Source organism: Ruegeria sp. H8 (assembly GCF_056532905.1).
In genome coordinates this window covers 1-56,548 of the sequence record NZ_JBQFNY010000015.1, presented here as the reverse complement: position 1 = coordinate 56,548, position 56,548 = coordinate 1, and the positions used below count along the sequence as shown (strand labels likewise).

The 56,548-nt window shown below is 58.3% G+C and carries 54 protein-coding genes, 1 other RNA gene and 1 riboswitch (1 of these 56 cut by a window edge); of the genes, 20 read left to right on the top strand and 35 right to left on the bottom strand.

Translation table 11 applies throughout. The features are described 5' to 3' along the window. On the top strand, positions 1-187 hold the final stretch of the coding sequence (locus tag ACR0A2_RS21310; RefSeq protein ID WP_480447624.1) for a putative rhamnosyl transferase. The gene continues 620 nt to the left of window position 1, outside the view; the window shows 187 of its 807 coding nt (coding positions 621-807); the start codon falls outside the window, past its left edge; its stop codon occupies positions 185-187. Positions 188-191: 4 nt separating this feature from the next. Continuing rightward, positions 192-998, top strand: coding sequence for a putative rhamnosyl transferase (locus tag ACR0A2_RS21305; RefSeq protein WP_480837169.1), 807 nt, complete (start codon positions 192-194; stop codon positions 996-998). Here ACR0A2_RS21305 and ACR0A2_RS21300 read toward each other — a convergent pair. The 9 genes from ACR0A2_RS21300 to rplK form a co-directional block, all read right to left on the bottom strand. Continuing rightward, positions 983-1,852: a DMT family transporter gene (locus ACR0A2_RS21300; RefSeq protein ID WP_480837167.1), complete on the bottom strand. Its 870-nt coding sequence runs from the start codon at positions 1,850-1,852 to the stop codon at positions 983-985. The two genes, ACR0A2_RS21305 and ACR0A2_RS21300, sit on opposite strands and share 16 nt — an antisense overlap. A gap of 90 nt (positions 1,853-1,942) precedes the next feature. Continuing rightward, on the bottom strand, positions 1,943-2,344 hold the full coding sequence (locus ACR0A2_RS21295; protein ID WP_480837165.1) for a hypothetical protein: 402 nt from the start codon (positions 2,342-2,344) through the stop codon (positions 1,943-1,945). Between the two features lie 272 nt (positions 2,345-2,616). Continuing rightward, the gene (gene rpoC / locus ACR0A2_RS21290; RefSeq protein ID WP_171119840.1) at positions 2,617-6,858 is read right to left on the bottom strand and encodes a DNA-directed RNA polymerase subunit beta'; all 4,242 of its coding nucleotides are present in this window, start codon (positions 6,856-6,858) and stop codon (positions 2,617-2,619) included. 50 nt (positions 6,859-6,908) lie between these two features. Beyond that, the gene (gene rpoB / locus ACR0A2_RS21285) at positions 6,909-11,045 is read right to left on the bottom strand and encodes a DNA-directed RNA polymerase subunit beta (protein WP_480837163.1); all 4,137 of its coding nucleotides are present in this window, start codon (positions 11,043-11,045) and stop codon (positions 6,909-6,911) included. A gap of 250 nt (positions 11,046-11,295) precedes the next feature. Next, positions 11,296-11,673, bottom strand: coding sequence for a 50S ribosomal protein L7/L12 (rplL, locus tag ACR0A2_RS21280; RefSeq protein ID WP_152459178.1), 378 nt, complete (start codon positions 11,671-11,673; stop codon positions 11,296-11,298). Between the two features lie 79 nt (positions 11,674-11,752). After that, positions 11,753-12,271, bottom strand: a complete 519-nt coding sequence (gene rplJ, locus ACR0A2_RS21275; RefSeq protein WP_152459179.1) for a 50S ribosomal protein L10 — start codon at positions 12,269-12,271, stop codon at positions 11,753-11,755. A 322-nt stretch (positions 12,272-12,593) separates the two neighbouring features. Next, complete coding sequence (locus ACR0A2_RS21270) at positions 12,594-13,352, bottom strand: nuclear transport factor 2 family protein (protein ID WP_480837160.1); 759 nt, start codon at positions 13,350-13,352, stop codon at positions 12,594-12,596. Between the two features lie 128 nt (positions 13,353-13,480). Further along, entirely contained in the window at positions 13,481-14,179 is a 699-nt protein-coding gene (gene rplA, locus ACR0A2_RS21265; protein ID WP_171119843.1) for a 50S ribosomal protein L1, read from the bottom strand. A 1-nt stretch (position 14,180) separates the two neighbouring features. Then, positions 14,181-14,630 carry a 50S ribosomal protein L11 gene (rplK, locus tag ACR0A2_RS21260; protein WP_152459181.1) on the bottom strand — a complete coding sequence of 150 codons (450 nt, stop codon included), beginning with the start codon at positions 14,628-14,630 and terminating at the stop codon, positions 14,181-14,183. 382 nt (positions 14,631-15,012) lie between these two features. On the opposite strand from rplK, the gene ACR0A2_RS21255 reads away from it, so the two are divergent. Continuing rightward, entirely contained in the window at positions 15,013-16,242 is a 1,230-nt protein-coding gene (locus tag ACR0A2_RS21255; RefSeq protein ID WP_171230647.1) for a peptidoglycan-binding domain-containing protein, read from the top strand. 86 nt (positions 16,243-16,328) lie between these two features. Here the strand turns inward: ACR0A2_RS21255 and nusG are convergent, their stop codons facing one another. The 6 genes from nusG to ccoG all read right to left on the bottom strand — a co-directional run bounded on the left by nusG (position 16,329) and on the right by ccoG (position 21,591). After that, a complete protein-coding gene (nusG, locus tag ACR0A2_RS21250) occupies positions 16,329-16,862 on the bottom strand; it encodes a transcription termination/antitermination protein NusG (RefSeq protein ID WP_152459924.1) in 534 nt (177 codons plus the stop codon). Positions 16,863-17,061: 199 nt separating this feature from the next. Next, the gene (secE, locus tag ACR0A2_RS21245; RefSeq protein ID WP_050605011.1) at positions 17,062-17,259 is read right to left on the bottom strand and encodes a preprotein translocase subunit SecE; all 198 of its coding nucleotides are present in this window, start codon (positions 17,257-17,259) and stop codon (positions 17,062-17,064) included. Between the two features lie 99 nt (positions 17,260-17,358). Beyond that, positions 17,359-17,517, bottom strand: a complete 159-nt coding sequence (gene ccoS, locus ACR0A2_RS21240; RefSeq protein WP_480837158.1) for a cbb3-type cytochrome oxidase assembly protein CcoS — start codon at positions 17,515-17,517, stop codon at positions 17,359-17,361. Positions 17,518-17,522: 5 nt separating this feature from the next. After that, positions 17,523-19,700, bottom strand: a complete 2,178-nt coding sequence (locus tag ACR0A2_RS21235; RefSeq protein ID WP_480837156.1) for a heavy metal translocating P-type ATPase — start codon at positions 19,698-19,700, stop codon at positions 17,523-17,525. Positions 19,701-19,702: 2 nt separating this feature from the next. Continuing rightward, a complete protein-coding gene (locus tag ACR0A2_RS21230) occupies positions 19,703-20,161 on the bottom strand; it encodes a FixH family protein (RefSeq protein ID WP_171233859.1) in 459 nt (152 codons plus the stop codon). 2 nt (positions 20,162-20,163) lie between these two features. After that, positions 20,164-21,591 (bottom strand): cytochrome c oxidase accessory protein CcoG, encoded by a 1,428-nt coding sequence (gene ccoG / locus ACR0A2_RS21225; RefSeq protein ID WP_480837154.1) that lies wholly within the window; start codon positions 21,589-21,591, stop codon positions 20,164-20,166. 35 nt (positions 21,592-21,626) lie between these two features. Between ccoG and ACR0A2_RS21220 the strand changes: the two genes are divergently transcribed. After that, positions 21,627-22,007 (top strand): hypothetical protein, encoded by a 381-nt coding sequence (locus ACR0A2_RS21220; protein ID WP_171233861.1) that lies wholly within the window; start codon positions 21,627-21,629, stop codon positions 22,005-22,007. 3 nt (positions 22,008-22,010) lie between these two features. Here the strand turns inward: ACR0A2_RS21220 and ccoP are convergent, their stop codons facing one another. Genes ccoP through ccoN form a run of 4 tightly spaced genes read right to left on the bottom strand, consistent with a single transcriptional unit; the run spans position 22,011 to position 25,421 of the window. After that, a complete protein-coding gene (ccoP, locus tag ACR0A2_RS21215) occupies positions 22,011-22,874 on the bottom strand; it encodes a cytochrome-c oxidase, cbb3-type subunit III (RefSeq protein WP_171119849.1) in 864 nt (287 codons plus the stop codon). Beyond that, the gene (locus ACR0A2_RS21210) at positions 22,871-23,056 is read right to left on the bottom strand and encodes a CcoQ/FixQ family Cbb3-type cytochrome c oxidase assembly chaperone (protein ID WP_050605006.1); all 186 of its coding nucleotides are present in this window, start codon (positions 23,054-23,056) and stop codon (positions 22,871-22,873) included. Before ACR0A2_RS21210 ends, ccoP begins: the two co-directional genes overlap by 4 nt. Before the next feature lie 12 nt (positions 23,057-23,068). After that, positions 23,069-23,797, bottom strand: a complete 729-nt coding sequence (gene ccoO, locus ACR0A2_RS21205) for a cytochrome-c oxidase, cbb3-type subunit II (RefSeq protein ID WP_152459189.1) — start codon at positions 23,795-23,797, stop codon at positions 23,069-23,071. Between the two features lie 16 nt (positions 23,798-23,813). After that, entirely contained in the window at positions 23,814-25,421 is a 1,608-nt protein-coding gene (ccoN, locus tag ACR0A2_RS21200; RefSeq protein WP_171172554.1) for a cytochrome-c oxidase, cbb3-type subunit I, read from the bottom strand. A 200-nt stretch (positions 25,422-25,621) separates the two neighbouring features. Here ccoN and ACR0A2_RS21195 point away from each other — a divergent pair, with 200 nt between their 5' ends. Beyond that, on the top strand, positions 25,622-26,461 hold the full coding sequence (locus ACR0A2_RS21195; RefSeq protein WP_480837151.1) for a universal stress protein: 840 nt from the start codon (positions 25,622-25,624) through the stop codon (positions 26,459-26,461). A 52-nt stretch (positions 26,462-26,513) separates the two neighbouring features. On the opposite strand, the gene ACR0A2_RS21190 is transcribed toward ACR0A2_RS21195, so the two are convergent. After that, on the bottom strand, positions 26,514-26,768 hold the full coding sequence (locus ACR0A2_RS21190) for a GlsB/YeaQ/YmgE family stress response membrane protein (protein WP_152459192.1): 255 nt from the start codon (positions 26,766-26,768) through the stop codon (positions 26,514-26,516). Between the two features lie 71 nt (positions 26,769-26,839). Next, positions 26,840-27,583 carry a transcriptional regulator FnrL gene (gene fnrL, locus ACR0A2_RS21185; RefSeq protein ID WP_152459193.1) on the bottom strand — a complete coding sequence of 248 codons (744 nt, stop codon included), beginning with the start codon at positions 27,581-27,583 and terminating at the stop codon, positions 26,840-26,842. 61 nt (positions 27,584-27,644) lie between these two features. Here fnrL and hemN point away from each other — a divergent pair, with 61 nt between their 5' ends. The 3 genes from hemN (at position 27,645) to ACR0A2_RS21170 (ending at position 31,718) form a co-directional block, all read left to right on the top strand. After that, positions 27,645-29,000, top strand: coding sequence for an oxygen-independent coproporphyrinogen III oxidase (gene hemN / locus ACR0A2_RS21180; protein ID WP_171331860.1), 1,356 nt, complete (start codon positions 27,645-27,647; stop codon positions 28,998-29,000). A gap of 212 nt (positions 29,001-29,212) precedes the next feature. Then, positions 29,213-31,144: an elongation factor G gene (locus ACR0A2_RS21175; RefSeq protein ID WP_480837148.1), complete on the top strand. Its 1,932-nt coding sequence runs from the start codon at positions 29,213-29,215 to the stop codon at positions 31,142-31,144. A 94-nt stretch (positions 31,145-31,238) separates the two neighbouring features. Next, the gene (locus tag ACR0A2_RS21170) at positions 31,239-31,718 is read left to right on the top strand and encodes a DUF995 domain-containing protein (protein WP_170328828.1); all 480 of its coding nucleotides are present in this window, start codon (positions 31,239-31,241) and stop codon (positions 31,716-31,718) included. Between the two features lie 28 nt (positions 31,719-31,746). Here the strand turns inward: ACR0A2_RS21170 and ACR0A2_RS21165 are convergent, their stop codons facing one another. From ACR0A2_RS21165 to ACR0A2_RS21145, 5 genes are all read right to left on the bottom strand, one after another. After that, on the bottom strand, positions 31,747-33,324 hold the full coding sequence (locus tag ACR0A2_RS21165; RefSeq protein WP_171233866.1) for an ABC transporter ATP-binding protein: 1,578 nt from the start codon (positions 33,322-33,324) through the stop codon (positions 31,747-31,749). After that, the gene (locus ACR0A2_RS21160; protein ID WP_480837146.1) at positions 33,321-34,427 is read right to left on the bottom strand and encodes an ABC transporter permease; all 1,107 of its coding nucleotides are present in this window, start codon (positions 34,425-34,427) and stop codon (positions 33,321-33,323) included. Before ACR0A2_RS21160 ends, ACR0A2_RS21165 begins: the two co-directional genes overlap by 4 nt. Continuing rightward, on the bottom strand, positions 34,428-35,522 hold the full coding sequence (locus ACR0A2_RS21155) for a microcin C ABC transporter permease YejB (protein ID WP_152459198.1): 1,095 nt from the start codon (positions 35,520-35,522) through the stop codon (positions 34,428-34,430). It abuts the gene before it with no gap. A 1-nt stretch (position 35,523) separates the two neighbouring features. Next, positions 35,524-37,428 (bottom strand): extracellular solute-binding protein, encoded by a 1,905-nt coding sequence (locus ACR0A2_RS21150; protein WP_480837143.1) that lies wholly within the window; start codon positions 37,426-37,428, stop codon positions 35,524-35,526. A 170-nt stretch (positions 37,429-37,598) separates the two neighbouring features. Continuing rightward, positions 37,599-38,111, bottom strand: a complete 513-nt coding sequence (locus ACR0A2_RS21145; RefSeq protein WP_152459925.1) for a c-type cytochrome — start codon at positions 38,109-38,111, stop codon at positions 37,599-37,601. A 120-nt stretch (positions 38,112-38,231) separates the two neighbouring features. Here ACR0A2_RS21145 and ACR0A2_RS21140 point away from each other — a divergent pair, with 120 nt between their 5' ends. Beyond that, positions 38,232-39,065: a prephenate dehydratase gene (locus ACR0A2_RS21140; protein WP_480837141.1), complete on the top strand. Its 834-nt coding sequence runs from the start codon at positions 38,232-38,234 to the stop codon at positions 39,063-39,065. A 4-nt stretch (positions 39,066-39,069) separates the two neighbouring features. On the opposite strand, the gene ACR0A2_RS21135 is transcribed toward ACR0A2_RS21140, so the two are convergent. Genes ACR0A2_RS21135 through nudC form a run of 3 tightly spaced genes read right to left on the bottom strand, consistent with a single transcriptional unit; the run spans position 39,070 to position 41,150 of the window. Further along, complete coding sequence (locus ACR0A2_RS21135; RefSeq protein WP_171230658.1) at positions 39,070-39,612, bottom strand: chloramphenicol phosphotransferase CPT family protein; 543 nt, start codon at positions 39,610-39,612, stop codon at positions 39,070-39,072. A 49-nt stretch (positions 39,613-39,661) separates the two neighbouring features. Beyond that, positions 39,662-40,129, bottom strand: coding sequence for an SRPBCC family protein (locus ACR0A2_RS21130; protein ID WP_171119860.1), 468 nt, complete (start codon positions 40,127-40,129; stop codon positions 39,662-39,664). A 37-nt stretch (positions 40,130-40,166) separates the two neighbouring features. Continuing rightward, positions 40,167-41,150, bottom strand: a complete 984-nt coding sequence (gene nudC / locus ACR0A2_RS21125) for an NAD(+) diphosphatase (RefSeq protein WP_480837139.1) — start codon at positions 41,148-41,150, stop codon at positions 40,167-40,169. A 182-nt stretch (positions 41,151-41,332) separates the two neighbouring features. Here nudC and ACR0A2_RS21120 point away from each other — a divergent pair, with 182 nt between their 5' ends. From ACR0A2_RS21120 to rsgA, 3 genes are all read left to right on the top strand, one after another. After that, positions 41,333-43,201 carry a bifunctional 2',3'-cyclic-nucleotide 2'-phosphodiesterase/3'-nucleotidase gene (locus ACR0A2_RS21120; protein WP_480837137.1) on the top strand — a complete coding sequence of 623 codons (1,869 nt, stop codon included), beginning with the start codon at positions 41,333-41,335 and terminating at the stop codon, positions 43,199-43,201. A 39-nt stretch (positions 43,202-43,240) separates the two neighbouring features. Continuing rightward, an RNA gene (ffs, locus tag ACR0A2_RS21115) (signal recognition particle sRNA small type) lies at positions 43,241-43,339 on the top strand. Between the two features lie 158 nt (positions 43,340-43,497). Beyond that, complete coding sequence (rsgA, locus tag ACR0A2_RS21110) at positions 43,498-44,523, top strand: ribosome small subunit-dependent GTPase A (protein WP_480837135.1); 1,026 nt, start codon at positions 43,498-43,500, stop codon at positions 44,521-44,523. 39 nt (positions 44,524-44,562) lie between these two features. Here the strand turns inward: rsgA and ACR0A2_RS21105 are convergent, their stop codons facing one another. After that, positions 44,563-45,420 carry an alpha/beta hydrolase family protein gene (locus ACR0A2_RS21105; protein ID WP_480837133.1) on the bottom strand — a complete coding sequence of 286 codons (858 nt, stop codon included), beginning with the start codon at positions 45,418-45,420 and terminating at the stop codon, positions 44,563-44,565. A 133-nt stretch (positions 45,421-45,553) separates the two neighbouring features. Further along, positions 45,554-45,775: riboswitch (cobalamin riboswitch) on the top strand. Between the two features lie 91 nt (positions 45,776-45,866). On the opposite strand from ACR0A2_RS21105, the gene ACR0A2_RS21100 reads away from it, so the two are divergent. Continuing rightward, entirely contained in the window at positions 45,867-46,274 is a 408-nt protein-coding gene (locus ACR0A2_RS21100) for a hypothetical protein (RefSeq protein ID WP_480837132.1), read from the top strand. Here the strand turns inward: ACR0A2_RS21100 and ACR0A2_RS21095 are convergent. Further along, a complete protein-coding gene (locus ACR0A2_RS21095) occupies positions 46,266-46,778 on the bottom strand; it encodes a protein-tyrosine phosphatase family protein (protein WP_480837130.1) in 513 nt (170 codons plus the stop codon). The genes ACR0A2_RS21100 and ACR0A2_RS21095 overlap by 9 nt on opposite strands. 171 nt (positions 46,779-46,949) lie before the next feature. On the opposite strand from ACR0A2_RS21095, the gene ACR0A2_RS21090 reads away from it, so the two are divergent. The 3 genes from ACR0A2_RS21090 (at position 46,950) to recR (ending at position 50,122) form a co-directional block, all read left to right on the top strand. Beyond that, a complete protein-coding gene (locus ACR0A2_RS21090; protein ID WP_480837128.1) occupies positions 46,950-48,713 on the top strand; it encodes a DNA polymerase III subunit gamma/tau in 1,764 nt (587 codons plus the stop codon). 400 nt (positions 48,714-49,113) lie between these two features. Further along, positions 49,114-49,467 (top strand): YbaB/EbfC family nucleoid-associated protein, encoded by a 354-nt coding sequence (locus ACR0A2_RS21085; protein WP_152459206.1) that lies wholly within the window; start codon positions 49,114-49,116, stop codon positions 49,465-49,467. 61 nt (positions 49,468-49,528) lie between these two features. Continuing rightward, on the top strand, positions 49,529-50,122 hold the full coding sequence (gene recR, locus ACR0A2_RS21080) for a recombination mediator RecR (RefSeq protein ID WP_171617208.1): 594 nt from the start codon (positions 49,529-49,531) through the stop codon (positions 50,120-50,122). A gap of 69 nt (positions 50,123-50,191) precedes the next feature. Here the strand turns inward: recR and ACR0A2_RS21075 are convergent, their stop codons facing one another. After that, positions 50,192-50,689: a lactoylglutathione lyase family protein gene (locus ACR0A2_RS21075; protein ID WP_480837126.1), complete on the bottom strand. Its 498-nt coding sequence runs from the start codon at positions 50,687-50,689 to the stop codon at positions 50,192-50,194. A gap of 206 nt (positions 50,690-50,895) precedes the next feature. Here ACR0A2_RS21075 and ACR0A2_RS21070 point away from each other — a divergent pair, with 206 nt between their 5' ends. Next, positions 50,896-51,384, top strand: coding sequence for a hypothetical protein (locus ACR0A2_RS21070; RefSeq protein ID WP_152459209.1), 489 nt, complete (start codon positions 50,896-50,898; stop codon positions 51,382-51,384). On the opposite strand, the gene ACR0A2_RS21065 is transcribed toward ACR0A2_RS21070, so the two are convergent. Continuing rightward, positions 51,381-52,022: a ribonuclease T2 family protein gene (locus tag ACR0A2_RS21065; protein ID WP_480837123.1), complete on the bottom strand. Its 642-nt coding sequence runs from the start codon at positions 52,020-52,022 to the stop codon at positions 51,381-51,383. The genes ACR0A2_RS21070 and ACR0A2_RS21065 overlap by 4 nt on opposite strands. 130 nt (positions 52,023-52,152) lie before the next feature. Between ACR0A2_RS21065 and ACR0A2_RS21060 the strand changes: the two genes are divergently transcribed. Further along, the gene (locus ACR0A2_RS21060; protein WP_152459211.1) at positions 52,153-52,914 is read left to right on the top strand and encodes a DUF1013 domain-containing protein; all 762 of its coding nucleotides are present in this window, start codon (positions 52,153-52,155) and stop codon (positions 52,912-52,914) included. Positions 52,915-52,965: 51 nt separating this feature from the next. Next, positions 52,966-53,355, top strand: coding sequence for a hypothetical protein (locus ACR0A2_RS21055; RefSeq protein WP_480837121.1), 390 nt, complete (start codon positions 52,966-52,968; stop codon positions 53,353-53,355). Between the two features lie 56 nt (positions 53,356-53,411). Here ACR0A2_RS21055 and ACR0A2_RS21050 read toward each other — a convergent pair whose 3' ends face one another. Beyond that, positions 53,412-54,443 carry a permease gene (locus ACR0A2_RS21050; protein ID WP_171642646.1) on the bottom strand — a complete coding sequence of 344 codons (1,032 nt, stop codon included), beginning with the start codon at positions 54,441-54,443 and terminating at the stop codon, positions 53,412-53,414. Further along, positions 54,436-54,744, bottom strand: a complete 309-nt coding sequence (locus tag ACR0A2_RS21045; protein WP_171207031.1) for an ArsR/SmtB family transcription factor — start codon at positions 54,742-54,744, stop codon at positions 54,436-54,438. Before ACR0A2_RS21045 ends, ACR0A2_RS21050 begins: the two co-directional genes overlap by 8 nt. A gap of 133 nt (positions 54,745-54,877) precedes the next feature. Between ACR0A2_RS21045 and pdxR the strand changes: the two genes are divergently transcribed. Then, entirely contained in the window at positions 54,878-56,338 is a 1,461-nt protein-coding gene (gene pdxR / locus ACR0A2_RS21040) for a MocR-like pyridoxine biosynthesis transcription factor PdxR (protein WP_480837119.1), read from the top strand. Positions 56,339-56,548 lie beyond the last annotated feature (210 nt).

The window sequence follows — 56,548 nt, the reverse complement described above, 5'->3', positions numbered from 1 at the left end:
CATGCCTGTGGTCAGCTATCCGGACACGCCCATGTGGGTAAGGATGCTGCACGATTTCAACGACTCGGACCACGCGCGCAAAGATACCAGCGAGTTGTCGCCTTTCACGCCAGAACAGGCAGAAGACTTGCGGGTACGGTTCTCGATCGACCCTGACGCATTCGAGGCCAGATATGCGGCGCGCTGAGAAAATGCAGGTCATCGGCCTTTGCCGGTTTTCCTATCCCGCAATTGGTGGCTTTCAGACAACGCACGAAAGTGTCGAAGAAAGACGGCAATTCCTGTACCAGCACGACAGGTTGGAAGAACGGTTTCGCCTGTTCGAGACGGTCGCCCTGCCCGGTTTCAAAAAACAGTCCGACGAAGATTTCCAACTGGTGATCGTGGTCGGCGACTGCCTGCCCAAGCCGGCATTTGACCGCCTCAACGATCTGACCGGTGGGCTGAAACAGGTGCGCATAGTCGCGAAACCTCCGGGGCGGCACAGAAAAGTCATGCAGGATGTCCTGAATTCGGCGCGGACCGATCCCGATCAACCCTGTCTTCAGTTTCGTCATGACGACGATGATGCAGTGGCCGTGGATTTTGTCGAGCGGTTCCGGGGCTGTGTCAGGGAATGCGTTGGCTTGTTCGAAAGGCACGCGATGGTCGCCGTTGACTTCAACTGCGGTTATCTGGCCCGCGCCAGTTCCGAGGGGATACGAGCCACGCGCGTGCATCGCCCATTGATCACTGCCGGTCTGGGAATGTACGTGCGGGGCGGGCAGCGGAAATCGATCATGAATTTTGCCCATAACAGGATCAACCGCGCGATGCCCGTTGTGACCCGACCCGATAGTTCGATGTGGGTACGGGGTTTGAACCGGTTCAATGACTCACCGCGAACCAGAAACATGGATGTCGCGCTCAACCCTCTTACCCGGCAGCAGGAGCTCGAGTTTCAAACCCGTTTCGCCATTGATCCGGACATGGTCAGACGGCGTCACGCCAAGCCCTGACGCTTACGTGCCCGGAACAAGGTGAACAGACCGGCCCCCACGATCAGGACCGCACCCAGCATCGTCAGGCTGTCAGGCCATTCGCCAAACACGCCCCAACCCAACCCGAGCGCCCAGATCAGGCTGGAATATCTGAACGGTGCAACGAAACCGACATCTCCCTGACGCATGACCATGACGCTGAACAAATAGCCAAGCAGCACAAACACGGCCGCCGCCGCGACCAGGGAACCCGCCGTTGCCGAAACCGCAACCCATCCTTCGAAAACCGAGGCTATTGCCGCAGCCCCCGCTATGGAAACCGAGGTGGCAAGGGTAACCAGCATTGACGGCACGTCGGCTGACATGCGTCGTGTGATGAGGTCCCGAACTGTAATCGAAACCACTGCAACCAGCGCATAGATGGAATACACGCTGAACCCCTCTGGCCCGGGTCTTACGATCAGCAGCATTCCGACGAAACCCACGGCGATTGCCAAAGCGCGTCGCCAACCAACCTGTTCGGAAAAAACCAAAGCAGCACCCAATGTTACCGTAAGAGGCAATGCTTGAAGAATGGCCGTAACATTGGCAAGCGGCATGTTCTTCAGCGCCGTCAGGAAAAAGAATGTCGCCGCCAGCTCTGCAAGACAGCGCAGTGCAACCAACCACTTGTCATGGCGCGAAAAATTCAGATGCAACGTGCCCAGTGACCGGGCTAGCACGTAGATCAGAATTACCGCCAGAAACCCGCGCATGGCCGCCAGCTGAAACAACGGCAGATCCTGCAAGGCAACCTTCACCAGCGTATCGTTCAGGGTAAAGGCAGCCATGCTGCCCATCATCAGCAAAGCGCCTTTGGTGTTTGGAGTCATGCTGCTTCGGGCTCCGGGGCTATTGATCGCCCCGCATTGGCCGCCGAGTCGGGCTGGATGTCAACAACGCTCCAAGGGGTACAAAGATCATCAACCGAATGGAAGGATGGTCCCGAACAGGTTCAGGCTGGAAGGCTCTGTCGTGTCTTTCACAAACTCCACCCAGTCTTCCCCGTATACAAGTTCGAAAAACACAGGATATTTCCACACGAAATTATGATAGGAAAAGGTCGTCACCAACGCGCCAACCGTGAGCGCCCCGGCGAACTCTCGCAGTTTACCTTTCAGAAACAGCATAACCATGATGCAGGCCCCGCCTGCGAGGCCGAGGCTTACGAAATCCTGCGTTCCTACCTTGCCGGGCACCGGAATGCCAACCGATTGGTATTGAATCAGTCGGGACAGGAAGACCGCAAAAACACCCAGTAAAAAGGCCCCCAGAAACGCAGCGGGATACCCCAGACGTTGCCAGATACTCTCGGTTCGAGGCATAGGCGACTTGCGTGTGTTTTCTTCCGAACGCTTCTTGATTCGCGCCACACGGTCCTCGAAAGAGTTGCTTTTGGTGTCCATTGTTCAGCTCAAAATAATCCGAAAACACAGTACAGCGCTAAACCACCGATTGCAGAACCACAAGCCTGATGCAATCGGGTCAAAGGCTTTGCTCTGTCACACCGGTTCACAATTGCGTACCAGGAGAGGCGAGGAAAAAAGGCCCCACGAAATCGCAGGGCCTTTTTCTGTTTGATTCTGAATGACGCGGTTTATTCGCGGCTTTCCGGTGTTTCGACCAGAACGTCCAACTCATCCCCGACCATATCATCATCCATGATCGGTGCGGCCAGGGCGGCGGCGGCCTCGGCCTCTTCCCGGCGGGCTTCGATCACCACGTTGTCACGCGACTGCGCGATGTGGCGGACGGCCTGCGTTGCCCCACCGGTACCGGCGGGGATCAGACGACCGACGATGACGTTCTCTTTCAGGCCAACCAGCTTGTCTTTCTTGCCCTGAACCGAAGCTTCGGTCAGCACGCGGGTGGTCTCCTGGAACGACGCCGCCGAGATGAACGAGCGCGTCTGCAACGAGGCCTTGGTGATCCCCAACAGGATCGGCTCACCCTGAGCAGGGCGACCACCGCGGGCGATGGTCTTTTCGTTGGCCGCGTCGAACTCTTGCTTGTCGACATGTTCGCCCTTCAGCAGGGTGGTGTCGCCTGAATCCAGGATCTCCCACTTCTGCAGCATCTGGCGCACGATGACCTCGATGTGCTTGTCGTTGATCTTCACGCCCTGCAGACGATACACGTCCTGCACCTCGTCGATCATGTAATCGGCCAGCGCTTCGACACCCATGATGGACAGGATGTCATGCGGCGCAGGGTTACCGTCCATCAGGTATTCACCCTTCTGGATGAAGTCCCCTTCGGCGACCGGGATGTGCTTGCCCTTGGGTACCATGTACTCGATGGTCTCCATGGACTCGTCCGCCGGTTCGATGCTGATGCGGCGCTTGTTCTTGTAGTCGCGGCCAAAGCGCACGTACCCATCGGCCTCGGCGATGATCGCGTGATCCTTGGGACGGCGCGCTTCGAACAGTTCGGCCACACGCGGCAGACCACCGGTGATGTCCTTGGTCTTGGCACCTTCGCGCGGGATACGCGCGACGACGTCACCGGCTTCGACCTTCTGGCCGTCTTCGACCGACAGGATCGCATCCACCGACATCGGATAGTGAACCGGGTTGCCCGCATCGTTGCGGACCGGCTCGCCATCTTCGCCAACCAGAATGATCTCGGGCTTGAGGTCGCTGCCTTTGGGGGCGGCGCGCCAGTCGATCACGATCTTCTGGGTCATGCCGGTTGCTTCGTCGGTCTCGTCGCGGACAGCGAGGCCCGAAACCAGATCGACATATTTCGCAGTACCGGCTTTCTCGGCGATGATCGGCAGGGTGTACGGGTCCCACTCGAACAGCTTGTCGCCACGGGCCACCTTGGTGCCGTCCTTGACGAAAAGCTTCGAGCCGTAGCCCAGCTTGTGGCTGGCACGCTCTTCGCCGTGTTCGTCCTTGATCACCAGCTTCATGTTCCGGCCCATGACCAGGCTTTCGCCGGCTGCGTTGACCAGGATCTGCGGGTTCTCGAAGGAAACGATACCTTCCTGGCTGGCTTCCTGGAACGACTGCTGACCACCTTGCGCAACACCACCGATGTGGAAGGTCCGCATGGTCAGCTGTGTACCGGGTTCACCGATCGACTGAGCCGCTATAATGCCGACAGCTTCACCCGTGTTCACCATCGTACCGCGTGCAAGGTCACGACCATAGCAGGTCGCACAGACGCCTTCCTCGGACTCACAGGTCAGAGGCGAGCGGATGCGCATCGACTGAACGCCGGCTTCGTCGATGGTGTCGGCCATACGTTCGTCGATCAGCTGACCGGCTGCGACGATCACCTCATCGGTGCCCGGACGCAGAACATCGTCAGCGGCTACACGGCCCAGCACGCGCTCGGCCAGCGAGGCGACAACCTCACCGTCGTTCACAGCTGCTTCGGCGGTGATCGCACGCTCGGTGCCGCAGTCGATCTCACGAACGATACAGTCCTGCGCCACGTCCACCAGACGACGGGTCAGGTAACCCGAGTTCGCCGTTTTCAGAGCGGTATCCGACAAACCCTTACGGGCACCGTGGGTCGAGTTGAAGTACTCGAGAACGGTCAGACCTTCTTTAAAGTTCGAGATGATCGGCGTTTCGATGATGTCACCGTTCGGTTTGGCCATCAGGCCACGCATACCGCCCAGCTGTTTCATCTGAGTAACCGAGCCACGCGCACCCGAGTGGGCCATCATGTAGACCGAGTTCGGCTCCATGTCCGACCCGTCTTCGGCCTTGGCAACGTCCGAGATCGTGCTCATCATCGCCTCGGTCACGCGGTCGTTACATTTCGACCAGGCATCAACAACCTTGTTGTACTTTTCGCCCTGAGTGATCAGGCCGTCCATGTACTGCTGTTCAAAGTCTTTCACCTGGCTGCGGGTGTCATCGACGATGCTCCACTTGTCCTTCGGAATGACCATGTCATCCTTGCCGAACGAGATGCCCGCCTTGAACGCTTCCTTGAAGCCCATCGACATGATCTGGTCGCAGAAGATCACCGACTCTTTCTGACCGCAGTAACGGTAGACTGTGTCGATCACCTGCTGCACTTCTTTCTTCCGCAGCAGACGGTTGACCAGATCGAACGGCGCCTTGTTGTTCATCGGCAGCAACGCACCCAAACGCAGACGGCCCGGAGTGGTTTCATAGCGCTTCTGAACTTCGTTGCCTTCCTCGTCGATCTGCGTGATCCGGGCAGTGATTTTCGAGTGCAGATGCACCTCGCCCGCATCCAGCGCGTGCTGAACTTCTTCGATCGACCCAAAGACCTTGCCTTCGCCCGGCATGCCTTCGCGTTCCAGGGTCACATAGTACAGACCCAGGATCATATCCTGCGACGGAACGATGATCGGCGCGCCGTTTGCAGGCGACAGAACGTTGTTCGTCGACATCATCAGAACGCGCGCTTCCAGCTGTGCCTCAAGGCTGAGGGGCACGTGAACGGCCATCTGGTCGCCGTCGAAGTCGGCGTTAAAGGCCGAACAGACCAGCGGGTGCAGCTGGATGGCTTTGCCTTCGATCAGGACCGGCTCGAACGCCTGAATGCCCAAACGGTGCAGCGTCGGCGCACGGTTCAGCATGACAGGGTGTTCGCGGATCACCTCGTCGAGGATATCCCACACTTCGGGACGCTCTTTCTCGACCAGTTTCTTCGCCTGTTTCACGGTCGAAGACAGGCCCTTGGCTTCAAGGCGCGAGTAGATGAATGGCTTGAACAGCTCCAGCGCCATCTTCTTGGGCAGACCACACTGGTGCAGCTTGAGTTCCGGACCGGTCACGATGACCGAACGGCCCGAGAAGTCGACGCGTTTCCCCAGAAGGTTCTGACGGAAGCGACCCTGCTTGCCTTTCAGCATGTCAGACAGCGATTTCAGCGGACGCTTGTTGGCACCGGTAATCACGCGGCCACGACGGCCGTTGTCAAACAGAGCGTCAACGGATTCCTGCAGCATCCGCTTTTCGTTGCGGACGATGATGTCAGGCGCGCGCAGCTCGATCAGACGCTTCAGACGGTTGTTCCGGTTGATGACGCGGCGATACAGATCGTTCAGATCAGACGTCGCGAAACGGCCACCATCCAGCGGAACCAGCGGACGCAGTTCCGGCGGAATAACCGGGATCACGGTCATCACCATCCATTCGGGCCGGTTGCCCGACTCGAGGAAGGATTCAACAACCTTCAGACGCTTGATGATCTTCTTGGGCTTCAGCTCGCCGGTTGCTTCGGCCAGATCAGCGCGCAGCTGCTCGGCTTCGGCTTCCAGATCGATCTGAGCCAGCATTTCACGGATAGCTTCCGCACCGATGTTCGCCGTGAACGCGTCCATGCCATAGGCATCCTGCGCGTCCATGTACTCTTCTTCGGTCAGCATCTGGCCATAAGACAGGTCGGTCAGACCGGGCTCGATGACGACATAGTTTTCAAAGTACAGAACACGTTCCAGATCGCGCAGCGTCATGTCCAGCATCAGACCGATGCGGGACGGCAGCGATTTCAGGAACCAGATGTGCGCAACGGGCGCCGCCAGTTCGATATGGCCCATACGCTCGCGGCGGACTTTCTGCAGAGTGACTTCCACACCGCATTTCTCGCAGACAACGCCGCGATACTTCATCCGCTTGTATTTGCCGCACAGACATTCGTAATCTTTGATCGGGCCAAAGATACGCGCGCAGAACAGGCCGTCACGTTCAGGCTTGAACGTCCGGTAGTTGATGGTTTCGGGTTTCTTGATCTCGCCATAGGACCAAGACAGAATCCGCTCAGGGCTCGCCAGCGAGACCTTGATCTCGTCGAAAACCTTCGGGGGCGTCAGCGGGTTGAACGGGTTGTTGGTGATTTCCTGGTTCATTTGTTACCTCAAATCTTGCGGAAGGGGGGACGGGAGAAAGGGCAGCGCCCTTACTCCTCAACCTCCGCATCCAGGAGTTCCATATTCAGGCCGAGGCCACGGACTTCTTTAACCAGAACGTTGAACGATTCCGGTACGCCCGCTTCAAAGTTATCCTCGCCCTTGACGATCGACTCATAGACCTTGGTCCGGCCGGCGACGTCATCCGATTTAACGGTGAGCATCTCCTGCAGGGTGTAGGCGGCGCCGTAAGCTTCCAGAGCCCAGACTTCCATCTCACCAAAGCGCTGACCACCGAACTGCGCCTTACCACCCAGCGGCTGCTGAGTAACCAGCGAGTACGGGCCGGTCGAACGCGCGTGGATTTTGTCGTCCACCAGGTGGTGCAGTTTCAGCAGGTACTTGATGCCCACGGTCACCGGACGCGCGAATTGCTCACCGGTACGACCGTCGAACAGGATCGACTGACCGCTTTCCGAGAAGCCCGCGCGCACCAGCGCGTCGTTGACGTCAGCCTCTTTGGCGCCGTCAAAGACCGGGGTTGCGATCGGAACACCGCGGGTGACGTTGCTGGCCGCTTCGATCAGCTGGTCCTCGTCCATGCCGCTGATGCCCTCTTCATAGACATCCTCGCCATAGGCGTGTTTCATCGCGTCACGTACCGGCGTCAGATCGCCCGAACGGCGGTATTCCTGCAGCGCCTCATCGATGTTCAGACCCAGACCGCGTGCGGCCCAACCCATATGGGTTTCAAGGATCTGGCCAACGTTCATACGCGAAGGCACGCCCAGCGGGTTCAGACAGAAGTCGACCGGCGTACCATCGGCCAGGAACGGCATGTCTTCCATCGGAACAACCTTGGAGATCACACCTTTGTTCCCGTGGCGACCAGCCATCTTGTCACCCGGCTGCAACTTGCGCTTCACGGCGATGAAGACTTTGACCATCTTCATCACACCCGGCGGCAGATCGTCGCCACGACGGACTTTCTCGACCTTGTCTTCGAAACGGGCGTCCAGAGCACGCTTTTGCACTTCGTACTGCTCGTTCAGAGCTTCGACGATTTGTGCGTCCTGCTCGTCTTCCAGCGCCAGCTGCCACCACTGACCACGGGTCAGGGTTTCCAGCAGTTCCTCGGTGATCACCGACCCTGCCTTGACGCCTTTCGGGCCTTTGACAGCGGTTTTACCCAGGATCAGACCTTGCAGACGCGCATAGATGTTGCGGTCCAGGATCGCCAGCTCATCGTCCCGGTCACGGGCCAGACGTTCGACTTCCTCACGCTCGATCTGCAGCGCACGCTCATCTTTCTCGACGCCGTGACGGTTGAAGACGCGGACTTCCACGACCGTACCGTAATCGCCCGGCTTCACGCGCAGCGAGGTGTCGCGCACGTCAGATGCTTTTTCACCGAAGATGGCGCGCAGCAGCTTTTCTTCCGGGGTCATCGGGCTTTCGCCCTTCGGAGTGATCTTGCCGACCAGAATATCGCCCGGTTCAACATCCGCGCCGATGTAAACGATGCCCGCCTCGTCGAGGTTGCGCAGCGCTTCTTCACCAACGTTCGGGATGTCGCGGGTGATCTCTTCCGGGCCCAGCTTGGTGTCACGGGCGGCGACTTCGAATTCCTCGATATGGACCGAGGTAAAGACGTCGTCACGCGCGATACGTTCCGAGATCAGGATCGAGTCTTCGTAGTTGTAACCGTTCCACGGCATGAACGCGACGACCACGTTCTTACCCAAAGCCAGTTCACCCATATCGGTCGACGGACCGTCGGCAATGACCTCGCCCTTCTGGACGGTGTCACCCACCTTGATCAGCGGACGCTGGTTGATGCAGGTGTTCTGGTTCGAACGCTGGAATTTGCGCAGACGATAGATGTCAACGCCAGCGTCGCCCAGTTCCAGATCTTCGGTGGCGCGGATCACGATACGCTGGGCATCGACCTGGTCGATGATACCGGCACGTTTCGCCTGAATCGCAGCACCCGAGTCAATCGCAACCTTTTCCTCGATGCCGGTACCGACCAGCGGTGCCTCGGCCCGCAGCAGCGGAACCGCCTGACGTTGCATGTTCGAGCCCATCAGAGCGCGGTTAGCGTCGTCATTTTCAAGGAACGGGATCAGCGATGCAGCGACCGAGACCAGCTGTTTCGGCGACACGTCGATCAGGTCCACATTCTCGCGCGGGGCAAGCGTGTAATCACCCGCCTGACGGGTCGAAACCAGATCATTGATGAACTTGCCATCGGCATCCAAGGTCGCGTTCGCCTGCGCCACGGTGTGACGCATCTCCTCGGTCGCGGACATGTAGTGAACCTCATCGGTCACCTCGGCGTCTTTGACGACGCGGTACGGTGTTTCGATGAAGCCATACTTGTTCACGCGGGCAAAGGTGGCCAGCGAGTTGATCAGACCGATGTTCGGACCTTCCGGCGTTTCAATCGGACACATCCGGCCATAGTGGGTCGGGTGTACGTCACGCACCTCAAAGCCCGCACGCTCACGTGTCAGACCACCGGGGCCAAGCGCCGAGAGACGGCGTTTGTGGGTGACTTCCGACAGCGGGTTGGTCTGGTCCATGAACTGCGACAGCTGCGACGAGCCGAAGAATTCGCGGACAGCAGCCGCAGCAGGTTTCGCGTTGATCAGGTCCTGAGGCATGACGGTGTCGATTTCAACCGACGACATACGCTCTTTGATCGCGCGCTCCATGCGCAGCAGACCGACGCGGTACTGGTTTTCCATCAGTTCGCCAACCGAACGCACGCGACGGTTGCCGAGGTGGTCGATATCGTCCACATCGCCTTTGCCGTCACGCAGTTCCACCAGCGCCTTGATACAGGCCACGATGTCTTCGCGGCGCAGGGTACGCAGGGTGTCGGGCGCATCCAAAGCCAGACGCATATTCATCTTCACGCGGCCAACAGCGGACAGGTCATACCGCTCGCTGTCGAAGAACAACGTGTCAAACAGAGCCGACGCAGCCTCGACGGTGGGCGGCTCACCCGGACGCATGACGCGGTAGATGTCCATCAGCGCGCTTTCACGGTTCAGGTTCTTGTCCTGAGCCATGGTGTTGCGCATGTAGGGGCCTACATTGACGTTGTCGATGTCCAGAACCGGGATGTCGGTGATGCCCGCATCGATCAGTTCCTTGACGGTGCCACCGATCAGGTCGCCATCCTTGTCGTATTCCAGGGTCAGCTCATCACCGGCTTCGACATAGATCGCGCCGGTTTCTTCGTTGATGATGTCCTTGGCGACAAACTTGCCGACGATGTGATCAAACGGAACCAGCAGATCAGTGACGGTTCCTTCGTCGATCAGCTTCTTGACCGCGCGCGGGGTAACCTTCTTGCCTGCTTCGGCAATCACTTCACCGGATTTGGCGTCAACCAGATCATAGGTCGGGCGTGTGCCGCGCACGCGCTCGGGGAAGAACGGTGTCACCCAACCCTTGTTTTTGTCCAGCTTGTAGGACACGGTGTTGTAATACGCGTCCATGATCGCTTCCTGATCCAGACCCAGCGCATAAAGCAGGGTTGTCACAGGCAGTTTGCGGCGACGGTCGATCCGGGCGAACACGATATCCTTGGCGTCAAACTCGAAGTCCAGCCAGCTGCCGCGATACGGGATGATGCGGCAGGCAAACAGCAGCTTGCCCGAGGAATGAGTCTTGCCTTTGTCGTGGTCAAAGAACACGCCGGGCGAACGGTGCATCTGCGATACGATCACACGCTCGGTCCCGTTCACGACAAAAGTGCCGTTCGGCGTCATCAAAGGCATATCGCCCATGAAGACATCCTGTTCCTTGATGTCCTTTACCGATTTTGCGCCGGTGTCCTCATCGACATCGAACACGATCAGACGCAAGGTAACCTTCAGCGGTGCGCTGTAGGTCATGTCGCGCTGCATGCACTCTTCAACGTCGTATTTGGGTTTTTCCAGATCGTATTTCACGAATTCCAGAACGGAGGTTTCGTTGAAATCCTTGATCGGGAAAACCGACTGGAACACACCTTTGATGCCTTCGCCGTCAGTAGGCTGCTCTGCATCGCCGGAGCGCAGGAAAAGATCATAAGAAGATTTCTGGACCTCAATAAGGTTCGGCATCTCCAGCACTTCGCGGATTTTGCCGTAATATTTACGAAGACGTTTCTGGCCAAGGAACGTTTGAGCCATGTCAGATGTCACCTTTCGATGTTCTCAGCGGGCAAAGACACCGTCGGGCCCCGGCATCTTGCACAATCGAGACAACACGTCCGGATCAATTCATGGCCACCGTCCCGAAGGCGGCCTCCCGATCCGAAAACCGTGTCTTAGAAAACGCCTCGCGTCTTGAGGCCCTTTCTAAGACAGGTTCGGCTGGACCCGGATTTCTCCGGACCCAGCCAAATTTTTCGGCACATCAGCGATGCACCTGAGACCAAGCTTAGGCCAGTTCGACTTCGGCGCCAGCTGCTTCCAGCTTGGCTTTGACGTCTTCTGCTTCTGCTTTGTCCACGCCTTCTTTGATCTTGCCGCCGGCTTCGACCAGTTCCTTGGCTTCTTTCAGGCCCAGGCCGGTGATGCCGCGAACTTCTTTGATGACGTTGATTTTCGATGCGCCGGCGTTCTTCAGAACGACGTCGAATTCGGTCTTTTCTTCCTCAGCTGCGCCACCGGCGTCGCCAGCTGCACCTGCGACCATTACGGCGCCGCCAGCTGCGGGCTCGATGCCGTATTCGTCTTTGAGGATGGTTTTCAGTTCTTGTGCTTCCAGCAGGGTCAGACCCACGATGCTTTCTGCGAGTGCTTTCAGATCAGCCATTTTATCAGCTCTTTCCGTTTACAGTGTGTGTTCCAACGTCAGGGCACATGCCCCACGCAGATCATTCAGTGCCAACCGCTTACGCAGCTTCCGCCTTCTCTTCGATGGTGGAAAGGATGCTTGCGATATTGCTTGCAGGTGCGCCAATCGCGCCGGCGATGTTCGAAGCAGGTGCGCCAATGCAGCCCACGATCGAAGCAATAAGCTCCTCGCGAGACGGCATTTTCGAAACAGCTTCGACGCCTTTGCGGTCCAGAGCGTTCTCGCCCATTGCACCGCCAAGGATTTCGAACTTTTTGTTCTCCTTGGCGAAGTCCTCGGCCACCTTGGCTGCTGCCACGGGGTCCTCGGAATAGGTCAGAACGGTCATCCCTGTCAGCAGGTCGGCCATGTTTGCACACGGCTTACCCTCAAGGGCGATTTTGGCGAGCCTGTTTTTGGCAACACGCACGGAACCGCCCGCTTCGCGTGCACGCGCGCGCAGGTCCTGCATCTCGGCAACTGTCAGACCGGCGTAGTGGGCAACCACTACGACGCCAGAGCTTTCGAAGATTTGGCCGAGTTCCTCGACCACTTTCTCTTTCTGGGCTCTATCCACAGTTCTCTCCAAGTTAGGGGCGAAATCTCACCCCGGCTCATATTTGCCGCAGCTTTCGCTCCGGCGTTCAGGTCCTTGTTACGGGATTGGCCAAAATGCGCCCGAGGGTGGGACCCCCAGAATTCTTTGGTCTTACCCGTCTCAGGCAGGGAATTAAGGGGCCGAACGGACCCACCCACCGTCTTGGACGAAACGAAACAAAGCGCACGACGAATCGCACGCTTTGTTCCGCAGGTCTTCTTAGGGCAGATGGAGGGGGTTTCCAAGGGGTAAATTGCACCCAATTCAGATCATACAGCACCCAAATTCCAAGGGCATCTTTTCAGAACTTCCCGTTGTCGTTTTTCCATTCCTCGCGCGGCGGAACCGCTTCGATGGTGCTCCAATGTTCGACGATCTGATCAGCGTCCCAACGATACAAATCATAAAAGCTGGAATGCACCCCATTTCTTTCCCCTTCACACACGCAAAGGACGAAATTTCCCTCTGCCAAAACCCGATGCAAATGCTTGTAGACAAATTTTGTCCCGCTTTCGTTTGTTCCTTCCAACACGTTCTTGAGCGCTACGATTCCGTCGGCCATGTCCGGATTGTGCTGTTTTAGATCCTCTGCAACTAAGTCCGCCAATCTGTCAAACCTGCGCTTTATCAGAACCTCTGTGACAAACATGCTGCTAGCGGCCCGGTTTTCTTCCGTCTTCTCCAGGTCCGTTACTTCGGTGTGGCCATCCAGCATTCCACGCCCAGAAAGGTTTGGACTGCGCAAGGGCTGAATGTTGTCCCAATGCTCTACGGCTTTGCCATCTTCGAACCGAAACACCTCAAACGCGGCGCGCAGGCTACTGAAATCGTACTCAATATGCGCAAAGGCAAAGTCGCCATCCTCGAAAACCCTTTTGAATGTAACCTTGGGTGAGGTCTTGGACAGCCTTGCGAACAGGTCGGCAATACCTTCGCTGCCTTCGTGAGTTTGAGGGTTGTGCTGGATGTACTTCTCTTCATTGACAACCGCTGCCGCCATGGCGTTACCGGTTTCCAAACCCTTAAGAAATCTTTGGAGGAGTTCGCGCTTAGTTTCCATAGCCATGGTCCGTTCGATTGCCAGAACTGAAATGCATGCGATTTATCTTCGCACCGAACCCGGCAAAATGAAAATCCCGGGCAGTTTGCACCACCCGGGATCAATTCTTTGCATCAGATTTGTCTGGCTTACTCGCCCGAGGCCTCTGCTACATCAACGGTCACACCGGGGCCCATGGTCGAGCTCAGCGCGATTTTCTTCATATAGGTGCCTTTGGCGCCCGACGGTTTCGCCTTGGCAACAGCCGAGACAAACGCGCGGACGTTTTCAGCCAGTTTGGCTTCGTCGAACGACGCTTTGCCAACACCGGCATGCACAACGCCGCCTTTTTCCGCCTTGAACTGAACTTCACCGCCCTTGGCTGCTTCCACGGCCGCTTTCACGTCCATGGTCACGGTGCCAACCTTGGGGTTCGGCATCAGGTTGCGGGGGCCCAGAACTTTACCCAGACGACCGACGATCGGCATCATGTCCGGGGTGGCAATGCAGCGATCGAATTCGATGGTGCCGCCCTGGATGGTTTCCATCAGGTCTTCTGCACCAACGATATCCGCGCCTGCTTCTTTCGCTTCGTCTGCCTTGGGGCCACGAGCGAAAACAGCAACGCGCATCGCTTTACCGGTGCCGTTCGGCAGGCCGACAACACCTCGAACCATCTGGTCCGCGTGACGGGTGTCAACGCCCAGGTTCAGAGCGATCTCGATGGTTTCGTCGAATTTCGACGTTGCATTGGCTTTGACCAAGGCAACTGCTTCGTCTACCGACAGGTTTTCCTTGCCAGCGACAGCTTCGCGCGCGGCGCGCGTACGTTTACCGAGTTTTGCCATCTTACTTCACCTCGATGCCCATGGAGCGGGCCGAGCCCAGGATGATCTGCATTGCGCCTTCGATGTCGTTGGCGTTCAGATCTTTCATTTTGGCTTCGGCGATTTCGCGAACCTGCTTCGAGGTCACGGTTGCCACGGTCTCACGACCTGGGTTTTCCGCGCCGCGGGGACGGTTACGCTTGCCAACCGGCTTCAGACCAGCTGCTTTTTTCAGGTAATAAGACGCGGGCGGCGTCTTGATGTCCATGGTGAAGGACTTGTCCTGATAATAGGTGATCACGGTCGGGCACGGAGCGCCGGGCTCCATGTCTGCTGTCTTGGCGTTGAACGCCTTGCAGAATTCCATGATGTTGATGCCGCGCTGACCCAGCGCAGGACCAACTGGCGGCGACGGGTTCGCCTGACCTGCAGGAACCTGCAGTTTCATTGTACCAGCAAGCTTCTTGGCCATTTGGTTTTCCTTTCAACTTGGGTGAAACGCGTCTCACCCAGATTATGTTGCGTGGTCCGGTTCGGGATCGCGACCCCGGCAACCTCCCACGAGAGAATCTCGCCCGAAGACGATAAAGGCGGCGTTTACATGGGATCAGGAGAGATGACAAGTGGTTGGTGCACCATTCGGGTTGTACCGAATCAAACCCTGAGAGGATTCTTGCTGCCTGCGTGATTACACGCGTGTCTCCTTGCAGTTTCGAATCCCTCTAACAATTTGCAAAGACGTGTAAAACCGCCGGTTTGCCGCCAATTGAACGCGACATTGGCGCTTGCTTCGCCACAACGCAGATGACCGTGCTATACTCCTTAAAAATTGTGATTATTGGTGGAGGTTAATTATGATACTTCGTTTAGCTTTAACTCTTGGCATCGCCTTTTCTCTTGCTGCTGCCATCCCTCAAACGGCACGGGCCGACGCTGGAGAGTTTCTTGGTGGTGCGGTCGTCGGCGGGATCGTTGGTTACGCAATCGGCAAGGACCAACAAAAGAAAAAATCTCAGAGAACAACTTCATCGAACCGCACCTATCGGTCAGGTATTCCGTCTACCACACAAGGCGCGCAAACTCAGACCGCGCTCAATTACTTCGGGTACAATGCAGGACGGGTCGATGGTCAGGTGGGTCGCGGCACCCGGTCCGCAATCGAACGCTATCAGGCCTCGATGGGTTATCCTGTAAACGGCTATGATTTTCAGCCATATCAGTATGACTTTCTGATGCAAGCCTACTATTGGGCCACAAGCGGTGGACAGGCGACGACTCAACTTGCGGGCCAACCGCTTCTGATGGCGTATCGCCGTCAGGTGCAGACGGGATCTGCTTTGGCTACTGCCCCGCAAGCTCCGGCACAAGCCGCCCCGGCACAGCCTGTTCCGGTTGCGACACCGCAAGAACCTGAGCCGGAGACAACCGAAACAACGTCTGCCAGCCTGCCGAGCCTGTTTTCCGGCGGCACCGGAGGCCCGTCGCTGGCCAATCGCTGTAGCGGGGTCATGCTGCAAACATCTACCAATGGCGGTTATACGACCCTGGCGAACATGTCGGATCCCGACTTTGCGCTCAGCGAACAGTTCTGTCTTGCCCGCAGCTACGCGATGGCGCGCGGTGAAGATCTGATTCAGGATATCCAGGGGCTCACGCCGGATCAGGTGAGTGCTCAATGCGACTCGTATGGTGAAATGGTGGCGCCTCAGGTTGATGCTCTGTCTATCAACTCGAAAACCGAGGCTGAAACCCAGATGCGCAAGCTGGCGCTGGACTCGGGCCTCAGCCCCCAAGATCTTGCCGCGACAAGTAAGGTCTGCCTGGCGATTGGCTATCGTCAGGACAACATGGATGCTGCTCTTGGGTCTGCCCTGATGTTGGTCGCAATGGGTGAGCCCGCCTATGGCGAGCTGATTGGCCACCATCTGCGCGAAGGCTTCGGTGTGCAGAAACGTCGCGATCTTGCGATGCAGTGGTATGACGCAAGCCTGTCGGCACTGGACGCCGGATCGCAGGCTGTGTTCCTGCCTTCCCAGACCGACCGCCCGCAACTCTTGCGCGCGGCCATGGTTCAGGCGCAATAGGTCGATACGTTTTCAGCGAATACCCAAACAAAAAACGCCGCGTTGCCCTTGGCATCGCGGCGTTTCAATTCTCGAGAAACATTTCCTCAGCTTTGCTTGGTGACCTGCGTGAAATCCAGCTCGACCGGAGTTTCCCGGCCGAAGATCGAAACCGAAACCTTCAGCTTCTGGTTCTCGTCGTCCACACCTTCGACCATACCGTCGAAATCTTCGAACGGGCCGTCGTTGACTTTGACCTTCTCGCCGACCTCGAAGCTGATCATCAGCTTGGGTGCTTCTTCACCTTCCTGAACACGGTTCAGGATCTGATTCACTTCGGCGTCGCGCATCGGCATCGGGCGGCCTTGCGGGCCCAGGAAACCAGTGACGCGGTTGATCGAGTTGATCAGGTGATACCCCTGATCCGACATTTCCATATGCACCAGAACGTAACCAGGCATAAAGCGGCGTTCGGTCGTGACCTTCTTGCCCCGGCGCACTTCGATCACCTCTTCGGTGGGCACCAGAACTTCGTCGATATCGTCCTCAAGGCCCTGTTCAGCCACCGACGTGCGGATCTGTTCTGCGATCTTCTTTTCGAAATTCGAAAGAACGCTGACCGAGTACCACCGTTTCGCCATGAACCTGTCGTCCTTGTTTGTCTTCGGGGCATCAAGCGTACCGGACACACCCGTCATTAAAATCTTGTCACACCATCCGGAATAAAAAGCGGCGCGCAGCCCGAATCGCCACACGCCCATTCCGAATAGTACCGCGTCACCTACTCTGACATTGCCCGCAGCGCAAGGGGGCAGAGACGTTTCAGCGCGCTGATCCCGTCTAGCTGAAAGCACCCAGGATCAGTTGAAGACCACCCCGAATACCCAAATCGACCAAAGCGAAAAATACAGCCGTCAGCGCCGCCATGATGAAGACCATTACCGTGGTCAACAGCACCTCGCGCCGGGTCGGCCAGACGACCTTGGAGACTTCGGCACGGACTTGCTGAATGAACTGGATCGGATTGGTGGTGGCCATTTGGCGTGTTCTCTCTGCTAGCGGATGGGCCGGACATAGCCGGGCATTGCGGCAATTTCAAGGGCAGTTGGTTCAACTCTGCCTCTATGGGGCATTCGTTCAGGGTTTGGGTTTGTCATCCCATTCGTCGCTCAGGATCCGGCGCGCATCACCTTCGGGGTCTTCGTACTGGTTCGTAAGAACGGTATATACGAAGGCAGCCAGACCAACGCCCCCCAGGAACAGGGAAATCGGGATCAGATAAGCAAGCACTTCCATTCAGGTTACCTCAGCCGCAGGGCGTTCAGGGACACGGTAATGGACGAGGTCGACATCGCCAAGGCCGCGATCAGCGGTGTCGCCAATCCGATCACGGCCAGAGGAACGGCGATCACGTTGTAAACGGTTGCGATCTGGAAGTTTTCGCGAATGCGTCTGGTGGCTTTGACGGCCGTGTCACACGCATCCGCAATGGGCGAAAGATCATTGCCCAACAGCACGATATCCGACGCGACCCGCGCCGCATCCAGCGCAGAGGCCGGAGAGATCGACACATGCGCCGCGGCCAAAGCGGCGGTATCGTTCAGCCCGTCGCCAACCATCAGAACTTTGTGGCCTTCATCGCTGAGATCCTGAATGCGTCTTGCCTTGTCCTGCGGCAAAGCCTCGGCGATCCAATCCGTGATTCCCAGTTTTTCGGCCAAGGCGCGCACCGCCCCCTGCGAATCCCCTGAAATCAAAAGTACACGTTTGCCCGAGGCACGCAGGGCATCCACCGCCTCAGCGGCGCCCGGGCGCAACGCGTCCGAGAATCGGAAGGCCACGGGTGCGTCCTCGCCGATTGCAAGCCAGGCCGAAGTATCGGTGCCCTGATCCGCGCCGACCCAGGCCGCCCGCCCCAGACGAACACGTTGACCACGGAATTCGCCCTCAGTGCCATAGCCGGGAACCTCGGCTATTCCCCGCACATTTGCTGGTTTGATCCCTGCCGCGCGCGCCGCTTTTGCCAGTGATACGGACAAGGGATGTGCAGAAGCCTCGGCCAGCGCCAGAGCGACCTCGACCTTGGCGCGTGCATGGTCTGCCAGATTGACCAGTTCCGGCGCGCCGGATGTCAGCGTGCCTGTCTTGTCGAATACAACCGTGTCGGCTTCGGACAGCCGCTCCAGTGCCGTGGCGTGCTTGATCAGCATTCCCTTGCGGAACAACCGGCCCGACGCGGCCGTGGTTACCGCTGGCACGGCCAGACCCAACGCACAGGGGCAGGTAATAATCAGAACAGCCGCCGCGATATTCAGCGCCGTGCGCAAGTCACCGGAATAGATGTACCACCCAACAAAGCTGAGCGCCGACAGAATGTGAACACCCGGCGCATACAGCTTGGCGGCCTTGTCGGCCAACGAGGTGTAACGGGACCGGCCAGACTCGGCGATGGCGACCAGATCAGCCATACGATGGAGCGACGTGTCTTCCCCGACCGCCGTTGCCCGGATTGTCAACGGACCCGTCAGGTTGACTTCACCCGCGCTCACAGTCTGCCCGGCTTCGGCAAAGACTGGCACCGTCTCACCCGTCAGAAGGGATCGATCCAGTTCTGACTGACCCGACACGATCTGGCCGTCCACGGGCATGCGCCCACCCGGTCGCACAAGGATCAGGTCTCCGACGCGCAACTCGGCAACGGGAACTTCATCTTCAACCCCATCGGCGACACGAATGGCGCGGGGAACTTCCAACGCGGTCAATTCCTCGGCCGCAGATCGCGCCGCGGCACGGGTGCGGTAATCAAGATACCGTCCGGCCAGCAGAAAGAAGGTCAATGTCAGGGCTGCGTCGAAATAGGCATGCTCGCCGCTCAACGCGGTTTCCCACAGCGACGTGACCAGCGCCAACAGGATCGCCAGCACAATCGGCACATCCATATTCAGCCGTCGCACGCGCAGGGCGCTCCAGGCATTGGCAAAGAACGGCTGGGCCGAGAACGCAATGGCCGGCAGCGCAATGGCCGCTGAAATCCAGTGGAACATGTCCCGCGTTGCATCCGTCGCACCGGACCATACCGACACCGACAGCAACATCACGTTCATGGATGCAAACCCGGCCACGGCCAGCCGCATCAAAAGATCACGCCCGGCCTTGTCCGTCTGCGTTGCGGACAAAGCCCCCGGATCAAGCTCATGTGCTTCGAATCCTGCCTGTTCAAGCACCGGGATCAGATCGCTTGCTCGCGTCTCCGGCGTGGCTTTGATCATCGCGCGTTTGAGCGTCAGATTCACCCGGGCATCTTCGACGCCGGGATGCGCGTTCAGTTCACGCTCGACCGTCGCGATACAGGCCGAGCAGTGAATGCCCGGCAGCGACAAGGCGATCTGCACATCTTCCGGTATGGGCCGGGCCGGTTCTGCCGGGGCCGCAAGGCAGCCCGGGCAGGCTGCTGTGCCGGATGAAAGCTGAGCCGTCATGCTTACCCCTTCACGTAAAGCGGGACGCGCTGCGAGAATTCGGCACCGTTTCCGTCACGCGCCACCAACCGGATGTTCCAGTTGCCCTTACCCAGTGTAGCAGGCGTGGCATAGGCTGTCCCGTCGAACGTAAAATCCGGCACGAAGTCGTCGCGCACATGGGTTGCCCGGCCGACCACGGCCTGCAATTCGCTCACCTCAACCGGCGCACCGCTTTCGTCGGTGATGTGCAGGATCAGCAGGCCGCCTTTGGTTTCCGCCCGAACTGTCCAGCCCAGCGCCTTCTGCTCTTTCAGGCGCTCGTTGAACTCCTGACTGGCGACGTAGGAGTTCTTGACCTCCAGCCCGGGAAAGGTTTTCACCGCATTATACGCCAGCACGAGGTTCACCGCGATGATCACGCCAAAAGCGCCGACAAACACGGCCAAAGCGTGCTTTCCGGTGAATTTACGTTCGGCCATGATCAGTTCCCTCGTCCGTTAAACGTGGTGTCCTTGTAGGCGCGTTCGCCGCTGCTGAGGTCTTCGACCCAGATCCGTACTGGCGTCGCCTCTGCTGCGGCCGGATCGCTATCGCGGGAGGCCACGATATATACACGGGTCAATTGTGCCGTATCCGCCGTGACATTCACAGTATCGATATTGGTTCCCTCGATTTCCAGTCGCATCGCCGGATCGCCCGCCAAAGACAGTTTGAACAGACGGTCCTCACCGTGCTTGTTGCGCAGGCGAACGTCATAGGTGTTGCGGATTGTACCGTCCGACAGGGTGACGAAAGTGGGGTTGCGGACCGGTGCAACAGTCAGATCGATGTCAGAACGGATGAAGAGCGCAAACAGCAGCCCGAACCCGACCAGCGCCCACAATGCGGTGTACATGATCGTACGCGGCCTCAGAATGTGCTTCCAGACATTCTTGGCGGGCTCGCCAGATCGCTCATGCTTTTCATCGCTCAGCGCCATGTAGTCGATCAGCCCTCGTGGCTTTCCGATCTTGGCCATCATGTCATCACACGCGTCGATACAAAGGGCACAGGTGATGCATTCCAGCTGCTGGCCATCCCGAATATCGATCCCGACAGGGCAGACATTCACGCAGGCCATACAGTCGATGCAATCCCCCAATTCAGAATCGGCCGTCCGCTTGCCTTTGCCGCGCGGTTCACCCCGCCATTCGCGATAGCCGACAACCAGCGTGTCCTCATCCATCATCGCCGCCTGAATGCGCGGCCATGGGCAGGCATAGATACAGATCTGCTCGCGGGCGAACCCGCCGAAGAAGAAGGTTGTACCCGTCAGGATCAACATCGTCGTGTAGGCAACGGGATGCGCGTTGCCCGTCACAAGATCACGGGCCAGCGTAGGTGCATCCGCGAAATAGAACACCCAGGCACCACCTGTCGCCAAACCGATCAGAAACCAGACCGCCCATTTGGTGATCCGCAAGCGAGCCTTTCGGAAATCGAGCTTTTCCTGACGGTGCAGGCGCAGGCGGGCGTTTCTGTCGCCTTCAATCCAGCGCTCGACCAGAATGAACAGGTCCGTCCAGACGGTTTGCGGGCATGCGTATCCGCACCAAACGCGACCCAGAGCGGACGTAAACAGGAACAGACCCAAACCTGCCATGATCAGCAAACCAGCGACAAAGTAGAATTCGTGCGGCCAGATCTCGATCCAGAAGAAATAAAAACGTCGATTTGCAAGATCCAGCAGGACAGCCTGATCAGGCAGGCTGGGGCCACGATCCCATCTGATCCAGGGTGTCACATAGTAGATGCCCAGTGTCACGATGAGGATGATCCATTTCAGGTTTCGAAACGGCCCCGAAACACGTCTTGGAAAAATCGGCTCACGCGCGGCGTAAAGGCTGGGGGCGGGATCGGAATCGCTCACTGGCTGGCTCCACAAATGGGTCTTCTGAAGACGTCTTGTTCCAGATCATGCCTAGGCGAACTTTGACATGGGTCAAAAAGCGCATCGAGCAAACATCTTTTGAAGATCAGCCCATCTTGCCGGCACCGGAGATCAGGTATTTTAGCCGATTTTCAGCCTATTTTGGCGGAAAATCTACTTGTGGCGCGATACCAGCTGCACGTGGTACATGCAGTTTTCCAAGTGCCGACCAATTGTCGCAGCCCCGGGTCAGCCCTGCCCGAACGCGGGTGATCAGCCGTCGTTGCAAAGAACGGAATGGCAAAACAACAGGAATTCAGTGTAAAAAAGCACCGGCTGTTCAGGAAACGCGCGAACAGATGGAACAGCCGGTGCTACAGCCTTCGGGCGGCCAGCCGCCCGAAGGTGCCCTCTAGGTCTTACTGGCCACCACCCAACTGGTGGACATAGGCGGATACCGCACGGATCTGCGCCTCGGTCAGTCGGGTATCCCAGGGCGGCATGACACCAAAGCGGCTGTAAGTCACTGTTTCGGTCAGAGCTTCTTCGCTACCGCCATAAAGCCAGATCGCGTCGGTCAGGTTCGGCGCCCCCTGGAAGATGTCACCTTTGCCATCTTCACCATGGCAGGCCGCGCAGTTGTCTTCGAAGACAACCTTGCCCGCCTGTGCCGCCGCGTCATCGGTCTGAGCGTTGCTCAGCGACATGACATACTGAACCACCTGCGTGATTTCGTCATGCTCCAGGATTTCACCGAAGGCAGGCATCTCGGAATAGCGCGCATCGTCGCTTTCTTCGTTCCGGATACCATAGCTGACGGTGTAGACGATATCTTCCATCGTACCACCCCACAGCCAGGCGTCATCCAGCAGGTTCGGGAAACCCGGCGCGCCCTGCGCACCGGAACCGTGGCACTGTGCACACCATGTACGGAACACGGCACCGCCAGAGTTCACGGCATATTGCTGAAGCTCAGCGTCCTTCGCGATGTCTTCCAAAGGTGTTTCCACCAGTTTGGCGTTCCAGGGTGCGTTTGCCTCTTCGAATGCGACCATCTCCTGCTGGACCAAAGCCCGTGAAGACCAGCCCATGACGCCGGCGGTTGCCGACTGCACCAGGGGCCATGCTGGATACATGATCGTGTAGATCACACCCCAGAAGATAGTGGCGTAGAAGGTCCACAGCCACCAGCGCGGCATCGGGTTGTCGAACTCTTCGATCCCGTCCCAGCTGTGCCCGGTTGTATTCGGATCACCCGGCTGTTTTTCAGGTGTCTTGCTCATTGCCGCGCCTCCTTGGATGTGGCGGGTTTATCTTGATGCCGGAAGGGGATGTTGGCGGTGTCCTTGTATTCCTTGCTGGCACCGGGGCGGAAAACCCAGATGACGATACCAACGAAGAAGGCGAACAACAGCAGCAGCATCCAGCTATCCGCGAACTGCCTGAGAATTGTGTATTCTTCCATCACGATCCTCCTTCAGCGGCTTGCGTCCGGGGTGAAGGTCGAGAAATCGACCAACGTGCCCAGCATCTGAAGATAGGCAACCAACGCATCAGCTTCGGTCAACTCTGGCTGGCCGTCGAAGTTGCGCACGTTGACCTTGTCGCCATAGCGCTCGAGCAGCCCGTCATAGTCGCTGTCCGGGTCAGCCTGAGCGAGGAAGTCGGCCTGTGCGTTTTCCAGCATCTCTTCGGAATAAGGCGTCCCGACCAGAGCATTGGCGGCCATCACATCACCGATGTACTTGCCGTCAATTTTGCGATGTTCGAGGAAGCCGTATTTCGGCATCACCGATTCCGGCACAACGGATTGCGGATCCCGCAGGTGGTCGACATGCCATTGGTCAGAATAGCGGCCACCGACACGCGCCAGATCGGGTCCGGTCCGTTTGGACCCCCACTGGAACGGGTGGTCATACATCGATTCCGCCGCCAGCGAGTAGTGGCCATAGCGTTCGACCTCATCCCGCATCGGGCGGATCATCTGGCTGTGGCAAACATAGCAGCCTTCGCGGATGTAGATCTCGCGCCCCGCCATTTCCAAGGGGGTGTAGGGCCGCATGCCCTCCACCTTTTCGATCGTGTTCTCAAGATAGAACAGCGGGGTGATCTGAACGATGCCGCCGATGGTCACGACCAGAAAGCTGAAGATCAGCAGGAGGGTCGCGTTGGTCTCGAGGATCTTGTGTTTGTCGAGAATTGCCATTGCTCCGGCCCTCCCTCTATTCAGCCGGGACCGCGACGGTCAGGCTGGCCTCTTTGGCCGGCGCTTTCCGCACAGTCATCCACAGGTTGTAGCACATGATCAGCGAACCGGCGACGAACATCACGCCACCCAGAGCACGCACCACATACATCGGGAACTTGGCAGCCACGGTGTCGGCGAACGAGTTCACCAGGAAGCCGTTGGCATCCACTTCGCGCCACATCAGGCCTTCCATGATACCGGTGACCCACATCGACGCGGCGTAAAGCACGATGCCGATGGTGGCGAGCCAGAAGTGCCAGCTGACCATTTGCAGCGAGTACAGACGCTCACGCTTCCACAGGACGGGCACCAGGAAGTACAGCGCACCAAAGGTGATCATGCCGTTCCAGCCCAGCGCGCCCGAGTGCACGTGACCAATGGTCCAGTCTGTGTAGTGCGACAGCGAGTTCACCGCGCGGATCGACATCATCGGGCCTTCGAAGGTGGACATGCCGTAGAAGCCGACCGAGATCACCATCATCCGGATCACCGGGTCAGTGCGCAGCTTGTCCCATGCGCCCGACAGAGTCATCAGACCGTTGATCATACCACCCCAGGACGGCATCCACAGGACCACCGAGAACACCATGCCCAGCGTCGAAGCCCAGTCAGGCAGCGCGGTATAGTGCAGGTGGTGCGGACCGGCCCAGATATACAGGAAGATCAGTGCCCAGAAGTGGATGATCGACAGCTTGTACGAGAATACAGGGCGTTCGGCCTGTTTCGGGATGAAATAGTACATCATGCCCAGGAAGCCGGCAGTCAGGAAGAATCCCACCGCGTTGTGGCCGTACCACCACTGGATCATGGCGTCTTGTACGCCCGACCAGACGATGACCGATTTCGAACCCCAGATGCTGACAGGAACGGTCATGTTGTTGACCAGGTGCAGCATCGCGACGGTGACGATAAAGGCGAGGTAGAACCAGTTGGCCACATAGATATGCGGCTCTTTCCGCCTGACGATCGTGCCCAGGAACACCGCCAGGTAGGCGACCCAGACAATGGTCAGCCACAGATCGACATACCATTCAGGTTCGGCATATTCCTTGGACTGCGTTCCGCCCAGAACATAGCCCGTCGCCGCCAGCACGATGAACAGCTGATAGCCCCAGAAAACGAACCAGGCCAGATTGCCGCCCCAAAGACGCGCGGCGCTGGTACGTTGAACGACGTAGAACGACGTTGCGATCAGCGCGTTGCCACCAAAGGCAAAAATCACTGCCGACGTATGCAGCGGACGCAAACGGCCGAAATTCAGATACCCCTGTGCCCATTCAAAGTTCAGCACCGGAAAGGCGAGCTGAAACGCGATGAAGGTCCCGGCCAGAAACCCGACCACGCCCCAGAAGGCGGTTGCGATCACGCCATAGCGGATCACGTCATCCATGTATTCGCCCGAGCGATCGACTAGAATATCTGGCTCGTCAGTGTTTCGAAGCGTCCAGATAAACAGGCCACCGGCGATAAGCATCACCAGCAGTGCATGTACCTGATACGCCAAATCGCGTGCATAATTGGTTCCGATCGCTGCAAACAGCGCGATCAGACCAAGCACGATCAGCTTGATGTAATTCGACATATTGCGTCCCTTTGCCATGCCCCGCGCGTTTTTGATTCTTGTACGCGCGAAACCCATTTGACTGGCTGCCGTTCTGAAGCACGGCGGCTGTTACTGCTTTGATCTGTATCAAGACAGTTCTGCGTTTTCTGTGACACGCATTGTAGAGGAAATAGGCCGACTGGTCACATGAGACCAAATGCCCGAATCATGAGGTCGCAATGACTTACAAATCTCTACTCACTGTCATGACCGAAACGCAGACAGCACCCGCCGCTCTGGCGCAGATGGTGGCCCTGGCAGAATCTCAGGATGCACATGCCGAAGCCCTGTGCCTTGGCGTCGATCGCAGTCAGACAGGTTACTACTATGCGGGTGCCAATGCGCTTATCGTTCAGGAAACACTGAGCCGGGCCAATGCCGAGGCCCAGGAGCTGCTGAACTTTGCCAATGACTACCTTGGCAAGTCCGGCGTTCGCTGGTCCGCCGAGCATGGCGTCGCGCAGATTGCCGATATCGGACGCCATGTTGCGCATAGGGCACGGTTTTCCGATCTGGTGATCCTGCCGCACCCCTACGGCAAAGACCGTGGGGCCGAGGCCGAGCCCATCATCGAAGCAGCCATGTTCGAAGGGCATTGCCCGGTTCTGGTCGTACCGGACGACGCCGAGCCGCTGACGGTGCCGCGCAACATCATGATAGGTTGGAACGAAAGCGTAGAGGCCATGTGCGCCATTCGTCACGCCCTGCCCTTCCTGAAACAGGCCGAGCTGGTCCGAATCGTGGTCATCGATCCGCCCCGCCATGGGCCGGACCGGTCTGATCCGGGCGGAATGCTGTCACAGATGCTGGCCCGACACGGGGTCAAATGTGAGATTGATGTGCTGAGCAAGAGCATGACGCGCGTGTCAGATATTCTCAACCGTCACGCATCCGATACAGAATCGGATCTGATCGTCATGGGCGCTTACGGTCATTCCCGTTTTCGCGAGGCCATTCTGGGCGGCGCAACCCGCAACATGCTGGAGCAGTCTACCGTACCGGTATTCCTGGCCCATTGATCCGCCCTTCAAAAGCCGCCCGACTTGGCGGCTTTTGTCATCCTCTCTTTTGTCATCCTCTGCGGATCAGGCCTATCAGGAACAACAGGATCACGGCACCTGCTGTTGCGAAGAGGATAGATGACAGCAGGCCGCCGCCAACGGCGAATCCAAGCGCCGGAAAAATCAACCCCGCCAGAAACGCACCTACGATTCCAACAACTATGTTTCCGAAAAGACCAAAACCCCTGCCCTCCATAATCTTTCCGGAAAGCCAACCGGCGATTGCGCCGACCAAAAGCATTGCCAACAAACTGGTAAATTCCATGTCGATCTCCTGAATCAGACATTCCTGCGAAAAAGACTGCGGCGGCTGTTCGTGGTCAAAAGCCGATTACGTCAGACCGGAAAGCCGCCATCCGAATCGTCACCTGCCTCTTCCATCAGGCGGCCCAGATCGGGGATGGTCACGTGTCGCTTTCCTTCAAGTGTAATCACCCCGTCTTTTTTCAAAGCTGATATCTGGCGACTGACCGTTTCCAATGTCAAACCCAGGTAATCCGCCATTGCTTCTCGGGTCAGGGGCAGGTCGAACACTATAGATCCAGTCAGACCCTTTTGGCTGACCGAAGCGTCCCGGCGCGCAATGATCGACAGCAGGCTGGCAATCTTCTCACGCGCCGTTTTGCGCCCCAGAACCAGCATCCACTCGCGGGCGGCATCAAGCTCGTCCAAAGTCATCTGCAAAAGACGATGGGCGATATGCGGGGTGTGGTCCATCAACTCTTCGAACGGTTTCTTGCGGAAACAGCACATCACGACATCCGTCGTGGCCTGAACATCATAGGGCGCAGTATCGCGACCCGGGCGGCCAACGAAGTCGCTTGGCAGCAGCAGACCAACCATTTGGGTGCGGCCATCTTCCATTGTCTGAGTCAACGACGCGATACCAGCCACAACCGAGCCGACAAAACTCATCTGATCCCCAGACCAGATGATCGTCTGACCCGCCTCGAAACTGCGGTAATATTTAATGCTTTCAAGCTCTTCCAGCTCATCGGCATCACAACGGGCGCAGACGGCGCGATGACGAATCGGGCAATCTCCGCAATTTGAATGGTCAAATTGTGCTTTTACTGTCATGCGCGTTCCCACTTGATCTCCATCAAAGCACCTGTGTCGCCTGTCGCATAAGGGTATCGCCATGATAGTGAAACCACAATTGGCAAAGCTTGGACTTTTTGACGCGAAAGTACCGCGTTACACAAGCTACCCCACCGCCCCCCACTTCAGCAACGACGTGGGATCAGATATGTTCGGCGACTGGATTTCCGGGATCAAACCCGGCAGTGCAATTTCGCTGTACATTCATGTCCCATTCTGCCGCAGGCTATGCTGGTTCTGCGCCTGCAGGACACAAGGGACACAAACCGACAATCCGGTAATCGCCTATGTCGATGTTCTGAAGGCCGAACTGGACCTTCTGGCCGCACGTCTGCCTGAGGGTGTGGTTCTGTCGCGCCTGCACTGGGGCGGCGGCACACCAACACTGCTGAACGCCCAATTGATGCGCGAATTGGCGCAACACATCCTGGGTATCGTGCCCATGGGGCCGAATGCCGAATTCTCGGTTGAGATCGATCCGAACGAGATTGACGAGGCGCGTTTGGATGCGCTGGCAGACGCGGGCATGAACCGCGCCTCGATTGGGGTGCAGGATTTCGATGACGAAATCCAAAAAACCATAGGCCGTATTCAAAGCTATGACACCACGCGCGACGCCATCGACATGATCCGTGAACGTGGCATCACCAGCCTGAATGCGGATATCCTTTACGGTCTGCCACATCAGACCAAGGCGCGCATGACGGAAAGCGTGCAGAAACTCCTGTCGCTCAACCCGGATCGCGTGGCACTCTACGGTTATGCCCACGTGCCTTGGATGGCCAAGCGGCAGCAGCTGATTCCGTCGGACGCCCTGCCCACACCGGAACAGCGCCTTGAACTGTTCGACACGGCCCGACGTTTGTTCCTTTGGGACAATTATGCCGAGATCGGTATCGACCATTTCGCCACTGTGGATGACGGTCTGACACACGCTTTGCGCGCGGGCCGCCTCAAGCGGAACTTCCAGGGTTACACCGACGATCAGGCCGATGTTCTGATTGGTGTCGGGGCCAGCTCGATCTCTCGTTTCCCGCAAGGCTACGCGCAGAACGCTCCGGCCACCTCTGCCCATACCAAAGCCATTCGCGATGGGCAGTTTTCGACATCCCGAGGGCACCTTTTCAAAGGTCAGGACATTCTGCGTGCTCGCCTGATCGAGGCATTGATGTGCGATTTCAAGATCGACTCGGCGGAAATCCTGCGGGATCACGATATTTCGGCCTCTGACTTGGACGAGATGTACCGCGCAGCCAACGCATCTTTCGACGGAATGCTGCAAATCACCGAAGCCGGGCTTTTCATACCGCCCGAAGCGCGGGCGCTGACCCGGATGATCGCCCGCAGCTTTGACGCCTATGACCTCAGCAAAGCCGGGCACAGCTCGGCCATCTGACCCTTTTTCGGCGGGCAACATTCGGCCCGTGACGCGCAAAACACATCAGGGGCTTGACGCACGCCTGCGGTTTTTCCCACACTCATGTTGTAGGGCGGCATCTCGCTCTGCGGTCTGAGGCGGGCAAAATACAGACAATCCTTGTCGGCGCCAACGCGTCGGTCGGTCCCTTTCGTGTAGCCAATCTGCAACCTGAAAGAGGGACAACACTCATGCGCGTTTTCACCGTCCTCGGGCCCAGCCAATCGGGCAAATCTACGCTTGTCGAGGCCATCAGCCGCCTCGACGGGCGCCCCACCACATTCGATGTTTCCGGAACCGTGCATTTGCACGGTTTTTCTTACCTGGACGAGCCCTGGTGCGCGATCGACGTCGATGGGGGCGGCGATGCACTGGCCTATGTCGGCCCTGCAATGGCGATTTCGGACGCCGCCGTGGTCGTGGTGCCCCCCGACCCGAATGCCGCCGTTCTGTGCGCGCCCTACCTGCGATTGGTCGAAGAGGCCGGCATCCCCTGTTTTCTGTTCATCAACCGGATGGACAACCCCAATGGCCGCGTCCGCGATATCATCGCCGCTCTGCAAACATACTGCACCCACCACATTGCCCTGCGTCAGGTGCCGATCCGCGAAGGGGATACGATCATCGGGGCGGTTGATCTGATCTCGGAACGGGCCTGGAAATATCAGGAGGGCCAGCCCTCGGCCCTGATCGAACTGCCTCAATCCGTCGAAGACCGCGAGCAGGAAGCGCGAACCGAGCTGCTCGAAACCCTGTCCGATTTCGATGACAACCTGCTGGAACAGCTGATCGAAGACAAACAGCCGCCAAGTGACGAGGTCTATGATCTGGCAGCACAGGTTTTGCAGAACCACCAGTTGATTCCCGCCTGCCTGGGTGCCGCAAGTCACGGCAACGGGCTGACGCGTCTGATGAAGGCGCTGCGGCACGAAGCCCCCGAATTTGACATCGCCGCCGGGCGCGACGAGGCCGCAGACAGCGCCCGCGCCATTGCCGGTTTTGCGGATGTCAAAAAGCACATCGGAAAAATCGTCGTTCTGCGCGGCCTGGGGGACGGCGTGCAAGCCCATGAAGCCTTGGGGGGTGAGACCGTCGGCAATCTGACAACGCTGGATGCCAAAACCCAGATCGCCACGCTGGAGGCCGGGCAGATTGGTCTGGCGGTGAAATCCGATCACCTCAACCCCGGCTACATCTACGACAGCAATTCGGCGACGGAACTGCCGGAATGGGCGGCCTCGCATCCGGTGGCGCATCGTCAGATCGTCTCGCCCGCGCATGAGCGGGACGATGTGCGCCTGTCAAACGCCCTGAGCCGTCTGGCCGAAATCGACCCCGGCCTTCATCTGCAACAGGATGAGCTGACCGGCCACGCCGTTCTTGGGTCTCAAGGTCCGCAGCACATGCGACGCGTGACCGCCAAGCTGGCCGAGGATTTCGGGATCGAGATTGAAGCCGACCCGGTCGAAACCGCCTATCGCGAAACCATCCGAACACCTGTCGAACATCGCCACAGACACCGCAAACAATCCGGCGGGGCTGGGCAGTTCGCGGATGTCGTGATCTCGGTCGCGCCGCTGCCGCGCGGATCCGGGTTCCAGTTCGAAGAGGTCGTCAAGGGCGGTGCGGTGCCCAAGAATTACATCCCATCCGTGGAACAGGGCGCCAGAGACGCGCTGGAGCAAGGCCCCGAGGGCTTTCCGGTGGTGGATGTGAAGGTCACGCTGCATGACGGCAAGCATCACAACGTGGACAGTTCCGATTATGCCTTCCGCACCGCGGGCAAGAACGCCGTGCGCGAGGCCTTGCCACAGGCCAAGCCCATTGTTTTGCAGCCGATCCTGAACGCCGAAATCCACCTGCCTTCTGATTTTGTTGGCGACCTGGTGCCGACGATCAGCTCTCTGCAAGGACAGGTTCTGGGATTTGAGGGCAACCCAAACGCATCAGGCTGGGAGATTTTCAACGCTCTGATTCCCGCCGTGGCCGAGGATGAGTTGCATCGCACTCTTGCCAGCGCCACGCGCGGAACCGGGTGGGTCAAGCTGAGCTTTGATCACTATGAAGAACTGCGCGGGCCGGTGCCAAAGTCGGCATCACGCGAAGCGGCCAACGCACACTGACATTTCCAGAATTCCTCTGATCGGCCCCGCCGGTCAGAGGGCATCCGGGACCACGTCCCATTTCTTTAAAAAGAGCTAGAGAGGAGTCTTTGTTATGGGATATTCAAAAGCCATCCTGAGCACAGCTGCCGCAGTATCCTTAGCACTGTTTGCCAGTGAAGGCCTTGCGAAAGGAAAACCCAAGGGCGCATCGGCAACTGATCCCCAGCAAATTGCACAGTTGTTTTCAGGGAAAACGTCAAACTGGAGCCGGGGCAGCAAATTTTATTGGGCTCCCAACGGTGTCATGCATGGCGTTGGCAAAAATGGCGACTCCATCGGTATCGGTAAGTGGTACGTCACCAACAAAGGAAAACTGTGCAACGAGACGACTTGGTATTGGCCTGAGAACGGTCAAACAAAGTCAGAATTGTACAATGAGTGCTGGGAGTTCGTAACAGCGCCAGACGGAACCATTTGGGAACGTTACCTTCCTGAGAAATCAGACTGGTACAAGCATAAGTACGAAAAACAGGTCAAAGGCGACACCCAAAAAAGAAAATTCAACAAGATCAAGAAAGATCTGGGGCTTTGATCTCTGGCCGGGCGGGTAACAACCCGCCCTACCCCGCCGCAGCAATCAATTCGCGGGTATAGTCGGTCTGGGCATTTTCGAACAAATCCTCGGCCGTGCCCATTTCAACCACATCTCCGTTTCGCATGACGATCACCTTGTGCGACATCGCCCGCACCACTTTCAGGTCGTGGCTGATGAACAGATACGCCAGCCCGTATTTCTTTTGCAGATCGCGCAGCAGATCGACGATCTGAACCTGAACCGTCATGTCCAGCGCGCTGGTCGGTTCGTCCAGAACCAGCAGCTTGGGGCGCAAGACCATCGCGCGCGCAATCGCGATGCGCTGACGCTGACCGCCCGAAAACTCGTGCGGATACCGGTCCATCGCCGCAGGATCCAAGCCCACCTCGGTCATCACTTCAGCGACCAGTTCACGCGGCGCGCGATGAGGATCAATGTTGTGAATGGCCAGACCTTCCGCGATGATCTGCTGACAGGTCATGCGTGGGCTGAGGCTGCCGAACGGGTCCTGAAACACGATCTGCATATCCTTGCGCAGCCGGCGCAGCTCTCGTGTGGACCATTTTCGAACATCCTGATCGCGGAAGGTGATGCCGCCTTCGGACGCGATCAGACGCATGATCGCCAGCGCCAGCGTGGTCTTGCCCGACCCGCTTTCGCCCACGATCCCCAAGGTCTCACCCGCGCGCACGCTCAGCGTGGCGTCATTTACCGCCTTCACATAGCCGACCGTGCGTTTCAGAAACCCGCGCTGGATCGGGAACCAGACTTTCAGGTGATCGGTGCGCGCGACTTCCTCGGCATCTGTCGCAACGGCGTCTGGCTGACCCGAAGGTTCCGCAGCTAGGAGCTTGCGGGTATAGGGGTGCTGCGGGTTGTCGAAGATCTCGGCAGTCGCACCGGTCTCGACGATCTCACCATCCTTCATCACACAGACCCGGTCGGCGATGCGCCGCACGATGCCCAGATCATGGGTGATGAACAGCATCCCCATGTTTTCGGATTTCTGCAAACTGGCCAGCAACTCGAGGATCTGTGCCTGAATGGTTACATCCAACGCCGTCGTCGGTTCATCGGCGATCAGGATGTCCGGCTTGTTCGCCAGCGCCATGGCGATCATCACGCGCTGCCGCTGTCCGCCCGACAACTGGTGCGGATAACTGTCCAGCCGGTCTTCGGGGTCGCGGATACCGACCTTGTTCAACAGTTCAAGAATCCGTTCGCGCGCGACATCACCCGTGACCCCCTGATGCAGGGCCAGCGATTCCGCCATCTGCTTCTGGATCGTGTGCAGCGGGTTCAGCGATGTCATCGGCTCCTGGAAAATAAAGCTGATGTCATTGCCGCGCACCTCCATCAGGCGTTGCTCTGACGCGCCGATCATCTCCTGCCCGTCATAGGTGACGGACCCTTCGACGATCGCGCTGTCGCCCAGCAAAGATACGGTGCTGAGCGCCGTGACCGATTTGCCCGACCCGGATTCGCCCACCAGTGCCACGGTTTCCCCGCGATCGACATGGAATGACACGCCCCGAACCGCCGCACTGATCTGACCGTCCTGCCGGAACGAGACCTTCAGGTTGTTTACATCCAGCAGGCTCATGAGAAGGTCTTTCTGGGATCGAACGCATCCCGCACGCCTTCAAAGATGAAGACCAGCAGGGACAGCATGATGGCAAAGGTGAAAAAGGCCGTGAAAGCCAGCCATGGGGCCTGAAGGTTCTGTTTTGCCTGCAGGGTGAGCTCCCCCAGCGAAGGGGCCGAAGACGGAAGGCCAAAACCAAGATAATCCAGCGAAGCCAGCCCGCCTATGGTGCCCGTGACGATGAAGGGCATGAAGGTCAGCGTGGCAACCATTGCGTTGGGCAGCATGTGGCGGAACATGATGGTCATGTTGCCCACGCCCAGTGCCCGTGCAGCGCGCACATATTCAAGGTTTCGCGCTCGCAGGAATTCTGCGCGCACCACGCCAACCAGCCCGGTCCAGCTGAACAGGATCATCAACGCGACCAGCAGCCAGAAACTTCGCCCCAATACCGCGAACATGATGATGATGACGTAAAGCGACGGTGTCGCTGACCAGATCTCGATGATCCGCTGAAAGATCAGATCCAGCCAACCGCCAAAGAAACCCTGTATGGCACCGGCAAAAATACCGATCAGACTGGCGGCGCCCGTCACCAGCAGCGTGAACAGGATCGACAGGCGGAAGCCGTAAATCACCCGTGCCAGCACATCGCGCTTGGTGTCATCGGTGCCCAGCAGGTTCTGGCCGTTGGGCGGCAAAGGTGCAGCCCCGGGTCGGTCCACAGACGTGTTGTAGGAATAGGGGATCAGCGGCCAAAGCGACCAGCCACGCTCGAACCCCTCCGCCTGGAACGTGCCGACGTCGATCTGTTCGATAATGCCTTCTGGATCGTCAAAACATTCTTCCAGGCCGCCACTGTCTATCAGGCACTGAACCTCGGGGTCGCGATAGATCGCCTCTGTCTGGAAGTCTCCGCCAAAATCGGTTTCCGCATAGAAGTTGAAGACCGGCATGTATAACTCGCCCCGGTATTTCACCAGAATCGGTTTGTCGTTGGCGATGAACTCGGCAAACAGCGACAGGCCGAACAACACGGCGAAGATGATCAACGACCAGAAAGCGCGCTTGTTTCGGCAGAAATTGCTCCAGCGGCGCTGGTTCAGGGGGGACAATGCCATTTACCCCTCCCGCTTTTCAAAATCGATGCGCGGGTCGACCAGCACATACATCAGATCGCTGATGATGCCGACCACCAGACCCATCAGGCCAAAGATGAACAGCGTGCCGAAGATCACCGGGTAATCCCGCGCCACGGCGGCTTCAAAACCCAGACGCCCCAGACCATCAAGTGAGAAGATCGTTTCGATGATGATCGAACCTCCGAAGAACACGCCGATGAACACGGCCGGAAATCCGGCTATGACGATCAGCATCGCGTTGCGGAACACATGGCCATACAGCACCTTGCGTTCGCTCAGGCCTTTGGCGCGGGCGGTCATGACATATTGCTTTTTGATTTCATCAAGAAAAGAGTTCTTGGTCAGCAGCGTCAATGTCGCAAAGGCCGAGATCGTCAACGCGATGGTCGGCAACGCGATATGCCAGAAATAATCTGCGATCTTGCCAAAAAGACTCAGGCTGTCCCAGTTGTCGGATGTCAGCCCCCGCAACGGGAAGATCTGCCAATAGGATCCACCGGCGAAAAGCACCAGCAGCAGAATGGCAAACAGGAAGCCAGGGATCGCATAGGCCACGATGATCGCAGCGCTGGTCCACGTGTCGAACTGCGAACCGTCCCTGATCGCCTTGCGAATGCCCAGAGGGATCGAAACCAGATAGGCAATCAGCGTCGACCACAGGCCCAGCGAGATCGAGACCGGCATTTTCTCGAGCACCAGATCAATCACGCTGATCGAGCGGAAATAGCTCTCGCCGAAGTCCAGCGTCAGATAGTTGCCCATCATGATCAGAAAACGTTCCAGGGGCGGTTTGTCGAAGCCGAATTCCTTTTCAAGTTCAGCAATGAACTCGGGCGGCAGGCCCCGTGCACCGACATATTTGTCATCGAAAACGCCGCCCGCGGGCTCTGACCCCGCGCCGGCATCGCCCGCACCCGCAAAACCGGCGAAAACGTCCCCCTGACCTTCGATTTGGGCAATGATCTGCTCGACCGGCCCGCCAGGCACGAATTGTACCAGCGTGAAGTTGACTATCATGATGCCCAGAAGGGTCGGGATGATCAGCAACAAACGTCTTAGAATATAGGCGCCCATGTTATCGCAGCGCGCCTTTTGCTTTCAGTGCGGCCTCTTTTTCCGGATTGATCCACCACAGATCCAGATAGCCCAGGGAATAAGGCGGCAGGTTTTCCGGGTATTCATACATATCGTAATATGCCACCCAGTGGTCAGCGATGTATCCTACGGGGATCACGAAGAACTCGTACCGCAAAGCGCGATCCAACGCCTTCAACGCCGTGTCCTGATCCGCCTGGTTGTCGGTATCAAAGGATGCTTCGATGATTGCGTCAACCAGTGGGCTGGCCAATCCGGCCGGGTTGAAAAGACTGAATGCGGCCTCTTCCGACCCGTACATCTGGCTCAACCCGCCACCGGTCGACAAAAAAGACCCGTAACGTGTGGAATAGACCATGTCATAGTCCCGCTCGCGGCTGCGCAGCGTGTATTGCGCCGGGTCAACCTTTTCCGCCGACGCATCCACGCCAATGGCTTGCAGGTTCTGGACATAGGTTTCAATCATCGTGGCCGTCGAGGTCGGCAGGTTTGAAGGATAGGGGAAATCCACCTTGAGCGTCTGCCCTTCCGCGTTGCGCCGCACGTTGCCATCGCCAACGGGCCACCCGGCCTCGTCCAGCAATTTCGCGGCTTTTCGCAGATTTCTGCGATCGTTCAGGCGCGCGGGGTTTGACTCGTGAACCGTCACGGCAGGTTCTGAAAGAAGGTCCTCGGGCACAACCTCACCCAGCGCTTGAAGAAACGCCAGTTCATCGCCCTCGGGCAGGCCTTGCGCTTCCAGCGGGGTGCCTTGTGTAAAGGAATTGCGCGGTGAATTCAGACCAAACAGCAGGGATTCATTTGCCCATTCGAAATTGAAGGCCAAGGCAAGGGCCTTGCGTATGTTCTTGTCGGAAAACTGCGGTTTTCCGAGGTTGAAGACGAAGCCTGACGGTGTAGGCGGGCTGCCATCCGGTATCTCGTCCCGTACGATCACACCTTCGTTCAGCTTCGGAAAATCATACGCCGTCGCCCAAAGCTTGGGATCGCTTTCAATCCGCAGCGTGTATTCGCCGGCCTTGAACCCCTCGAACGCCGCTGTCTGATCGGCGAAATACTCGACGCGGATGGTATCGAAATTGTTGCGACCAACATTGAATGGCAGTTCTTTACCCCAATAGTCGTCGCGTCGCTTGTAAACGATACGGCGATTGATGTCATAACTGTCGAGCTTGTAGGGGCCTGAGCCGACCGCAACTTCCAGACGCGGCTCATCCAGACGTCTGGATTCATCCGCCTCGAACCATGCTTTCGAAAAGACGGGGGTCGACCCAACGGTCTCGATCAAACTGCGGCGGGTGACTTCCGGATTGAACGTGAACTTGACCGTGTGATCATCCAACGCTTCGGCCCCCGTCACCATGCGGCCCACGGCCTGGGCGTACGAAGGCAGGCCCTGTTCGATGAACAGGCGGTGGCTGTAGACAACATCCTCGGCCGTCACCGGCGTGCCATCCCAAAAGGTTGCTTCGGGTCGCAAATGGAAAATGACGTAGTTGCGCCCTTCATCATATTCCAGACTTTCCGCCAGCACGCCGTAATACTGCCCGACACCGTCATCAGAGCTTTCGAACAGGCGGTCATATTGCAGCGTCGTCAAGGCGCCTGCGCGCCCCTTGCGGGAATAGGGATTCAAGGAATCGAACGTCCCCGAGGCCGCCAAGGACAACTCACCAACTTTGGGTGCATTTGGGTTCACGTAGTTCAGATGCGGATAGTCAGCAGGGTAATCCAGATTGCCGAAATACGAATATCCATGACTGCGAGTAACCCCTTCATCCAATGCCAAAGCGGCTTGCGAAGAGAGCAGAACAGCACAAAGCCCGAATATGCCAGCCAATGGCCTGACCTTAAGATCACGTGCAGCAGGCATTACGGATATCATGGGGCTCATCCTCTGGGTTATTGTAATCTTTTATGTCGCATACGCTAGCTAAAGTGCCAACGCTGACAGTTTCAAGTTTAGAATGCGTGAGCGCTTTGTGAAGTTCCCTTCAGACAAAAAAAGCCGCTGCGCGGGGCAGCGGCTCTGAACTTCAATGGTGTCTGAGGCAATCAGTTGCCAATTGTCTGCAGATAAGCAATCAGGTCCGCGCGGTCCTGAGGTTTTTTCAAGCCAGCAAAACTCATCGATGTTCCCGAGATGTAGGCGCTTGGGCGTTCCAGGAAGGCATCCAGCGCTTCGGGCGTCCAGTTGCCGCCATGGGCCTGCATGCTGGCTGAGTAACCGGTGAAACCTTTTGCCGAGGCAACCGGGCGATCAACTACGCCATACAGGTAAGGGCCGGTTCCATTCGCCCCGTCTTCCAGCTTGTGGCACGCGGTGCACTTGCGGAATACTTTCGCGCCCTTCTCGACGTCAGCGGCGGCCAGCAGATCTTCAAAGACCACTTCTTCGCCGTCGGCGCTTTCGCCCGAGCTTTCGGTTTCGATAATGTAGGCGGCCTCAGCCGAGCCATGGCCACCGGAAGAATAGAGGATGTCAGCCCCCCATTTGGCCAGAAGCAGCACCAGGAAAGTGCCGAACAGGCCAGCGGCGGCCTTCGTAACTGTCATCGTGTCGAACATTGATCGCGTGTCCATTTCAGCTGTCTGCGCAGGTGTCTAAGGCTTCCACTTGCGAGAGGCAAGGTATAGACACCGCGACGAAACGACCAAATCGCGAACTTGTTGCATGGAATCGACCAAATGACCAATCGCATTGCTTTTCAGGGCGAACCCGGCGCCTACAGTCACGAGGCCTGCCGCAACGCACGACCCGAAATGGAGGCCCTGCCCTGCCGCACATTCGAGGATGTGATCGAATCAGTTCGCTCGGGCGCGGCCGATCTGGCGATGCTGCCGGTCGAAAATACGACCTATGGCCGGGTTGCCGATATTCACCGGCTGTTGCCCCATAGCGGGCTTCACATCATCGATGAAGCGTTCGTGCGTGTTCACATCAACCTACTTGGTGTACCCGGCGCAAAACTGGAGGACATCACCGAAGCGCATTCCCATCTGGTGCTGCTGCCGCAATGTTCCGGCTTTCTGAAAGAATACGGTATTCGCGGCCGTGTCAGTCCCGACAATGCCCGCGCCGCGCGCGAAGTGGCCGAAATCGGGGATTTGCATTCCGCCGCTCTGGCCAGCGAGCTTGCGGCTGAAATCTACGACCTGAACGTGCTGGCCCGCCATATCGAGGACAATGACGACAACACGACCCGTTTTCTTGTCATGTCACGAGAGGCGGATCTGTCACGTCGGGGTGAGTATGGAATGATCACCAGCTTCGTGTTTCAGGTCCGCAACATCCCGGCCGCGCTGTACAAGGCCATGGGTGGCTTTGCCACCAACGGGATCAACATGACCAAGCTGGAAAGCTATATGGTCGACGGGTCCTTCACTGCAACGCAGTTTTATGCGGATATCGTTGGACATCCCGAAGACCGCAACGTGCAGCTGGCAATGGACGAGCTGGAACATTTCACGACCAATGTCGAGGTTCTTGGCGTCTACCCTGCGGCCCATCCTCGCGGCTGACAGGTCACGCGAAAGACTGGTTGAATTCCGATTGGCGCAGGTCACTGCGCCATGCCTGAAGAATTGCCTGCACGTTGGCCTCGATGCCGTCCATGGAATCAATTTCGATATCGTAAACTCTGCCAGCGTGGATCATGGTTTGGTCCCGTTGGGCGCTTCCCACCGGACGGTCGCCGCGCAATCGTTCGCGCGCGTTCAACTCGGGAACCGGGCAATGGACAGCCACGAACAGAACATCAAACGGGCGGAAAAGGTCGCGCAAATCTTTGTCCCACCCCGGCGTATCCAGAATATGTTCCAAAATCAGATTGTTGCCCGAGGCCGCGTAGGCAGCCAGCGACTGATGAAACCCATCAAAGACTGCCGATCGGTCGTCGGACCAATCGAACTCGCCACGGCGATAGCGATCCAGCGGCAGAACACCACAATCTCGCAAGTGGTCGATCGAGATATGCCAGAACGGCTTCGCTATCTTCTGTTGCAAAGCCTGCGCGATCGTCGATTTACCACTGCTTGATGCGCCATGCAGAAAAATGATGTGCGACATCTGCGGTTTCTTTTCCAATCCTTGCCCCGATCAGCCCAACAGACGCCGTTCACGCCCCGTGCAGGTGACGCTGCTCCAGTTCACGCGCAAACTCGCTGAACCGCACCTGGAATTGCTTGCGGAACTTTGACTGTCCAAGCTTCATGGACTGCAACAGCAACCGCGCGGGCAAGGACTTTGCGGCCAAGGACATTTCGATGCTCAGGCGTGTCCGGCGCGGAGACAGGGCCAGAAAATCAACTGTCGTCAGGCCGGTCATCCCTTTGCTGGCCGCCTCGAACCGCATTTGCGACGGCTTGTCGTAATCCGTCATCACCACCGACATCTGGCGCGGCTTTCCACGCAACTTGAATTCGGTTTTCCATTCAGTGCCGGCAACCACCATTGCATCAGCCTCCAGACGCCGCACGTCGATACCACGACGCATCGCCATACGTTCAAACCTTTCGAAATCCGACACCATGTCGAACACCGAATTGATCGGGGCTTCGATATCTTCGCGCGCTGAAAACTGCATAATGACCTTTGCTGTTTATGGCTTCACCAGTTTTTCCTCAGTCCAGTGTATCCGCAAGCCAGTTCTGAAGCAGAAAATGAGCGATAGCTCCCTTGCGAGCCGGCAACAACCGGGGATGTTCGCCGGCAAATGCCTGCATCATTTCGGATTTGCTGACCCACATCGCCTCTTCGATCTCGACCGGATCGATAACGATGTCGCGCGACAGGGCCTCGCCGGCGCATCCGAACATCAGGGATGCCGGGAACGGCCAGGGCTGGCTGGACAGGTAAGACACCGCACCAACAGGTACGCCTGCCTCTTCCATCACTTCGCGACGCACCGCCGCTTCGAGCGTTTCGCCGGGTTCGACAAATCCCGCCAGCAAGGAAAACATGCCCTCGGGCCAACCCGGAGACCGCCCTATAAGCACATTGTCCCCATGCGTAATCAGCATGATCACAACCGGATCCGTGCGCGGAAAATGTTGCCCGCCGCATGACGGGCAACTGCGCTGCCATCCCGCTTGCGACATATCGCTGGCTGCGCCGCAGCGAGCGCAAAAGCGATGTGTTTCGTGCCAACCGACAACCGCCTTGGCGGATGCGGCCAGTTCGGCATCACGAGGCGACAATCGCGCCATGATCCGGCGAAGCTCGGCGAAAACATGCCCTTCAGGCAAATCCGGGTGCTGCTGTTCGGATCTGTCCACGAACTCTCCCAGGCCGGTCAGATCCAATCCCTCTGCCCCCCAGGCCGAGATATCCGCGGCAAACAGGGGCGCGCCCTCTGCGCTCAGGCCTAGAAAAACCGGTGCTTCGATCACGCCGCCGGGGCCATCGCTGACCAGCGGGTGAGTAATCTGCGTCAGGGCAACCTGATCCAGCGCCGCGCCCACGACTAAAAGCTTGCCTCGCCACAGCAATATGCATCGCGCAGCAGGGTCGCGCGCCATCTCGGCCAGCTTCTCTGAATCCCCACGAAGATGCGCTGCCCGATTCAGGCCCGAGCCGCCGAAAGTCACCTGCTCTGCGTTTTTCATTGGAATTCCTTCTGGTCTTGCGCACAGGGCTGCCATGTCTCAGGCCCTGTTGCAATGGCAATTCAAGACGCAAACCGCAGAGACGCGCCGCCGAAAAGCCGCATGGCGGCCTCGGAAAAATCATCTAGACTGCGTTTTGATGATTTTAGCCCATTACCACATTCAAAAGCAGAACAACAAAAGTGAAGCAAAACCCATCGACGCAGGTTCAACCCACAAAAGACCGTGGGCGTATTCGTATTCTTGCCACCTCCGACCTGCACATGCATCTGACCGATTTTGACTATTACGCGGACACACCGGACCCGACGCTTGGGCTGACTCGCACCGCCAGCCTGATCCGCAAGGCCCGACACGAGGCCGCAGACACGCTGGTGCTGATGTTCGACAACGGGGATTCGCTTCAGGGAACGCCGATGGGCGAATGGGCCGTTCGGAACGACAATCCCCACCCGATGATGCAGGCATTCAAGGCGCTGGACTATGATGCGATTGGTCTGGGCAACCATGATTTCGGGTTCGGGCTGCCGACATTGGACAAGACCCTTGCACAAGCCCCGTGCCCGGTTCTGTGCGGCAATCTTCATCGGTCCGGAGAACACCAATCATGGCAGCGTTTTACGATCCTTGACCGTGTCGTGAGAGTGGGAAACAAGGATGTGCCCATTCGCGTCGGCGTGTTTTCGGTTCTGCCGCCGCAGACGACGCGTTGGGAAGAACACAATCTGAACGAAACCGTAGCGGCGGACGACATCGTTGTCGCGGCACGGTCCCTGACGCGTATCTTGCGCGAAAAGGGGTGCGATCTGATCGTGGCGCTCGCCCATTCCGGGCTTGGACACCCGGACACAGCGACCGACACTGAAAATGCCGTTATTCCCCTGGCCGCGATCGAGGGCATCGACGCTGTCGTCGCCGGGCACACTCACCTGACCCTTCCCGCACGCACCGGCGCGCAAACCCCGAATGTGGATTACGTGGAAGGGCTGGTGCATGGAACGCCGGTTGTCATGCCCGGCTCGGCAGGCGCATATCTTGGAGTAATCGATCTGGCCGTTACCCTAGAGCCCCAGTCGGGGCTGCGCGTCGTCGACAGCCACGCCGAATTGCGCCCGGTTTCGGTGGGCGGCACCGCGATTGGCGAAGATTTGGAAATCGCACATCTGGTTGAACCCGCACATCAGCAGACCCGTCAGGACATGGCCGCGCCCGTTGCGCGCGTCTCGGACACATTGCACAGCTATTTCAGCTTCTGTGCGCCGGATCGTGGATTGACGCTTGTGGCCACCGCACAGGCCGCCGCGTTGCGCCCTTTTTTACACGGCACCACGCTTGCAGAGCTGCCGCTGTTGTCAGCCGCGTCGCCGGCCAAATGCGGCGGACGCTCTGGCCCCAGACACTATACGGACGTGCCGCCCGGTGAAATCTGCCTGCGTCACGTGGCGGACCTGCATGTCTTTCCCAACGAGTTGCGCGCGGTTCAGATCACGGGCGCGCAGCTGCTGGAGTGGTTGGAGATGTCAGCCAGCGCCTTCAACCAACAATTCCCCGACGCCGAGGCAGAGCTGTTCGACCGGGATCGGGCGGGATACAATTTCGATGTCATCTTTGGCCTGTCCTATCAGATCGACCCGTCGCAACCGGCGCGTTACGATGTCGGGGGGCAAATGATCCATCCCGGCCACAGGCGGGTGCATCATCTGACTTGCGCAGGCCAGGCCGTGCAACCCGATCAGGCATTTGTCGTTGCGCTCGATAATTATCGCGCAAGCGGGGGCGGACATTTCCCGCATGTGTCATCGGCCCCGGCCATCGATCTGCCCCCGCTGGATATCCGGGACATTTTGCGGGATTACATGACGCACCGCCTGCCACCCGACCCATTGGCCCGACAACCTTATCCGTTCTCTCTGATGCCGAAATCGGGGGTGACGACCATTCTTCGGACCGGTCCCGGTGCTTTCAAGTATGTCGACGAATTGAACAGGTTTGCCCCCAAGATTCTGGAATCAGACGAAAACGGTTTTGCACGCATTCGGCTGACGCTCTGACGGGTTGTCTTTTGCCGAAGCCTTCCCTATATCCAGAGTCGAGAGGTTGGCGCGGGCGAGCGCCTCGCCAACCTGGTCAGGTCCGGAAGGAAGCAGCCACAACGAGCCCCGCTTGGGTCGATGTCCAACCTCTCACTTTACGAACCTTGGCCGCAGGAGGGCTTTATGATTGTAGCAAAGACCCTTCGGGCAGCACGGTTCTGACCTCTCGGTATCGACTGACTGCCTGAACACATGACCCGGGGATGAGCGATCGCCATCCGTCGGGAGTGCTGTTTCTGACGACAGGCAAACCAATGTTTCTTGCACTTTCGGACCTGGGATGGTCCTCTCACTTTGCTGCGCAACACGCGGCTTATCCTACCTGCACACCTTTTCGCATCACTTCCGTTCATCGGGACCGCCTGATCGGGCTGAACCCTGACGGCGAAGTCCCGTTGCTGACCCCCGATCAAACGACCGGCAGCTATGCCGTTGGCGATTGGGTTCTCACCGATGACGACAAACGCGTGCGCCATTTGCTCGACCGGCGCAGCCTGCTGCACCGACGCGCCGCCGGTACATGCGCCGCGACGCAACTGATCGCAGCCAATGTCGATGTGCTGTTCATCGTCAGCTCGTGCAATGCCGATTTCAACCTGCCCCGGCTGGAACGGTATTTGGCGCTTGCGTATCAGGCCGGGTGTTACCCGGTCGTTGTTCTGACAAAGGCCGACAAATCGGCGGACCCTGACAGTTTCTCGGGACAGGTGCAATCACTGGACCCGTTCCTGACGGTTCTGGCGATCAACGCGCTGGACCCGGCAGAGATTGAAAAGGTGCTGTCCTGGTGCCCAAAAAGCCAGACCGGAGCGCTGGTTGGTTCGTCGGGCGTTGGCAAGACGACACTTGCCAATACCATGACCGATCAGGATCTTGCCACCTCGGACATTCGCGAGGATGACGCGCGGGGCCGACACACGACGACCGCACGCGCATTGCACCGGATGCGCAACGGCGGCTGGTTGATCGATACACCCGGAATGCGCGCGTTGCGCCTGCTGGACGCTCAGGACGGGATCGACGACGTTTTCTCGGACCTTGCCGAGTTGAGCCGGGACTGCCGTTTTTCGGATTGCCAGCACAGCTCCGAGCCCGGATGTGCCGTGCAAAAGGCAATAAGCCACGGCATGCTTGATCCGGCTCGATTGGACCGGTGGCGCAAGCTTCGGCGCGAAGATCAGCGCAATTCTGAGACCGTCGCGCAGTCCCGGGCGCGGGACAAAGCGTTCGGCAAGATGGTCCGTGGTGTCATGAAGGAAAAGAAACTTCGCAACCGGTGATGGCGGGTCGGGGCCTGGCCCGTTCTGCGCCGCGTCTGATCAAGCGATCAGTCGCGGCCAAACCGCTGCATTGCGCCGGGCAAATGCTCCGATATGACCAACCTCGGACAACCCGAAATCGGCAGGGTTCAGCAGGTGGCGGTTGGCATCGGGGCCGTAAAGATCCGCAAGCCGCCAAACCGCGTCCGGCGGCACCATCTGGTCGTCCTCGAAGGTGAACAAATCCACGGGCGTTCCAGAATCCTTCCACTGCGCCGCAGGTAACTCATGCCCGATTTCAGGCACATAATTCAAAGTTGCGGTACACCATTTGCGCCACTGCCAATAGACCGATGCCGGCAGATCCGAGCCGAACCCGATCGCCTTTCCGGGAAGGTAGCCAAGGGCTCGGGCCAAAAGCGGGGCATGACCATACCAGAACAATCCTGCCAAACCCCGATAGGGCCACGGGTGGTCGCTTACGGTTACCAGCCCCGAACAAACACAGATCATCCGGTCAATCAGATCGATATCCGGCTGCACAGGCCCCAACATCGCGCCGATCGAATGACCGATGGTCCAATGCTGCGAATCGGGAAACCGTCTGCGCATTTCCGCCCGTGCCGCGGGCATGTCGATCAAGGCCCAATCCGCCATGGTCGCACGCGATTCTTTCAGGCGGCCAGTCAAGGAATGCCCGTAATCGCGATAGTCATAGGTCAGGCAGGCCATACCCTGCTCGGCAGCAAGCCATCGTGCGAAATGACGGTAATAATCGCGCGGCACACCCGTTGCACTGTTCAGCACGACGACGATTTCGGGCGAGGTCAGCGGGCTGTACAATCGGGCAGACAGTGTTTTCTGCCCGGACGGAAAGCGAAACTCTTCGGTCAATACCGTTTGCTCTGTGTCCAACATGATCTCTGGCTTTGCGCTTGGTAAATCCGGTTTCCGAACCTCAACGCCCTCGACACTATGCATGAACCGACACCGTATCCAGCATGACCAAGCGTCCGGTCAAAAGATCGGCTTGACTCGATGCGTGCTCAAACGCTAGCGGTTGTGTGATGGTTTCCGGCCTCCACAAGGGGTCGGGATGAAAAGGGAACACGGTGCGGTAATGTCTGGTCAAACAGGCAACAACCAAATCCGCGACTGCCCCCGCAACTGTAAGCGGTAAGCGATGCCGAAACACCACTGGCCCCGAAGGCTGGGAAGGTCGGCAAAGCGATGACCCGCAAGTCAGGAGACCTGCCATCGGAAACGAAACCGAAACTCGGGCGGGGTGTCCGGGCAGGTCCTGACGGCATCACGATGTCCCACCTGTCTCAAATATCCTGTCCACCAAGCGCGGAGGGCGCAGGATGATCTGGAAGACAAAAACACATGAATTCAGTGCGACAGTATGTCAGCGGACGGGCAAAACCTGCCCCGCTTTGGCGCGGCTGGCGCGCTCGATATCCGAAGCCATGGCCCAGGCGACCTCGGCCACAAGTGACGATTTCGAGATTGAGGGCAGCAGCGAGCTGTCACATTGCACCGAAGGATGTCATGCAATTTTCCGCGCGCGATCAGACAGCCTTCGTGTCTTTTGCGGCACGCAGCCCGAAACCGCGATTGAGCCGCTGAACGGCTATGCCGACCTGATCTTCGGAAACACGTTCAGTGCGATGCCATCCGGCGTCGTGAATCCCCCACCCTGCGCGATGATCGAAGTTTCCACGATCCGGCCTCGGAAACCTGTTTGCGCGCCCGCGCAGATTTCAATCTGAATCCAGACTGACCTGTGCCTGGGCGCGCCGAGAGGCCCAGGCCAGTTGCGCATCCGTTTCGACGGCGCAAGGGCGCACCGCCCGCAATCGTTGCAGCGCCATGTCCGCGCGTTCGCCGCATTCGACCATCAGCCGCAGGACAACCATACCTGACCTGCCACATCCCCCGCGGCAGTGCACCAATACGCGACCTCCGCCGGACAGCGCGTGCCGGGCCGCGGCGCTGACGGACGGCCACGCGTCATCAATCGCTTTTGTCGGCGCTCCGAAATCTTCGATCGGCAGGTGAACCCATCGGCTGGCGCGGCTTTGAATATCGCTGCCAAATTCCTGCGCCCCGTCCTGAAGCATTTCGACATCCGTCGTCATCGAAACAACAAGCCCCGGCTGCCAGGCTGCGATCATATCCAGATCGCTGGAGTAATCTCCGCCGCGTCCGGGCATCGAGGTCAGTGCCAGCGTTCCGCCACCGACTTGCAGGGCGTAGATCACCAACTGCGACATGAATCCTGTCCTCCCCAAAGAACTCTTTACAAAAATGAGCCGTTAAATCCGCTGATGCAGTCTAGTGCGAAAGCGACTCGTTTCTAAATCAAAAATCATCGCGCCCCGCTGTGGACGCGGGCAACGGTGGCCACTACGCTGTGCCCAAGCACCGAATCCCAACGAGAAGACATGACAGACAGCTCCAGCCCCGCCTATCAGGTTCTCGCCCGCAAATATCGCCCGGAAACCTTTGCCGATCTGGTGGGTCAGGATGCCATGGTGCGCACCCTGAAAAACGCGTTCGCGGCCGACCGGATCGCGCAGGCCTTCATCATGACCGGCATTCGCGGCACCGGCAAAACCACGACCGCAAGGATCATCGCCAAGGGGATGAACTGCATCGGACCCGACGGAACCGGTGGCCCCACGACCGAGCCCTGCGGTCAGTGTGAACATTGTGTCGCCATCATGGAGGGCCGCCATGTCGACGTGATGGAGATGGACGCCGCCAGCCGTACGGGCGTCAACGACATCCGCGAGATCATCGACAGTGTCCGCTATCGCGCCGCCAGCGCGCGTTACAAGATTTATATCATCGACGAGGTTCATATGCTCTCGACCAGCGCGTTCAACGCGCTGCTCAAGACGTTGGAAGAACCGCCCGCGCATGTGAAGTTCATCTTTGCAACCACTGAAATCCGCAAAGTGCCTGTCACCGTGCTGTCCCGCTGCCAGCGTTTCGACCTGCGCCGGATCGAACCCGAAGACATGATTGGCCTGCTGCGCAAGATCGCCGAAGCGGAAAACGCCCAGATCGCCGAAGACGCGCTGGCGCTGATCACCCGAGCAGCGGAAGGATCGGCCCGGGATGCGACCTCGTTGCTGGATCAGGCGATTTCGCACGGGGCTGGCGAGACGACCGCCGATCAGGTCCGTGCAATGCTTGGACTGGCAGACCGTGGCCGGGTTCTGGACCTTATGAATATGATCCTGCGCGGTGATGCCGCCGGAGCACTTACCGAGTTGAGCGGCCAATACGCCGAAGGCGCAGACCCGCTGGCGGTGCTGCGCGATCTGGCCGAGATCACGCATTGGGTGTCCGTAGTGAAGATCACGCCTGACGCGGCGCAGGACCCGACGGTTTCTCCGGACGAACGGACCCGGGGCCAACACATGGCCGAGGCTCTGCCGATGCGGGTTCTGACCCGGATGTGGCAAATGCTGCTGAAGGCGCTCGAGGAAGTCTCGGCTGCCCCCAACGCCATGATGGCCGCTGAAATGGCCGTTATTCGCCTGACCCATGTGGCGGATTTGCCCAGCCCCGAAGAGCTGATCAAACGGTTGCAAGATGCCCCGCCACCGCCGCCGGGCGGGCCCAATGGCGGCGTTTCGATATCCCGACCGGGCACCGGTCCGGCGCCGGCTGGCGCGGCCCATCCACCTGCCTATGCGCCGTCCCCTCGCGGTTCCGGTGGCGCACCGGTTGCAGCCCTGGCGCAGGATGCCCAGACGGCTCTTGCCCGGTACCCGACCTTCGACCACGTGGTGGAACTGATCCGGACCAATCGCGACGTGAAGTTGCTGGTCGAGGTGGAAAACGGCGTGCGCCTCGTCTCCTATCAACCCGGACGAATCGAATTTACGCCCGCCGCCCAGGCACCGGCAGATCTGGCGCCACGACTGGGCTCAGCCTTGCAACGCTGGACAGGAAATCGGTGGGCTGTCTCGATCGTCTCGGACGGAGAAGCCCCCACAATTGCAGAAATACGGGACGAGGCCGAGCTGGCACTGAAATCCGAGGCCGAAAAACACCCGTTGGTGCAGGCGGTACTGGCGCAATTTCCAAAGGCGAAAATCACCAGGATCGAAACGCCGGAGCAACGCGCCGCCAAGGTCGAGACCGAAGCGCTTCCCGAGGTGGAAGACGAGTGGGACCCGTTCGAGGAAGACTAACCCCGCCGCCCGTCACCCCCTGTTTCAAACGAAGCTGAACGAAGTTTCAATCGAACACATCCGCCTGCATGTCTCAGATCGTTTGTTGCGACACCGGCCAGCGGTAGGCGGCCCGTGACACTTCTGATCCGGATGCCGCGTAGCCATTCGAACCACGTCCAGATTTTCTTTGCCCTGTGTGATCAGTCTCGGCAGCAGGCCATATGCGCGCCAAGGACGATCTAGGCTTTTCGGACCTGCAGGCGAATATGGCGTCGCAGACGGGCGGCACGATCCTGCTGACGCCTGCGCCGATCAACATGTCGGCCGGAACGATAGAGCCTCCGACCGGCGGGAGAACCCTTGTGCCATGTGGCTGCTGCCCGTATCTAGAGCGCAAACGGAGACACAGGAGAATACTATGCTGAAAGGACTCGGCGGGCTTGGCGGTCTGGGCGACATGGCCAAGATGATGAAATCCGCGCAGGACCTGCAAACCAAGATGACCGAGATGCAGGAAGAGCTGAACAACATGATGGTTGTCGGCGAATCCGGTGCAGGGCTGGTCAAGGCAACGGCGACAGCCAAGGGTGAACTCAAAGGTCTGGATATCGACCCGTCCATCTTCAACGGCGATGACAAGGAAGTGGTCGAAGACCTGATCCTGGCCGCCATCAAGGATGCGCAGACCAAGGCAACCGAACGTTCGCAGGAAGAAATGGCCAAGCTGACCGAAAGCATGGGCTTGCCCGCAGACATCAAGCTGCCGTTCTGAGCTTCATCTTTTCTGAAATACTCCCGCCGGAGGCTCCCTCCGGCGCAAAGCAGGATTGGCCATGAGTTCGAACAGCGACATCGACAACCTGATCGACCTGATGGCCAAACTGCCGGGCCTGGGCCCGCGCTCGGCCCGTCGCGCGGTTCTGCATCTGATCCGCAAACGCGCCCTGCTGCTGACGCCCCTGTCTGATGCCATGCAGCAGGTCGCGATCACCGCCCGCGAATGCCTGAATTGCGGCAACGTGGGCACCACCGATATCTGTGACATCTGCAACGATGAGGCCCGCGCAACCGGCGAGCTGTGCGTGGTCGAAGACGTGGCCGACCTCTGGGCGATGGAGCGTGCCGGAGTGTTCAAAGGCCGCTATCACGTTCTGGGCGGGACGCTGTCGGCGCTGGACGGGATCGGCCCCGACGAGTTGCGCATTCCCCGCCTCAAAGACCGGGTTGTGGCCGAAGGGATTTCCGAAGTCATCCTGGCGCTGAACGCCACCGTCGATGGCCAGACCACCGCCCACTACATCGCCGATCAGCTTGAGGGTCAGGTGCGCCTGACTTCGCTGGCGCAGGGTGTGCCGATTGGCGGCGAACTGGATTATCTGGACGACGGGACGATCACGGCCGCGCTGCGGGCGCGGAAGGAAATCTAGCTAACCTCAGAGGATCAGGGCGATAACTGCGCCATCGCCCCAGCACGTATCAACGCGGGCTCACGGGCTTCAGGTATATGCGCCAGACGAGTAGGTCAGCTCATACGAGTGGCTGTAGATTTCGAATACGATACCAAAGGGGTCTTCAACATAGACCATTCGGTAAGGCTTTTCTCCGGGATAGTAGTGCCGTATCGGCATCCTCTGTTTTCCACCAGCCTGCACAATCTTTTCGACCAGACCTTCGACGTCAGGGTCCTGAATGCAAAAGTGAAACGTGCCATTTCTGCGGAAATCGATGTTGTTTTCAGGCACGTAATTCCCGTCAAACTCGAAGAGTTCAATTCCAATCCTGTCCGCTGTCGCGAGATGCGCGATACGCAGCTTCCTCCAGTCCGGGCCAAAAACATCCGTGCACATAACGCCAATATCCGAGTCATCCTCGACCACGTCGGTGGGCGGCATGATGACGTAAAAACCCAAGACTTCGGAATAGAACTTCACGGCTTCGTCCACGTTTGGAACGGACAACCCGATATGTGAAAAAGTCCTTGGAAACTGAGACATAGAAGACTCCTTAATCTGCTAAGACGTAAAACTATTGGACAGCGATTAGTTTTCAAGTTGCTTCCCAAGCCTTCATAGCAGGGTTCACCCCGCTGCATGGGTCATGACCCGGAGACAAAATACTCGCTACAAAGCAAAAGGGGCTTTGCCTTCCGTGCGCGCGTAGTAGAATGCCTCGGACTTGATCCCTTTGATTGGAATACGTTATGGCCCGCCTTCTCGCCCTCGCCTTCGCCACGTTCACTGCAACCGCCGCCCTGTCGCAGGACCTTGTGGACAAGGGCTTTGTCGAAGGTTGGAACATCATGATGGACCCAGCGCTTGGCAACGGGTGCCTGATCCAGACGGTGTATCAGGATCTCTCGGTGGTGCGGCTGGGCTATGACGCGCTGGGCAATCGTGGGTATTTCGCCGTGTACAACAAGGCATGGGGCGACATCAAACAGGGTGAGAGTTATCCGATCCGCTTTGATCTGGACGGCAAAAGCTATGATGCGACGGCCATCGGGTTCAACGAACGCGACGTGCCGGGCGCAACCGTGTTTTTCACCGACCGGAGCTTTGTGAACGCCATCGCTCAGAACAAGACAATGACGGTCTACAATCCGGCAGGTGAGGTGGTGATGGCCATTGACCTAAAAGGGACCGCCAAGGCGCTGGACTATGCGCGGGACTGCCAGAACAAAAAGCTTTAACGAATCGGATCGAACAGGGCGTCCTTTGCCGTGCAGTCACGGATCACGTCGCGGCCACAGGGTACGGGATCAAGATCGCGGGACAGGCACAGGCGGACTTCTTCGATATAGCCCTGTTTGCAGGTGATCGTGATCATGTCGCGCTCCAACTCCGGGTTGGCCTTCAGGAATGCCTCCTCGACCACCGAAGCCGGCAGTTTGACGGATGAATCCAGATTGCGGAACACCTCAGGGCGCCTGACCTCTTCATAAGCCCGCCGCGACAAGGCAAAGTAGTCGGATGCCGACAATCCCGAGCACGTACCGTGTTTCTTCCATTGATGCCAAGCAAGGCCGGAACTGCCCTGAATATCCTCCGTTTCCCGCGTCATGCGTCGCGAAGGTGGGCTTTCGGGGGTACGACAGTAGGACGGCCAGCCCTGATGGAACTGTGGCCATAACCCGTGCAGTATCCAGCCGTGATCATGCCGATCGTCACATTGATCCGAGCCGCGCGCGTCACCTTCGCGGGCGCACCAGTTCGGCGACCAGCTGAGAGACAGCACGTAGTAATCGAACTCGCCCGCCTTTTCGCCCTCGGCCAGCGCAGCGACCGCGCTCAAGACCCACAAAACCAGCCCCGTAATCCCTTGGCGCATTCGCCTCTTCCCTTCTTGCCTTTGCGCGACTATATACGGGCGAAGTTCCCCGACAACGGAAACCTGCCCCAAAACCAAGGGGCCGCCGAATTCCGGCGACGGGACAGATGTATGCATAGGAGACGGGCTGATGGCAAAACCGCTTATGGCCAAGGCAACCGCCGTATGGCTGGTGGACAACACCACGATCAGCTTCAAGCAGATCGCGGATTTCGTAGGAATGCACGAGTTGGAAGTGCAGGGTATCGCTGATGGCGACGTCGCCGCCGGCGTCAAGGGCTTTGACCCGATCGCCAACAACCAGCTGACCCAGGAAGAAATCGACGCGGCACAGAACAACCCGCTTCATAAGCTGAAGCTCAAGTTCAACCCATCGGCCGCCGGCGAGGAAAAGCGCCGTGGCCCGCGTTACACGCCGCTTTCGAAACGTCAGGACCGTCCGAACTCGATCCTGTGGCTGGTCAAGTTCCACCCGGAACTCAGCGACGGCCAGATTGCCAAGCTGGTGGGCACCACCAAACCCACCATCCAGTCGATCCGCGAACGCACGCATTGGAACATCGCCAACATGCAGCCGATTGATCCTGTTGCTCTGGGTCTGTGCAAACAGTCCGAACTGGACACCGCCGTGCAGAAAGCGGCGGCCAAGAAAGCAGCTGAAGGCGGCGTGATGAGCGATGACGAGCGTCGCAAGCTGGTCTCGACCGAGCAGTCGCTGGAAATGGACGCAGCGCCGAAAATCCCGACCGCAATAGAAGGTCTGGAAACCTTCTCGCTGTCCGACGAGCCGTCGGAAGAGAAAGAAGACGAACCGATCATCGACGCAGACAGCTTTTTCAACCTGCCCAAGGGTGGGGCGGATGACGAAGACGAAGACGATCTTCGCCCGTAACGCGCAAACAGCCTCGGCCATGACGGCTGGGGCTTTTTTCACGGACTTGCCATGCTGAACGTTCTATCTGCGGTATTTGGCCCGCACCGCGCCGTCACGATTTATGCCTTTCTGAAAACGTGGGGGCTTGGTCTGGCCGGCGGCGTTGTCATGATTGCCATCGTCACGACATTGTTTCTGCTGGGGGATGAAGGCGAACACGAGCATGAGGCATTTCTGACCGTCCCGGTTCTGTCTGCAACTCCGGTGAACGGAGATCTGAAAAACGGCGTCGTGGCATCGGTCCGCTTGCCTGATGGGTCCGCCACATCGATTACGTCCACAGATGCGCAGATTTCGCAGACATTGGGCACGACGGCCTGTATCGAAAAACGCGTTTACGTCGAAAGCGGAGAAGCCCGATACCGGTTCAAACTGCCACGTCTGTGCGACGGTAGTTGATCGACGGAACCGAACGGATAAAAGCCGCCCGATGTGACACCGGGCGGCTTTTGCGTTCAAACCAATTGAAAGATGATACCAGCCACGATTGCGCCACCGACCCCCAGGGTCAGATAGGTTGCAAAGACACGTGGTTTGACCAATGACCAGACTGCAGCCATCGCCGGGATGGAACTGACGGCACCGGCAACCATGAACGACATGGCCGCACCCGCTGTCATACCTTGCTCCATCAACCCTGCCAGCAAAGGCGGCGCCACGTAGGAGTTCAGGTATGCCGGCATACCCACCAGCGCAGCAACGACGATCGGCAGCACGCCTTCTCCGCCAACCAAGCCTGCGATCAGGTCGGCGGGGACATAGTTGACCAAAAGCGCCTCGAGGACATAAGCCAGCGCAAGCCATTTCAACAGGAACAGACCGTTGTGCACGAATTCCGAACGGAACCGGGCGCGACGCTCGGGCTCCTGCCAGAATTTCCAGACCGGTTTGTCATCCGTTTTCGGACCACATCCGCAGCACCCGGCGGGCTTGTATTCGCGCAAGGGCTGGGCAAACGCGCCGTTGCGCATCAGCAACCGAACCGCGAACCCGCCGAACAGGCCAAGCGCAACCGCCGCAACAGCCTTGCCGATGGCAAAGGGCCATCCCAGCGCACCGGCGGTAATCAAAAGCGTCGGCGGATCGATCAAAGGTGAGCTGAGCCAGAACGCCATGACTGCGGACAAAGGAGCACCAAGGGCCAGAAGACCCGCAATGAAGGGGATAACCTCGCAAGAACAGAACGGTGCAAGACCACCGAACAAGGCAGCCAGAAAGATCATCCGGGTTTCGCGCCCCTCAAAGGCACGCGCCACCATCACCTCTGCGCCGGTCGCCTTGAGGTAAGACAGCAGAAGCACTGCAAACAGAATATACTGCCCTGTATGCGCCAGAGCCTTGGCTGCAAATGTCACCACCTCGGGCAAGTTTCCGGGATCCAGGATTGCCACCGCCGCCAGAATGACGACGATCAGCGTCCAGGGTGTCTTGATCAGGTCCAGCGCCACTTTGGCAGTCATGCGCGGGTTCTGTGTCAATTCAGCCATCGTTCGCAGCCTTTCCAACTTCGTCAGCGCAGCACTCGCTGAGAATGAATTGCGCCAGATTTCTCAATTCGTCGTAATTGGCGCGGTTGATCGTGGTTCGACCGACCTTTTCCTGTTCGACCACACCACCGGCTGCAAGAAACCGCAGGTGATGGGCCAGGGTCGACGGGGCAATCCCTGTCCGGTCCTGTATCTCGCCAACGGTCAATCCGGCTTTGCCAGCCCGGACCAGCGTCTTGAGGACTTTCAGCCGAGCTTCAGAGCCCATGGCAGAAAATCCGGCCGCAGCAGCTTCCCACATCCACTATCTCCATTAAACTAGATTTCTAGTTATTTAGTCCAAAGGAACTCGCCGGTCAACCCCGCCGACAAAATTTCGTGACTGCGATGTAAGTCCAGATTGCCCCGACCTTAAGTCCACCCTATAAGCAGGCATGGGGATTTCGGTCGATACATTCTTTCTTGAGCTCAATGGTCAGGGCACATTGCAGGCCCAGATCCAGCAGATGATTGCCGAAGGCATCTTGTCCGGTCGCTTTCACGTCGGAGAAAAACTCCCTTCGTCACGCAAACTGGCCGCGCATCTGGGTGTCAGCCGAATAACGGTGACGTTGGCCTACACCGAACTTTTGGCCAATGACTATCTGACGGCAAAGGGGCGGTCCGGGTATTACGTTTCGCAAAACGCACCTGTCCCCCCCAAGTATTCGCCTGTCCAGCGCGGCACAGAATCCGTTGACTGGGACAATGCACTGGCGCGCCGCTTTCTGGACAGTGACGTTCTGCCAAAACCCAGCGACTGGCGAGAGTACCGTTATCCGTTCATCTACGGGCAGGCTGACCGAACCTTGTTTGACCACGCCAACTGGAGGTTATGCGCCGTCCGCGCGTTGGGACACAAGGATTTCGATTCGCTGACCGGAGATTACGTGGATCAGGATGATCCGTTGTTGATCGAATTTATTGCCCGTCACACTCTACCTCGCCGTGGCATCGCAGCCCGCCCCGAAGAGATCCTGATCACTCTGGGCGCGCAGAACGCGCTCTGGCTGGCATCGCGCATCTTGCTGACCCACAATCGCACGGCCGTCATAGAAGACCCATGTTACTATGCACTGCGAAGCCTTCTGAACCATTGGGATTGCGCGGTCACGCCCTTGAGCGTGGACAGGGACGGTTTGCCTCCAGAGGCGATTCCCGACGAAGCGGACGTCATCTTTACCACCCCCAGCCATCAAAGCCCGACAACCGCAACGATGCCGATCGACCGCCGCAACCAATTGCTGAACCGAGCACGCGATCTGGATGCGATGGTTGTCGAGGATGACTATGAGTTTGAAATGGCCTTCCGAGGCGCCCCTTCGCCGGCGCTGAAATCCATGGATCGGGATGGGCGCGTGATTTATGTCGGCAGTTTTTCCAAGTCGCTGTTTCCAGGATTGCGACTTGGATACATGGTCGGCTCAGAGCCCTTTATCCGCGAGGCGCGCGCGCTGCGCTCCTTGGTTCTGCGCCACCCGCCAGGCCACATTCAGCGCACGGCGGCGTATTTCCTGTCGTTGGGCCATTACGACGCGCAAATTCGGCGTATGTCGAAGGCCTTGCAAGAACGGCGCGACGCGATGGACGAAGCCATCGCGGAAAGTGGGCTGACCGTGGCTGGACGGGGTGTGATTGGCGGCTCTTCAATGTGGATGTCAGCCCCTGAACACATCGACACAACTCAACTGGCATTAAGGCTGCAAAACCAGAGTGTTCACATCGAGCCCGGCGCACCATTCTTCTCGGGGCCGGACAGGCCGCAAAATTTCTACCGCTTGGGCTATTCCTCAATTCCAACTGACCGCATCGCGCCGGGCGTGAAACTGATCGCAGACGCAATTCGGGCCGTTTGAGCCTCATCTGGACCTAATCCGGCTTTCGTTTTGGCCCTAACGCAGGTCGCACCCTTGCGCCAAAACCATATCAAACGCCGGGCACAGTGCCCGGTTTCACTCACTCTTGGTTGGAGAGCACTCAGATGAAGATGACGACGGAAGAGGCGTTTGTTAAGGTTTTGCAGATGCACGGGATTGAGCATGCGTTCGGGATCATTGGATCTGCGA

Bases quoted from the DNA above. Each gene is read 5' to 3' on its own strand.
- ccoO (WP_152459189.1), bottom strand. From the start codon at position 23,797: ATGGCAATTCTCGACAAACACAAGATCCTCGAGACCAACGCGACCCTC.
- ACR0A2_RS21060 (WP_152459211.1), top strand. From the start codon at position 52,153: ATGGCAAAACCGCTTATGGCCAAGGCAACCGCCGTATGGCTGGTGGAC.
- rsgA (WP_480837135.1), top strand. From the start codon at position 43,498: ATGTTTCTTGCACTTTCGGACCTGGGATGGTCCTCTCACTTTGCTGCG.
- ACR0A2_RS21135 (WP_171230658.1), bottom strand. From the start codon at position 39,612: ATGTCGCACATCATTTTTCTGCATGGCGCATCAAGCAGTGGTAAATCG.
- hemN (WP_171331860.1), top strand. From the start codon at position 27,645: ATGATAGTGAAACCACAATTGGCAAAGCTTGGACTTTTTGACGCGAAA.
- ccoN (WP_171172554.1), bottom strand. From the start codon at position 25,421: ATGTCGAATTACATCAAGCTGATCGTGCTTGGTCTGATCGCGCTGTTT.
- rplL (WP_152459178.1), bottom strand. From the start codon at position 11,673: ATGGCTGATCTGAAAGCACTCGCAGAAAGCATCGTGGGTCTGACCCTG.
- ACR0A2_RS21195 (WP_480837151.1), top strand. From the start codon at position 25,622: ATGACTTACAAATCTCTACTCACTGTCATGACCGAAACGCAGACAGCA.
- ACR0A2_RS21175 (WP_480837148.1), top strand. From the start codon at position 29,213: ATGCGCGTTTTCACCGTCCTCGGGCCCAGCCAATCGGGCAAATCTACG.
- ACR0A2_RS21170 (WP_170328828.1), top strand. From the start codon at position 31,239: ATGGGATATTCAAAAGCCATCCTGAGCACAGCTGCCGCAGTATCCTTA.
- ACR0A2_RS21050 (WP_171642646.1), bottom strand. From the start codon at position 54,443: ATGGCTGAATTGACACAGAACCCGCGCATGACTGCCAAAGTGGCGCTG.
- fnrL (WP_152459193.1), bottom strand. From the start codon at position 27,583: ATGACAGTAAAAGCACAATTTGACCATTCAAATTGCGGAGATTGCCCG.
- ACR0A2_RS21295 (WP_480837165.1), bottom strand. From the start codon at position 2,344: ATGCCTCGAACCGAGAGTATCTGGCAACGTCTGGGGTATCCCGCTGCG.
- ACR0A2_RS21140 (WP_480837141.1), top strand. From the start codon at position 38,232: ATGACCAATCGCATTGCTTTTCAGGGCGAACCCGGCGCCTACAGTCAC.
- ACR0A2_RS21045 (WP_171207031.1), bottom strand. From the start codon at position 54,744: ATGTGGGAAGCTGCTGCGGCCGGATTTTCTGCCATGGGCTCTGAAGCT.
- ACR0A2_RS21085 (WP_152459206.1), top strand. From the start codon at position 49,114: ATGCTGAAAGGACTCGGCGGGCTTGGCGGTCTGGGCGACATGGCCAAG.
- nudC (WP_480837139.1), bottom strand. From the start codon at position 41,150: ATGAAAAACGCAGAGCAGGTGACTTTCGGCGGCTCGGGCCTGAATCGG.
- ACR0A2_RS21075 (WP_480837126.1), bottom strand. From the start codon at position 50,689: ATGTCTCAGTTTCCAAGGACTTTTTCACATATCGGGTTGTCCGTTCCA.
- ACR0A2_RS21130 (WP_171119860.1), bottom strand. From the start codon at position 40,129: ATGCAGTTTTCAGCGCGCGAAGATATCGAAGCCCCGATCAATTCGGTG.
- recR (WP_171617208.1), top strand. From the start codon at position 49,529: ATGAGTTCGAACAGCGACATCGACAACCTGATCGACCTGATGGCCAAA.
- ACR0A2_RS21150 (WP_480837143.1), bottom strand. From the start codon at position 37,428: ATGATATCCGTAATGCCTGCTGCACGTGATCTTAAGGTCAGGCCATTG.
- rpoC (WP_171119840.1), bottom strand. From the start codon at position 6,858: ATGAACCAGGAAATCACCAACAACCCGTTCAACCCGCTGACGCCCCCG.
- nusG (WP_152459924.1), bottom strand. From the start codon at position 16,862: ATGGCGAAACGGTGGTACTCGGTCAGCGTTCTTTCGAATTTCGAAAAG.
- secE (WP_050605011.1), bottom strand. From the start codon at position 17,259: ATGGCCACCACCAATCCGATCCAGTTCATTCAGCAAGTCCGTGCCGAA.
- ACR0A2_RS21235 (WP_480837156.1), bottom strand. From the start codon at position 19,700: ATGACGGCTCAGCTTTCATCCGGCACAGCAGCCTGCCCGGGCTGCCTT.
- ACR0A2_RS21305 (WP_480837169.1), top strand. From the start codon at position 192: ATGCAGGTCATCGGCCTTTGCCGGTTTTCCTATCCCGCAATTGGTGGC.
- ACR0A2_RS21090 (WP_480837128.1), top strand. From the start codon at position 46,950: ATGACAGACAGCTCCAGCCCCGCCTATCAGGTTCTCGCCCGCAAATAT.
- ACR0A2_RS21255 (WP_171230647.1), top strand. From the start codon at position 15,013: ATGATACTTCGTTTAGCTTTAACTCTTGGCATCGCCTTTTCTCTTGCT.
- ACR0A2_RS21095 (WP_480837130.1), bottom strand. From the start codon at position 46,778: ATGTCGCAGTTGGTGATCTACGCCCTGCAAGTCGGTGGCGGAACGCTG.
- ACR0A2_RS21270 (WP_480837160.1), bottom strand. From the start codon at position 13,352: ATGGAAACTAAGCGCGAACTCCTCCAAAGATTTCTTAAGGGTTTGGAA.
- ACR0A2_RS21230 (WP_171233859.1), bottom strand. From the start codon at position 20,161: ATGGCCGAACGTAAATTCACCGGAAAGCACGCTTTGGCCGTGTTTGTC.
- ACR0A2_RS21300 (WP_480837167.1), bottom strand. From the start codon at position 1,852: ATGACTCCAAACACCAAAGGCGCTTTGCTGATGATGGGCAGCATGGCT.
- ACR0A2_RS21165 (WP_171233866.1), bottom strand. From the start codon at position 33,324: ATGAGCCTGCTGGATGTAAACAACCTGAAGGTCTCGTTCCGGCAGGAC.
- pdxR (WP_480837119.1), top strand. From the start codon at position 54,878: ATGGGGATTTCGGTCGATACATTCTTTCTTGAGCTCAATGGTCAGGGC.
- rpoB (WP_480837163.1), bottom strand. From the start codon at position 11,045: ATGGCTCAAACGTTCCTTGGCCAGAAACGTCTTCGTAAATATTACGGC.
- ACR0A2_RS21070 (WP_152459209.1), top strand. From the start codon at position 50,896: ATGGCCCGCCTTCTCGCCCTCGCCTTCGCCACGTTCACTGCAACCGCC.
- ACR0A2_RS21065 (WP_480837123.1), bottom strand. From the start codon at position 52,022: ATGCGCCAAGGGATTACGGGGCTGGTTTTGTGGGTCTTGAGCGCGGTC.
- ACR0A2_RS21210 (WP_050605006.1), bottom strand. From the start codon at position 23,056: ATGGAAGAATACACAATTCTCAGGCAGTTCGCGGATAGCTGGATGCTG.
- ccoS (WP_480837158.1), bottom strand. From the start codon at position 17,517: ATGGAAGTGCTTGCTTATCTGATCCCGATTTCCCTGTTCCTGGGGGGC.
- ACR0A2_RS21105 (WP_480837133.1), bottom strand. From the start codon at position 45,420: ATGTTGGACACAGAGCAAACGGTATTGACCGAAGAGTTTCGCTTTCCG.
- rplK (WP_152459181.1), bottom strand. From the start codon at position 14,630: ATGGCCAAGAAGCTTGCTGGTACAATGAAACTGCAGGTTCCTGCAGGT.
- ACR0A2_RS21100 (WP_480837132.1), top strand. From the start codon at position 45,867: ATGATCTGGAAGACAAAAACACATGAATTCAGTGCGACAGTATGTCAG.
- ACR0A2_RS21145 (WP_152459925.1), bottom strand. From the start codon at position 38,111: ATGTTCGACACGATGACAGTTACGAAGGCCGCCGCTGGCCTGTTCGGC.
- ccoP (WP_171119849.1), bottom strand. From the start codon at position 22,874: ATGAGCAAGACACCTGAAAAACAGCCGGGTGATCCGAATACAACCGGG.
- ACR0A2_RS21190 (WP_152459192.1), bottom strand. From the start codon at position 26,768: ATGGAATTTACCAGTTTGTTGGCAATGCTTTTGGTCGGCGCAATCGCC.
- ACR0A2_RS21055 (WP_480837121.1), top strand. From the start codon at position 52,966: ATGCTGAACGTTCTATCTGCGGTATTTGGCCCGCACCGCGCCGTCACG.
- ACR0A2_RS21160 (WP_480837146.1), bottom strand. From the start codon at position 34,427: ATGGCATTGTCCCCCCTGAACCAGCGCCGCTGGAGCAATTTCTGCCGA.
- rplA (WP_171119843.1), bottom strand. From the start codon at position 14,179: ATGGCAAAACTCGGTAAACGTACGCGCGCCGCGCGCGAAGCTGTCGCT.
- ACR0A2_RS21155 (WP_152459198.1), bottom strand. From the start codon at position 35,522: ATGGGCGCCTATATTCTAAGACGTTTGTTGCTGATCATCCCGACCCTT.